This is a genomic window from Streptomyces sp. NPDC046716 (assembly GCF_040645755.1).
Lineage (GTDB): Bacteria > Actinomycetota > Actinomycetes > Streptomycetales > Streptomycetaceae > Streptomyces.
In genome coordinates, this window is sequence record NZ_JBEYYU010000013.1 from 1 (window position 1) to 57671 (window position 57671).

49 protein-coding genes and 1 riboswitch (1 of these 50 running past the window's edge) are annotated in these 57671 nt (G+C 71.4%); of the genes, 25 read left to right on the top strand and 24 right to left on the bottom strand.

Going from position 1 to position 57671, the window contains the following annotated elements:
- Positions 1-124: 124 nt before the first annotated feature.
- The 6 genes from ABZ930_RS12515 to ABZ930_RS12540 all read right to left on the bottom strand — a co-directional run bounded on the left by ABZ930_RS12515 (position 125) and on the right by ABZ930_RS12540 (position 7285).
- On the bottom strand, positions 125-1489 hold the full coding sequence (locus ABZ930_RS12515) for an aminotransferase class V-fold PLP-dependent enzyme (RefSeq protein WP_361545732.1): 1365 nt from the start codon (positions 1487-1489) through the stop codon (positions 125-127).
- A 187-nt stretch (positions 1490-1676) separates the two neighbouring features.
- Positions 1677-1794, bottom strand: a riboswitch (SAM riboswitch).
- Between the two features lie 86 nt (positions 1795-1880).
- Positions 1881-2945, bottom strand: coding sequence for an anthranilate phosphoribosyltransferase (gene trpD / locus ABZ930_RS12520; RefSeq protein WP_361545735.1), 1065 nt, complete (start codon positions 2943-2945; stop codon positions 1881-1883).
- Positions 2946-3087: 142 nt separating this feature from the next.
- Entirely contained in the window at positions 3088-4725 is a 1638-nt protein-coding gene (locus tag ABZ930_RS12525; RefSeq protein ID WP_361545738.1) for a cytochrome bc complex cytochrome b subunit, read from the bottom strand.
- A complete protein-coding gene (locus ABZ930_RS12530) occupies positions 4722-5777 on the bottom strand; it encodes a Rieske 2Fe-2S domain-containing protein (RefSeq protein WP_361545741.1) in 1056 nt (351 codons plus the stop codon). Before ABZ930_RS12530 ends, ABZ930_RS12525 begins: the two co-directional genes overlap by 4 nt.
- Positions 5774-6583, bottom strand: a complete 810-nt coding sequence (locus ABZ930_RS12535; RefSeq protein ID WP_361545744.1) for a c-type cytochrome — start codon at positions 6581-6583, stop codon at positions 5774-5776. Before ABZ930_RS12535 ends, ABZ930_RS12530 begins: the two co-directional genes overlap by 4 nt.
- A gap of 81 nt (positions 6584-6664) precedes the next feature.
- The gene (locus ABZ930_RS12540; RefSeq protein ID WP_026246331.1) at positions 6665-7285 is read right to left on the bottom strand and encodes a heme-copper oxidase subunit III; all 621 of its coding nucleotides are present in this window, start codon (positions 7283-7285) and stop codon (positions 6665-6667) included.
- Positions 7286-7470: 185 nt separating this feature from the next.
- On the opposite strand from ABZ930_RS12540, the gene ABZ930_RS12545 reads away from it, so the two are divergent.
- Positions 7471-7872, top strand: a complete 402-nt coding sequence (locus ABZ930_RS12545) for a hypothetical protein (RefSeq protein ID WP_361545747.1) — start codon at positions 7471-7473, stop codon at positions 7870-7872.
- Between the two features lie 61 nt (positions 7873-7933).
- Here ABZ930_RS12545 and ABZ930_RS12550 read toward each other — a convergent pair whose 3' ends face one another.
- From ABZ930_RS12550 to coxB, 4 genes are all read right to left on the bottom strand, one after another.
- Positions 7934-9184 (bottom strand): Ig-like domain-containing protein, encoded by a 1251-nt coding sequence (locus ABZ930_RS12550; protein ID WP_361545749.1) that lies wholly within the window; start codon positions 9182-9184, stop codon positions 7934-7936.
- Positions 9185-9316: 132 nt separating this feature from the next.
- Positions 9317-9715: a cytochrome c oxidase subunit 4 gene (locus ABZ930_RS12555; RefSeq protein ID WP_361545752.1), complete on the bottom strand. Its 399-nt coding sequence runs from the start codon at positions 9713-9715 to the stop codon at positions 9317-9319.
- Positions 9712-11448: a cytochrome c oxidase subunit I gene (gene ctaD, locus ABZ930_RS12560; protein ID WP_361545755.1), complete on the bottom strand. Its 1737-nt coding sequence runs from the start codon at positions 11446-11448 to the stop codon at positions 9712-9714. Before ctaD ends, ABZ930_RS12555 begins: the two co-directional genes overlap by 4 nt.
- Positions 11445-12404, bottom strand: coding sequence for a cytochrome c oxidase subunit II (gene coxB, locus ABZ930_RS12565; RefSeq protein ID WP_111661848.1), 960 nt, complete (start codon positions 12402-12404; stop codon positions 11445-11447). The genes ctaD and coxB overlap by 4 nt, the downstream gene beginning before the upstream one ends.
- A 343-nt stretch (positions 12405-12747) precedes the next feature.
- Between coxB and ABZ930_RS12570 the strand changes: the two genes are divergently transcribed.
- A complete protein-coding gene (locus tag ABZ930_RS12570) occupies positions 12748-14130 on the top strand; it encodes an aminotransferase class V-fold PLP-dependent enzyme (protein ID WP_361545759.1) in 1383 nt (460 codons plus the stop codon).
- A 126-nt stretch (positions 14131-14256) separates the two neighbouring features.
- On the opposite strand, the gene ABZ930_RS12575 is transcribed toward ABZ930_RS12570, so the two are convergent.
- Positions 14257-15231 carry a carbohydrate kinase family protein gene (locus tag ABZ930_RS12575; RefSeq protein WP_361545762.1) on the bottom strand — a complete coding sequence of 325 codons (975 nt, stop codon included), beginning with the start codon at positions 15229-15231 and terminating at the stop codon, positions 14257-14259.
- Positions 15232-15363: 132 nt separating this feature from the next.
- On the opposite strand from ABZ930_RS12575, the gene ABZ930_RS12580 reads away from it, so the two are divergent.
- Both ABZ930_RS12580 and ABZ930_RS12585 read left to right on the top strand, forming a co-directional pair.
- A complete protein-coding gene (locus ABZ930_RS12580) occupies positions 15364-15573 on the top strand; it encodes a hypothetical protein (RefSeq protein ID WP_351443811.1) in 210 nt (69 codons plus the stop codon).
- Positions 15574-15686: 113 nt separating this feature from the next.
- Positions 15687-17195, top strand: a complete 1509-nt coding sequence (locus ABZ930_RS12585) for a hypothetical protein (protein ID WP_361545765.1) — start codon at positions 15687-15689, stop codon at positions 17193-17195.
- Between the two features lie 80 nt (positions 17196-17275).
- On the opposite strand, the gene ABZ930_RS12590 is transcribed toward ABZ930_RS12585, so the two are convergent.
- On the bottom strand, positions 17276-17632 hold the full coding sequence (locus ABZ930_RS12590; protein WP_111661853.1) for an iron-sulfur cluster assembly accessory protein: 357 nt from the start codon (positions 17630-17632) through the stop codon (positions 17276-17278).
- 261 nt (positions 17633-17893) lie between these two features.
- On the opposite strand from ABZ930_RS12590, the gene nadA reads away from it, so the two are divergent.
- A complete protein-coding gene (gene nadA, locus ABZ930_RS12595; protein ID WP_361545769.1) occupies positions 17894-19081 on the top strand; it encodes a quinolinate synthase NadA in 1188 nt (395 codons plus the stop codon).
- Between the two features lie 360 nt (positions 19082-19441).
- Here the strand turns inward: nadA and ABZ930_RS12600 are convergent, their stop codons facing one another.
- The 5 genes from ABZ930_RS12600 to ABZ930_RS12620 form a co-directional block, all read right to left on the bottom strand.
- Entirely contained in the window at positions 19442-22576 is a 3135-nt protein-coding gene (locus ABZ930_RS12600) for an efflux RND transporter permease subunit (protein ID WP_361545772.1), read from the bottom strand.
- 165 nt (positions 22577-22741) lie between these two features.
- The gene (locus ABZ930_RS12605; protein WP_361545775.1) at positions 22742-23440 is read right to left on the bottom strand and encodes a response regulator transcription factor; all 699 of its coding nucleotides are present in this window, start codon (positions 23438-23440) and stop codon (positions 22742-22744) included.
- Positions 23437-24666, bottom strand: a complete 1230-nt coding sequence (locus ABZ930_RS12610; protein WP_361545778.1) for a sensor histidine kinase — start codon at positions 24664-24666, stop codon at positions 23437-23439. The genes ABZ930_RS12605 and ABZ930_RS12610 overlap by 4 nt, the downstream gene beginning before the upstream one ends.
- Before the next feature lie 271 nt (positions 24667-24937).
- Positions 24938-25216 carry a hypothetical protein gene (locus ABZ930_RS12615; protein ID WP_361545781.1) on the bottom strand — a complete coding sequence of 93 codons (279 nt, stop codon included), beginning with the start codon at positions 25214-25216 and terminating at the stop codon, positions 24938-24940.
- A gap of 22 nt (positions 25217-25238) precedes the next feature.
- Positions 25239-26036 carry a PspA/IM30 family protein gene (locus ABZ930_RS12620; RefSeq protein ID WP_361545784.1) on the bottom strand — a complete coding sequence of 266 codons (798 nt, stop codon included), beginning with the start codon at positions 26034-26036 and terminating at the stop codon, positions 25239-25241.
- Positions 26037-26286: 250 nt separating this feature from the next.
- Between ABZ930_RS12620 and ABZ930_RS12625 the strand changes: the two genes are divergently transcribed.
- The 3 genes from ABZ930_RS12625 to ABZ930_RS12635 all read left to right on the top strand — a co-directional run bounded on the left by ABZ930_RS12625 (position 26287) and on the right by ABZ930_RS12635 (position 28915).
- A complete protein-coding gene (locus tag ABZ930_RS12625) occupies positions 26287-26931 on the top strand; it encodes a DUF3043 domain-containing protein (protein WP_361545786.1) in 645 nt (214 codons plus the stop codon).
- Between the two features lie 83 nt (positions 26932-27014).
- Positions 27015-27722: a methyltransferase domain-containing protein gene (locus tag ABZ930_RS12630; protein WP_361545789.1), complete on the top strand. Its 708-nt coding sequence runs from the start codon at positions 27015-27017 to the stop codon at positions 27720-27722.
- A gap of 86 nt (positions 27723-27808) precedes the next feature.
- Complete coding sequence (locus tag ABZ930_RS12635) at positions 27809-28915, top strand: trypsin-like peptidase domain-containing protein (protein WP_361545792.1); 1107 nt, start codon at positions 27809-27811, stop codon at positions 28913-28915.
- Positions 28916-29023: 108 nt separating this feature from the next.
- On the opposite strand, the gene ABZ930_RS12640 is transcribed toward ABZ930_RS12635, so the two are convergent.
- Positions 29024-29242 (bottom strand): hypothetical protein, encoded by a 219-nt coding sequence (locus tag ABZ930_RS12640; RefSeq protein ID WP_361545795.1) that lies wholly within the window; start codon positions 29240-29242, stop codon positions 29024-29026.
- A 92-nt stretch (positions 29243-29334) separates the two neighbouring features.
- Between ABZ930_RS12640 and ABZ930_RS12645 the strand changes: the two genes are divergently transcribed.
- Positions 29335-30540: a bifunctional adenosylcobinamide kinase/adenosylcobinamide-phosphate guanylyltransferase gene (locus ABZ930_RS12645; protein WP_361545798.1), complete on the top strand. Its 1206-nt coding sequence runs from the start codon at positions 29335-29337 to the stop codon at positions 30538-30540.
- A gap of 10 nt (positions 30541-30550) precedes the next feature.
- Here ABZ930_RS12645 and ABZ930_RS12650 read toward each other — a convergent pair whose 3' ends face one another.
- On the bottom strand, positions 30551-31621 hold the full coding sequence (locus tag ABZ930_RS12650; protein WP_361545801.1) for a class I SAM-dependent methyltransferase: 1071 nt from the start codon (positions 31619-31621) through the stop codon (positions 30551-30553).
- Between the two features lie 224 nt (positions 31622-31845).
- Between ABZ930_RS12650 and ABZ930_RS12655 the strand changes: the two genes are divergently transcribed.
- From ABZ930_RS12655 to ABZ930_RS12665, 3 genes are all read left to right on the top strand, one after another.
- Positions 31846-32892: a nicotinate-nucleotide--dimethylbenzimidazole phosphoribosyltransferase gene (locus tag ABZ930_RS12655; RefSeq protein ID WP_361545804.1), complete on the top strand. Its 1047-nt coding sequence runs from the start codon at positions 31846-31848 to the stop codon at positions 32890-32892.
- Between the two features lie 134 nt (positions 32893-33026).
- A complete protein-coding gene (locus ABZ930_RS12660) occupies positions 33027-34754 on the top strand; it encodes a phosphatidylglycerol lysyltransferase domain-containing protein (protein WP_361545807.1) in 1728 nt (575 codons plus the stop codon).
- Entirely contained in the window at positions 34751-35404 is a 654-nt protein-coding gene (locus ABZ930_RS12665) for a hypothetical protein (RefSeq protein ID WP_361545810.1), read from the top strand. Before ABZ930_RS12660 ends, ABZ930_RS12665 begins: the two co-directional genes overlap by 4 nt.
- On the opposite strand, the gene ABZ930_RS12670 is transcribed toward ABZ930_RS12665, so the two are convergent.
- Complete coding sequence (locus tag ABZ930_RS12670) at positions 35337-36095, bottom strand: hypothetical protein (RefSeq protein WP_361545813.1); 759 nt, start codon at positions 36093-36095, stop codon at positions 35337-35339. The genes ABZ930_RS12665 and ABZ930_RS12670 overlap by 68 nt on opposite strands.
- 67 nt (positions 36096-36162) lie before the next feature.
- Here ABZ930_RS12670 and ABZ930_RS12675 point away from each other — a divergent pair, with 67 nt between their 5' ends.
- The 8 genes from ABZ930_RS12675 (at position 36163) to ABZ930_RS12710 (ending at position 47870) form a co-directional block, all read left to right on the top strand.
- A complete protein-coding gene (locus ABZ930_RS12675) occupies positions 36163-36930 on the top strand; it encodes an adenosylcobinamide-GDP ribazoletransferase (RefSeq protein ID WP_361545816.1) in 768 nt (255 codons plus the stop codon).
- A 371-nt stretch (positions 36931-37301) separates the two neighbouring features.
- A complete protein-coding gene (locus ABZ930_RS12680; RefSeq protein ID WP_361545819.1) occupies positions 37302-38822 on the top strand; it encodes a leucyl aminopeptidase in 1521 nt (506 codons plus the stop codon).
- 273 nt (positions 38823-39095) lie between these two features.
- A complete protein-coding gene (gene lpdA, locus ABZ930_RS12685; protein WP_361545821.1) occupies positions 39096-40484 on the top strand; it encodes a dihydrolipoyl dehydrogenase in 1389 nt (462 codons plus the stop codon).
- Between the two features lie 96 nt (positions 40485-40580).
- A complete protein-coding gene (sucB, locus tag ABZ930_RS12690; RefSeq protein ID WP_361545824.1) occupies positions 40581-42347 on the top strand; it encodes a 2-oxoglutarate dehydrogenase, E2 component, dihydrolipoamide succinyltransferase in 1767 nt (588 codons plus the stop codon).
- A 241-nt stretch (positions 42348-42588) separates the two neighbouring features.
- Positions 42589-43212, top strand: a complete 624-nt coding sequence (locus ABZ930_RS12695; RefSeq protein WP_361545827.1) for a GntR family transcriptional regulator — start codon at positions 42589-42591, stop codon at positions 43210-43212.
- Between the two features lie 284 nt (positions 43213-43496).
- Positions 43497-46202: a pyruvate dehydrogenase (acetyl-transferring), homodimeric type gene (gene aceE / locus ABZ930_RS12700; RefSeq protein WP_361545830.1), complete on the top strand. Its 2706-nt coding sequence runs from the start codon at positions 43497-43499 to the stop codon at positions 46200-46202.
- 74 nt (positions 46203-46276) lie between these two features.
- Entirely contained in the window at positions 46277-47257 is a 981-nt protein-coding gene (locus ABZ930_RS12705) for a WYL domain-containing protein (protein ID WP_361545833.1), read from the top strand.
- Positions 47258-47354: 97 nt separating this feature from the next.
- Complete coding sequence (locus tag ABZ930_RS12710; protein ID WP_361546070.1) at positions 47355-47870, top strand: DUF4240 domain-containing protein; 516 nt, start codon at positions 47355-47357, stop codon at positions 47868-47870.
- Between the two features lie 189 nt (positions 47871-48059).
- Here the strand turns inward: ABZ930_RS12710 and ABZ930_RS12715 are convergent, their stop codons facing one another.
- Positions 48060-48947, bottom strand: coding sequence for a TIGR01777 family oxidoreductase (locus ABZ930_RS12715; RefSeq protein ID WP_361545836.1), 888 nt, complete (start codon positions 48945-48947; stop codon positions 48060-48062).
- A gap of 32 nt (positions 48948-48979) precedes the next feature.
- Between ABZ930_RS12715 and ABZ930_RS12720 the strand changes: the two genes are divergently transcribed.
- Together ABZ930_RS12720 and ABZ930_RS12725 are read left to right on the top strand one after the other, a co-directional pair.
- Positions 48980-49474: a GNAT family N-acetyltransferase gene (locus ABZ930_RS12720; RefSeq protein WP_361545839.1), complete on the top strand. Its 495-nt coding sequence runs from the start codon at positions 48980-48982 to the stop codon at positions 49472-49474.
- Positions 49475-49555: 81 nt separating this feature from the next.
- A complete protein-coding gene (locus ABZ930_RS12725) occupies positions 49556-50941 on the top strand; it encodes a hypothetical protein (protein ID WP_361545842.1) in 1386 nt (461 codons plus the stop codon).
- 9 nt (positions 50942-50950) lie between these two features.
- Here ABZ930_RS12725 and ABZ930_RS12730 read toward each other — a convergent pair whose 3' ends face one another.
- Positions 50951-51733, bottom strand: coding sequence for a peptidoglycan recognition protein (locus tag ABZ930_RS12730; protein ID WP_361546073.1), 783 nt, complete (start codon positions 51731-51733; stop codon positions 50951-50953).
- 102 nt (positions 51734-51835) lie between these two features.
- Here ABZ930_RS12730 and ABZ930_RS12735 point away from each other — a divergent pair, with 102 nt between their 5' ends.
- Entirely contained in the window at positions 51836-53038 is a 1203-nt protein-coding gene (locus ABZ930_RS12735; RefSeq protein WP_361545845.1) for a MarP family serine protease, read from the top strand.
- 244 nt (positions 53039-53282) lie between these two features.
- Here the strand turns inward: ABZ930_RS12735 and ABZ930_RS12740 are convergent, their stop codons facing one another.
- Positions 53283-54071, bottom strand: coding sequence for an SDR family NAD(P)-dependent oxidoreductase (locus ABZ930_RS12740; protein WP_361545848.1), 789 nt, complete (start codon positions 54069-54071; stop codon positions 53283-53285).
- 116 nt (positions 54072-54187) lie between these two features.
- Between ABZ930_RS12740 and ABZ930_RS12745 the strand changes: the two genes are divergently transcribed.
- Both ABZ930_RS12745 and ABZ930_RS12750 read left to right on the top strand, forming a co-directional pair.
- The gene (locus ABZ930_RS12745; protein ID WP_361545851.1) at positions 54188-54847 is read left to right on the top strand and encodes a TetR family transcriptional regulator; all 660 of its coding nucleotides are present in this window, start codon (positions 54188-54190) and stop codon (positions 54845-54847) included.
- 220 nt (positions 54848-55067) lie between these two features.
- The gene (locus ABZ930_RS12750) at positions 55068-56408 is read left to right on the top strand and encodes an NAD(P)/FAD-dependent oxidoreductase (protein ID WP_361545854.1); all 1341 of its coding nucleotides are present in this window, start codon (positions 55068-55070) and stop codon (positions 56406-56408) included.
- 110 nt (positions 56409-56518) lie between these two features.
- Here ABZ930_RS12750 and ABZ930_RS12755 read toward each other — a convergent pair whose 3' ends face one another.
- Positions 56519-57671, bottom strand: partial view of a regulator gene (locus tag ABZ930_RS12755; RefSeq protein WP_361545857.1) — the 3' portion only. It continues 284 nt past the right edge of the window; 1153 of the gene's 1437 nt are visible here — the last part of the coding sequence; the start codon falls outside the window, past its right edge — the gene reads right to left on this strand; it ends in the stop codon at positions 56519-56521.

Here is a 57671-nt window from a genome sequence, read left to right on the forward strand (position 1 = left end):
GCCTACGAGGGCGCGTACGTGACCGGCTGGTACCCGGCGACGAGCGACCGCCGCTGGGACCAGATGAAGAAGGACTGCTCAGTACATGAGCAGTCGCGACCGCGGCTTTCGTCATGGCCGAGCCCTACGACGCCGGAACACACCGCCCCTGCTCGGTGCGGTAGCTCCACGCGGCACCGTCCCGCACCAGCGAGGTGACGGCCGCGACGAACCGCTCCACGTGCTCGTCGGGCGTACCGGCGCCGAAGCTGACCCGGATCGCGTTCAGCGACTTCTCACCGGGCGTCGCCTCGGGCGCCCCGCACTCGCCCTGCGTCTGCGGGTCGGAGCCGAGCAGCGTGCGCACGAGCGGGTGGGCGCAGAACAGGCCGTCGCGCACCCCGATCCCGTACTCGGCGGAGAGCGCGGCGGCGAAGTGCGAGGAGTTCCAGCCCTCCACCACGAACGAGATGACGCCGACGCGCGGGGCGTCGTCCCCGAACAGGGAGAGCACCTTCACCTCGGGCACGGCGGCGAGTCCGTCCCGCACCTTGCCGATCAGTTCCTGCTCCCGCGCGACGAGGCTGTCGAACCCGGCCTCGGTCAGCGCCTTGCAGGCGGAGGCGATGGAGTACACGCCGATGACGTTCGGCGAGCCGGCCTCGTGCCGGGCGGCGCTGTCGTGCCACTCGACGTCCACGCCGCCGTCCGCGCGGCGGGCGACCTTGCGCGAGGCGCCGCCGCCGGCCAGGTACGGCTCGGCCTCGGTCAGCCAGTCGGAGCGCCCGGCGAGCACCCCGGAGCCGAACGGCGCGTACAGCTTGTGCCCGGAGAAGGCGACCCAGTCGACGTCCAGGTCCTGCACGGAGACGGGGTGGTGGGGCGCGAGCTGGGCGGCGTCGAGCACGATGCGGGCACCGTGCGCGTGAGCGGCCGCCGCCAGCTCGCGCACCGGCCACAGTTCACCGGTGACGTTGGAGGCACCGGTGACGCAGACCAGCGCGGGGCCGTACGGATCCCGGTCGGCGAGCGCCCGCTCCAGGGTGGCGACGGCCTCGTCCGGGGTGCGCGGGGCGTTCAGGTAGGTCACGCGGGAGTCGCGCCAGGGCAGCAGCGAGGCGTGGTGCTCGGTCTCGAAGACGAAGACCTGGCAGTCGGCGGGGAGGGCCGCGGCCAGCAGGTTGAGCGAGTCGGTGGTCGAGCGGGTGAAGACGACCTGGTCGCCCTCGCGGCAGTCGAGGAACTCGGCGACGGTCACCCGGGAGCTCTCGAAGAGGTCGGTGGAGAGCTGGGAGAGGTACCCGGCGCCGCGGTGCACGCTGCCGTAGTAGGGGGCGTACGCGGCGACGTCGTCCCAGACCCGCTGGAGGGCCGGCGCGCTGGCGGCGTAGTCGAGGGCCGCGTAGGTCACTTCGCCGCCGGTGACGAGCGGCACGGTGACGTCCCGGCCGAGCACCGGCAGCGGAGCGATGGTCTCGGTACAGGCAGCGGCGTCGACGGAAACAGACATGGGTGAACTCCCTGGCAAGGTAAGCGAATTGACCATGCCGAAGCCACGACTGAGCACTACGGAACAGGGCTCGACGGCATGGAAAGAAAGGTGAAACGGGTACGCAGAGGCGGGGCCGATACGCCCTATCGCATTCGCTTGCTCACGAGACTGCTCCCTCGAGGACCAGGACCCCAGGGTGTGCAGGGGTCCGCGCTTGCCATAGACCTCGCTGCCTACGGCCTGGTCTTCACCCAGGGCACCCCGCCACGGACGGAGGGTTGCCGGACAGCGGGCTGGGGCCTCGATCGCTGTCACTCATGACCTTGAAAAGCATCCTGCCATACCTTCCGGATACGGCAAGGGCGCAGTCCAGCTCCTGAGACGGATCGGACTGCGCCCTGCGTCACACTCAGCGGTTGCTGGCGACGACCCACCGCTCCAGGGTGGCCTTCGCGGCGCCGGAGTCGATCGACTCCGCGGCCCGCTCCATGCCGGCCCTGATCTGCTCGACGAGCGTGCCGCCGCCGGGGCGTACGGCGACGAGCGCGGCGGCCGAGTTCAGCAGCACGGCGTCCCGCACCGGCCCCCGCTCCCCGTCGAGGATCCGTCGGGCGACCTCGGCGTTGAACGACGGGTCGCCGCCGCGCAGCGCCTCGATGCCGACCGGCTCGATGCCGACGTCGCGCGGGTCGAAGACCTCCTCGCGCACCGCGCCGTCGCGCACCACCCAGACGCGGGAGGTGCCGGTGATGGTCAGCTCGTCGAGTCCGTCGTCGCCGCGGAAGACCAGCGAGGAGTTGCCGCGCTCGGCGAAGACCCCGGCCACCACGGGCGCCATCCGCGGATCGGCGACCCCCACGGCCTGCGCCGACACCCGGGCCGGGTTGGTCAGCGGGCCGAGCAGGTTGAACACCGTACGGATGCCGATCTGGCCGCGGGCCGCGCCCGCGTACCGCAGCGCCGGGTGGAACTTGACCGCGAAGCAGAAGGTGATGCCCGCCTCCTCGGCCACCTGGGGGACACGGGCCGGCGCCAGGTCCAGATTGACGCCCAGCTTCTCCAGGACGTCCGAGGAGCCCGAGGCGGAGGAGGCCGCCCGGTTGCCGTGCTTGACGACCTTGGTCCCCGCGCCCGCGATCACGATGGCGGACATGGTGGAGATGTTGACGGTCTTCGCGCCGTCGCCGCCCGTCCCGACGATGTCGACGGTCTCGCCGGGCACCTCGATGGTGTTGGCGTGCTCGTACATGGCGCGGACCAGACCGGTGATCTCCTCGACGGTCTCGCCCTTGGCGCGCAGCGCGACCACGAAGGCGGCGATCTGCGCGTCGGTCGCCTCGCCGCTCATGATGCGGTCCATCGCCCAGGCGGTGTCGTCGGCGCTCTGGTCGCGCCCGTCGAGCAGTCCGTTCAGCACACTGGGCCAGGAACGGCCCGCCGCGGTGTCGCCTCCAGCGGGGGTCAAAGCGCTCATGGCCGCTCCTGTGATGTTGTCCGTACGGGGATGGGGAACGGCCCCCACCCTATCGAGCGGCGAGGACGGCAAAGAGCCCCCGTCCAGTGCCTGGACGAGGGCTCTTGCCGTGGCGAACAGTGTCGAGTCAGTACCTCGGAGATCAGTGGTGGCCGTGGCCGCTGGTGATCTCCTTGTACTCCTCGGCGGTGGGCTTGGGGATCTGGTTGTGCTCCCCGTAGTAGCCCTTCGACAGCTTGGCGCGCGCCTTCTGCAGACGCGACACCTTGCGCTCCACACCGTTCTCGTCGACCTCGGGGCCGATCTCGACGGGCTTGTACTGCTCGTGCGCGGTGAGCGTGTGCAGGGCCTCGGCGTCGAGCGGCTCGTGGACCTCGACGAACTCACCGTGCGGCAGGCGCTTGATGATGCCGGACTCGCGTCCGTGCAGCACCTTGTCCTTGTCGCGGCGCTGGAGGCCGAGGCAGATCCGCTTGGTGACGATGAAGACCACGACCGGCATCACGAAGAAGCTGACGCGGACGAACCAGGTGATCGCGTTGATCGACAGGTGGAAGTGCGTGGCCCAGAGGTCGTTGCCACCACCGATCATCAGCACGAAGTACCAGGAGATCCACGCGGCACCGAAGGCGGTACGCGTCGGCGCGTTGCGCGGGCGGTCCAGGATGTGGTGCTCGCGCTTGTCGCCGGTGACCCAGGACTCGATGAACGGGTAGACCGCGATCGCGACCAGGACCAGCGGGAAGATCACCAGCGGGATGAACACGCCCAGGACGAGCGTGTGGCCCCAGAGGTTGATCTCCCAGCCCGGCATGACACGGATCAGGCCTTCGGAGAAGCCCATGTACCAGTCGGGCTGCGCACCGGTGGACACCTGGTCCGGACGGTACGGGCCGATGGCCCAGATCGGGTTGATCGAGGCGATCGCCGCGACGATCGCGATGACACCGAAGACCAGGAAGAAGAAGCCACCCGCCTTGGCCATGTAGACCGGGAGGAGCGGCATGCCCACGACGTTCTTGTTGGTCTTGCCGGCACCCGCGAACTGCGTGTGCTTGTGGTAGAAGACCAGGATCAGGTGGGCCACCATCAGGCCGAGCATGATGCCCGGCAGCAGCAGGATGTGGACCGAGTAGAACCGCGCGACGAAGTCGCCGCCCGGGAACTCGCCGCCGAAGAGGAAGAACGACAGGTACGTGCCGACGATCGGCACGGACAGGACCGCGCCCTCCATGAAGCGGACACCGGTGCCGGACAGCAGGTCGTCGGGGAGCGAGTAACCGGTGAAGCCGGTGAACATGCCCAGGACGAACAGCAGGAAGCCGAACAGCCAGTTGACCTCACGCGGCTTGCGGAAGGCACCCGTGAAGAACACGCGCATCATGTGCACGAACATGCCGGCGAGGAAGATCAGCGCGGCCCAGTGGTGGATCTGCCGGATCAGCAGACCACCGCGCACATCGAAGGAGATGTGCATGGTCGAGTTGAACGCCTCGGACATCAGCTGACCCTGCAGCGGGATGTAGCTGCCGTGGTACTCCACCTCGTTCATCGACGGGTGGAAGAACAGCGTCAGGTACACACCCGTGAGGATGATGATGATGAAGCTGTACATGCAGATCTCGCCGAGCATGAAGGACCAGTGGTCCGGAAAGATCTTGCGCATGTTGGACTTGGCCAGGGAGTAGATCCCGAGGCGTCCGTCCGCCCAGTCGGCGACACGCTCGCCGGCCGGTGCCTTCTCGCGAGAAGGCGCGTCGTTCGTGGCTTGAGTACTCATCCGCGCTCCCAGAAGGCAGGACCGACGGGCTCCGCGAAGTCGCTCTGCGCCACGAGGTAGCCCTCTTCGTCAGCCGCGATGTGCAGCTGCGGAAGGGCATGACCGGCGGGGCCGAAGATGACCCGAGCACCGTCGGAGAGGTCGAAGGTGGACTGGTGGCAGGGGCAGAGCACGTGGTGCGTCTGCTGCTCGTACAGGGAGATCGGGCAACCGACGTGGGTGCAGATCTTCGAGTACGCGACCACACCCTCGTGCGACCACTCGAGCTCCTGCTTGTCCTTGATGTTGTCCGGCTGGATGCGGACGAGCATCAGGGCCGCCTTGGCGATCTCCTTCTGGAAGTCCTCGTCGTGCTCCTCCAGGCCCTCGGGCTTGGCGAAGGTGAGCGAACCGACCGCGATGTCCGAAGCACGCAGCGGCTCGTTCGTGTTCATGTTGACGAGCTTCAGGCCCTTCTTCCAGGCCGTGGTGCGGAGCTTCTTCTCGGGCAGCGGGCCGAGGTCGCGCAGGAGGACGACGCCGGAGAGCGGCACCAGGGCCAGCGCGCCGAACATCGTGTTGCGGATCAGCTTGCGCCGGCCGAACTGCGACTCCCGCGCACCGTCCGCGAAGTCGGCCAGAACCTGGGCCTTGACCTCGGGCTCGGCCTCGATCGGGTGACGCTCGGAAGCGACCTCGACGTCCGACATCAGGGTGCGGGCCCAGTGGACCGCGCCCGCGCCGATGCAGAACAGCGCCACGCCCAGGGTCGTGCCCAGGGCGAAGTTGAGCGCGCTGATGTGCCCCATCGGGAAGATGTAGACGATCTTGTGGGCGCTGATGGTCACGTACGACGCGATGAAGCCGATGGTGGCCAGCATCGAGATCGTGAACAGCATCGCCACGACGCGCTCGGACCGCCGGGCGGCCCGCTCGTCGATGTCCTGGATCCGGTGCTCGTGCGGGGGCAGGCCCGGGTCGGCGAAGGGGTTGTCCTTCGTCGGCTCGACGGAACCGTGTCCGTCACCCTGCGCGTCGGGCAGGTTCTCTTCTGGAATGTCTTGGCTACTCATGACTTCTTGGCCTTTGCGGTCCGAGCGGCAACCCAGATGGCGACGGCGATCAGGGCGCCGAGACCGAAGATCCAGGCGAACAGCCCCTCACTGACCGGGCCGAGCCCGCCCAGCTTGAGACCACCGGGGCTCTCGGACTTGTCGCCGTTGACCGCGTCGAGGTACGCGATGATGTCCTTCTTGTTCTGCTTGGTCATCGTCGTGTCCGGGAAGGACGGCATGTTCTGCGGGCCGGTCTGCATGGCCTCGTAGATGTGCTTCGGGCTGACGCCCTCGAGGTTCGGCGCGAACTTGCCGTGCGTCAGCGCGCCACCTTCACCGGTGAAGTTGTGGCACTGGGCGCAGTTCGTGCGGAACAGTTCGCCGCCCTTGGCGACGTCCGCCCCGCTCGGGTCGTAGTCCTCCTTGGTCGGCGTGACCGGACCGGCACCGAGGGAGGAGATGTACGCGGCGAGCTGGTCGATCTCGGCCTGCGAGTAGATGACCTTCTTCTTCGGGACCTGGGCGCCCGGCTGCTGGGCCGGCATACGGCCGGTGCCGACCTGGAAGTCGACGGCGGCGGAGCCGACACCGACGAGGCTAGGACCGTCAGTGGTGCCCTGACCGCCGGTTCCGTGGCAGCTGGCGCAGCCTACGGAGTACAGCTTCTTGCCCTCGTCGATGGCGAGGGACTGGGCGGTTTCATCGGCCTGCGCCTTGTCCGCGGGCGCGAACGCGGCGTACAGCCCCCCGGTGGCCGCCAGCGCGAGGAGTAGGACGACGACCGCCGCCAGCGGATGGCGTCGTCGTGCGGAGAGCTTTTTCACGGATTACCCCGGTGTCAGGATCTTCTGCGTCGGTGCTACGGGAATGTTTCGGGTGCTTCGCCCGATGCTGCGATCTGCGAACTACTTGATCAGGTAGATCGTGGCGAAGAGGCCGATCCATACGACATCGACGAAGTGCCAGTAGTAGGACACGACGATGGCCGCGGTCGCCTGCTCGTGAGTGAACTTCCGGGCCGCGTACGTCCTGCCGAGGACGAACAGGAAGGCGATGAGGCCACCTGTCACGTGCATGCCGTGGAAGCCGGTGGTCAGGTAGAACACCGAGCCGTACGGGTCGGACGAGAGCGAAAGCCCGTCCTTCTTGACCAGCTCGGTGTACTCGAAGACCTGACCGCCGATGAAGATCGCACCCATGATGAAGGTGACGATGAACCACATCCGGAGCTTCTTCACGTCCCCGCGCTCGGCGGCGAAGACGCCGAGCTGGCAGGTCAGAGAGGAGAGCACCAGGATCGTGGTGTTCGTCGCGGAGAACGGAAGGTTCAGGCTCGAGGCCATTTCCTTCCAGTGATCCGGTCCTGTCACCGATCGCAGGGTGAAGTACATCGCGAAGAGGGCCGCGAAGAACATCAGCTCGGAACTCAGCCAGATGATGGTTCCGACGCTGGTGAGGTTCGGTCGATTGACCGACGGGTGCGCGTGCCCGGTTTCTACTGTCGTTGCTGTCGCCACGACCGACATTATGTCGGTCGCTTATCTCGCCCTCACTCCGGGGGGTGCCGTTCGGAGTGTCTGGGGGGTGTGTCCAGCCCATATGGCCCATCGGCGGCCTGTGCGAAGCGGTGTTGACGGGGTGTCGGGAGGAGTAGGCTCCGCGCCAACGACGCCGTACAGATGCCCCATGACGACGATGTCTCGGAGGAACGATGCAGTCGACCGCGACGGTCCTGGTCTACAGCGACGACGCCAACACCCGCGAGCAGGTCCGGCTCGCGACCGGACGCAGGCCCGCATCCGATGCCCCCGAGGTCCAGTTCATCGAGTGCGCGACGCTTCCCGCGGTCCTGAAGGAGCTGGACCGGGGCGGGATCGACGTGTGCGTGCTGGACGGCGAGGCCGTGCCGGCCGGGGGCATGGGGGTCTGCCGCCAGATCAAGGACGAGATCTTCCGGTGTCCGCCGGTGCTCCTCCTGATCGGCCGCCCGCAGGACGCCTGGCTGGCCACCTGGAGCCGCGCGGACGCCGCGGTGACGCTTCCGGTCGAACCGGTCGAATTCGCCGACGCACTGGCCTCTCTGCTGCGCTCACGGCTCTCCGTGGGGGCCTGACACGCGCCGACTCCCGTACGCGGAGCGCGTACGGGAGTCGGAAGTCTCACACTCGGCGTGCTCAGAGCTGCGGGCTGAGCCGCGCCTGCTGCGCCGGGTCGGGCGTGTCGGTGTTGTTCAGGGCGCTGCCCTTGCCCCATTCCTTCCAGCCGAGGTTCCAGTCCCCGAAGCCGTTGCCGAAGGGATCCATGTCGTCGCCGTAGCTGTTGACGACCTTGACGACGTCGCCCTTGCGGAAGGTGTCGAAGAACCACTCGGCGTTCCCGGTGCTCATGCCGGTGCAGCCGTGGCTGACGTTCGCGGCGCCCTGGGAGCCGGTGGACCACGGCGCGGCGTGCACGTACTCACCGCTCCACGTGACCCGGGTGGCGTAGTACACGGGCAGGTCGTACGAGTCCGAGGTGCCCTCGGAGATGCCGATGCTGGTGCCGCGCATCCGGACGTAGTACTCCTGGCCGAGCACGACCTTGGTGCCGTTGCGGGTCTCGAAGCCGGGCTTGCCGGTGGTGATCGGGATGGAGTTGATCTCCTCCCCGTTGCGGTACACCGTCATGTAGTGCGAGCCGGCGTCGGTGATGGCCACCATCTTGTCGCCGGTGGTGATGGTCAGCGGCTTGGACTTGCCGCCCCACAGCCGGTCGGTGACCTTGATGCCCTGGAGATTGCTGCGGGCCGTGATGGTGGCGTGGGCGGGCCAGTACTCCTTGGGGCGGAAGTGCAGTTCCTTGCTGTCCACCCAGTACCAGGAGCCGTCCACGGCGGGCTTGGAGTCGACCTTCAGGGCGCGCTCGACGATGGCGCGGGCCTTCTTGTCCTTGATGGGCTTGTTCAGCTCGGCGACCAGGGGCTGGCCCACGCCGTACTTGCCCGCGTCGGGACCGAAGGTGACCTTGAGGGCCTTCTCCTTGGTCGGGTTGCCGGTCTCGAAGGAGAGGACCTTGCGGCCCTGGGCCCCGTCCTCGTCCTCGGTGGAGACGCGGACCGTGTACTGGGCCTCTGCGGCCAGCGGAGCCGTGGAGTGCCACCGGCGGCCGTCGGCGGTGAGTTCGCCCGCGACGTAGCGCCCCATGGCGTCCGTGGCGGTCACATCGGTGATGCGCGCCTCGTCGCCCTGTGCGGTGACTTCCAGCGGCTTGTCCGGATCCGCCTTCTTGGCTCCCACGGGCCCGCTGAAGGCGATCTGGTCCGCCGCGTCGTACGGCGCGGCGGAGAGCGGGTGCGAGGAGCTGCCGCAGGCCGTGAGGCCCGCACCGAGGGCCGCCACACCGAGGGTGCAGCCCAGAACCGTACGGATGCGCGGTGAGTGGTTCATGAACAGAACCGTATGAAGGTTCATCAGTCCCGGCGCGGTGATTGGGCCGCACGGGGCATGTCGGACACACGGAAGGGCCCGGACGCTCCCTCGGGAGTGTCCGGGCCCTTCACGTACGGCAGTTCGGAACCGCTACTGGTTCTGGTTCTCGCCGCGGTAGTACTCGAAGACCCAGCCCCACAGGCCGAACAGGATGACGGGGGCCGAGAAGTACAGCAGCCACCAGCCGAAGACGACGCCCAGGAAGGCGAGGGCGCCACCGACGGCCAGGGAGAGCGGCTGCCAGGAGTGCGGGCTGAAGAAGCCCACCTCGCCGGCGTCGTCCGCGACGTCGGCCTCCTTGTTGTCCTGCGCACCGGTGTCGACCCGCCGGGCCGTGAAGGCCAGGTAGTAGCCGATCATGATGCACAGGCCGAACGCCAGGAAGAGCGCCGTCGTACCGGCCGGCTCCTTCGACCAGACGCCGTACACGGCCGCCATGATCAGGACGAAGAGGCTCAGCCAGATGAACATCTTGCCTTGGACCTTCACTTGCCGGCCTCCTTGCCGCCAGCGAGCGCCTTGGAGCCGTGGCCGGAGTTCTCCAGCTGGTCCAGGGCCGCGATCTCAGGGTGATGCAGGTCGAACGCCGGCGATTCCGAGCGGATGCGCGGCAGGGTGAGGAAGTTGTGCCGCGGCGGCGGGCAGGAGGTCGCCCACTCGAGCGAACGGCCGTAGCCCCACGGGTCGTCGACCTCGATCTTCTTGCCGTACTTGGCGGTCTTCCACACGTTGTAGAAGAACGGCAGGATCGACAGACCGAGCACGAACGAGGAGATCGTCGAGATCGTGTTCAGGGCGGTGAAGCCGTCGGCCGCGAGGTAGTCCGCGTAACGACGCGGCATGCCCTCGACGCCCAGCCAGTGCTGCACCAGGAACGTGCCGTGGAAGCCGATGAACAGCGTCCAGAACGTGATCTTGCCGAGCCGCTCGTCCAGCATCTTGCCGGTGAACTTCGGCCACCAGAAGTGGAAGCCGGCGAACATCGCGAAGACGACCGTTCCGAAGACGACGTAGTGGAAGTGCGCCACCACGAAGTACGAGTCGGAGATGTGGAAGTCCAGCGGCGGGGCCGCCAGGATGACACCGGTCAGACCACCGAAGGTGAAGGTGATCAGGAAGCCGATCGCCCAGAGCATCGGTGTCTCGAAGGACAGCGAGCCCTTCCACATCGTTCCGATCCAGTTGAAGAACTTCACGCCTGTTGGCACGGCGATCAGGAACGTCATGAAGGAGAAGAACGGAAGCAGTACGCCACCGGTGACATACATGTGGTGCGCCCACACCGTCACCGAGAGACCGGCGATGGCGATCGTCGCGCCGATGAGACCCGAGTAGCCGAACATCGGCTTTCTCGAGAACACCGGGATCACTTCGGAAATGATTCCGAAGAATGGCAGGGCGATGATGTACACCTCTGGGTGTCCGAAGAACCAGAAGAGGTGTTGCCATAGGAGCGCGCCGCCGTTCGCGGCGTCGAACACATGGGCACCGAACTTGCGGTCCGCCTCCAGGGCGAACAGCGCGGCCGCGAGGACCGGGAAGGCCAGCAGGACCAGGACACCGGTCAGCAGGACGTTCCAGACGAAGATCGGCATGCGGAACATCGTCATGCCGGGCGCGCGCATGCAGATGATCGTGGTGATGAAGTTGACCGAGCCGAGGATCGTGCCGAAGCCGGAGAAGGCCAGACCCATGATCCACATGTCGGCGCCGATGCCCGGCGAGCGGACGGCGTCCGACAGCGGGCTGTAGGCGAACCAGCCGAAGTCGGCGGCACCCTGCGGGGTGAGGAAGCCACCCACCGCGATCAGCGAGCCGAACAGGTACAGCCAGTAGGCGAACATGTTCAGCCGCGGGAACGCGACGTCGGGGGCGCCGATCTGCAGCGGCATGATCCAGTTCGCGAAGCCCGCGAACAGCGGCGTCGCGAACATCAGCAGCATGATCGTGCCGTGCATCGTGAACGCCTGGTTGAACTGCTCGTTCGACATGATCTGCGTGCCGGGACGGGCCAGTTCGGCGCGCATGAAGAGCGCCATCAGACCGCCGATGCAGAAGAACGCGAACGACGTGACCAGGTACAGCGTGCCGATCGTCTTGTGGTCAGTGGTGGTCAGCCACTTGATCACCGTCGCGCCGGGGCGCTTGGGCCGGGCCGGCAGCTCGTTCTCGTACGAGTCGTCTGCTGCCGCGGCACCCTGGGGTTCGTTGAGGATGCTCACGTTGTCTTCGTCTCCCGGTTCTTCTCGTGCTCCGTCTGGGCGATGCCAGACGGGACGTAACCGGTCTGCCCCTTCTTCGCGAGGTCCTTGAGGTGCTGCTCGTACTTCTCCGGAGAGACGACCTTCACGTTGAACAGCATCCGGGAGTGGTCGACGCCGCAGAGCTCGGCGCACTTGCCCAGGAAGGTCCCCTCCTTGTTGGGGGTCACCTCGAAGGAGTTGGTGTGGCCCGGGATGACGTCCTGCTTCATGAGGAACGGAACCACCCAAAAGGAGTGGATGACGTCACGCGAAGTGAGGACGAACCGGACCTTCTTGCCCTTGGGGAGCCAGAGGGTCGGGCCGGGGTTGTTGGTCTGCGGGTTCCGCGTACCGGGGGTACCGACCTCGTAGACACCGCCGGCGTCGGCCGGGAAGTCCTTCTTGAAGCGCTCGGGGATACCCGAGAGCTCCTTGGAGGTCTTCGCGTCGCCGGAGACGCCTGGCACGTTCTCGACGTAGTTGAAGCCCCAGCTCCACTGGTAGCCGACGACGTTGACGGTCACGTCCGGCTTGTCGGAGAGCTTGAGGAGCTTCGACTCGTCACGAGCCGTGAAGTAGAAGAGGACCGACACGATGATGAGCGGTACGACCGTGTACAGCGCCTCGAGCGGCATGTTGTACCGCGTCTGCGTCGGAACCTCGATCTTGGTGCGGCTACGCCGGTGGAAGATGATGCTCCACAGGATCAGCCCCCACACCAGCACGCCCGTGGCGAGCGCTGCCGCCCACGAGCCCTGCCAGAGGGAGAGGATCCGGGGACCTTCTTCCGTCACCGGGGTGGGCATACCAAGACGAGGGAAGTCCTTGTATGTGCAACCGGTTGCGGTAACCAGGATCAGGCCCGCAGTCAGCACCTGCGGCAGCTTCCGCCGCATCGGGCGCCGCGACGAGCGGTCGGAGCCGTTGGGACTCACGTAGCGCCTTCCCGAGAGTCTCGCCCGCGCTCTTTGGTTGGCTACGGCCGCCATCTCGCTGGTCGCTCGCCGCCCTGGCACACGGGCAGGGGTTTGGATGTTTATGCGGACCAAACCCTACTGGACGCTATTTGGGGTCGCGCGGGGAGGGTGCCTAACGCGCCGCGGGTCACTCCGAAGGGTGGGATGTGGCTGCTCCGGGGGGTTTCTGACGGGGGGTCGGGGCGCCGTCTCGGGGTGGGGGATTTGTCCGCTCGCGAGTGCGGGTTCGTCGTGGTTGCTCGCGCAGTTCCCCGCGCCCCTACGGGGCGCTTCGCCCAGCCGGCGTTCTAGCCTTCGCCTCGTGTCGTACTTCGATGTGGCCTCGTCCGCGCCCCTGCATCCCGTTGCCCGGCAGGCCCTGCAGGCCTCTCTGGACGAGGGGTGGGCCGATCCTTCGCGGCTCTACCGGGAGGGGCGGCGGGCCAGGATGCTGCTCGACGCCGCCAGGGAGGCGGCCGCCGAGGCCGTCGGGTGCCGGACCGACGAGCTGGTCTTCACACCGTCCGGGACGGCCTCCGTGCACACCGCGGTCGCCGGCGCACTCGCCGCACGTCGGCGTGTCGGACAGCACTTGGTGGTATCGGCGGTGGAGCACTCGTCCGTACTCCATTCGGCGGCGGCCCATGAGGGACACGGCGGTTCGGTGACCGAGGTGGGGGTCGAGCGGACCGGCGCGGTCCGCTCCGACGCCTTCCGGGAGGCGCTGCGCGAGGACACCGCCCTGGCGTGTCTGCAGTCCGCCAACCACGAGGTCGGCACCGTCCAGCCGGTCGAGGAGGTCGCCGAGGACTGCCGGACGGCCGGTGTGCCGCTGTTCGTGGACGCCGCGCAGTCGCTGGCGTGGGGGCCGGTGCCGGGCGCCTGGTCGCTGCTGGCGGGCAGCGCCCACAAGTGGGGCGGGCCGGCGGGGGTCGGGCTGCTCGTGGTGCGCAAAGGGGTGCGGTTCGCGCCCCAAGGGCCCGGGGACGAGCGTGAATCGGGGCGGGCGCCCGGGTTCGAGAACATTCCGGGCATCGTGGCCGCCGTGGCGTCGCTGCGGGCGGTCCGCGCCGAGGCCGCGGCGGAGGCGGCGCGGCTGCGGGAGCTGACGGACCTGATGCGGGCCCGGGTGCCCCGGCTGGTGCCGGACGTGGAGATCGTCGGGGATCCGGCGCGGCGGCTGCCGCATCTGCTGACGTTCTCGTGCCTGTACGTGGACGGGGAGAGCCTGCTGCACGGGCTCGACCGGGCCGGCTTCTCGGTGTCGTCGGGCTCGTCGTGCACCAGCAGCACGCTGACGCCCAGCCATGTGCTGCGGGCCATGGGTGTGGTGAGCGAGGGGAACGTACGGGTGTCGCTGCCGCTCGGGACGCCGGAGTCGGAGGTGGAGCGGTTCCTCGATGTGCTGCCGGCGGTGGTGCGGGAGGTCAGGGAACGGCTCGGGGCGCCGGTCGCCCTGGCGCCGGGGGACGCCGAGGCCGTCACCGTGGACGCCCTGGGCATGACGTGCCCGCAGCCTGTCATCGAACTGGCCCGGGCGATCGGAAAGGTCCGCCCCGGGGGCACCGTGACCGTGATCGCCGATGACGAGGTCGCAGCCGTGGACATCCCCGCGTGGTGCTTCACGCAGGGCCATGAGTATCTGGGGGCCGGCCCACGGCCCGACGGGGCCGCAGCTTATGGGGTGCGCAGGAGCGCCCCGTAGGGGCGCGGGGAACTGCGCGCTCAGCCATAGAAAAGCCGCAGACGCGTCTGCTCGGTGCATGAGCAGACGCGTCTGCGGCTTTCGTCGTGGCTGGCCGCGCAGTTCCCCGCGCCCCTAAGGGGCGCTTCAGCTGAGGTAGGACTCGACCTCGGTGGCGGCCTCGTCGCCGTAGGCCTTGCGGAAGCGCTCCATGAAGGGGACGCGGCGCAGGGCGTACTCCTGGGTGCCGAGGGTCTCGATGACCAGCGTCGCGAGCATGCAGCCGATCTGCGCGGCACGCTCCAGGGAGACGCCCCAGGAGAGACCTGACAGGAATCCGGCGCGGAACGCGTCGCCGACGCCGGTCGGGTCGACCTTCGCCTCCTCCTCCGGGCAGCCGACCTCGACGGCCTCCTCGCCGACCCGCTCGATGCGTACGCCGCGCGCGCCGAGCGTGGTGACGCGGTGGCCGACCCTGGAGAGGATCTCGGCCTCGGTCCAGCCGGTCTTGGACTCGATGAGGCCCTTCTCGTACTCGTTCGAGAAGAGGTACGTGGCGCCGTCGAGGAGGGTGCCGATCTCGTCGCCGTCCATGCGCGCGATCTGCTGCGAGAAGTCGGCGGCGAAGGGGATCTCGCGGCTGCGGCACTCCTCGGTGTGCCGGAGCATCGCCTCGGGGTCGTCGGCGCCGATGAGGACGAGGTCGAGGCCGCCCACGCGGTCGGCGACGGTCTTCAGCTCGATGAGGCGGGCCTCGCTCATCGCGCCCGTGTAGAAGGAGCCGATCTGGTTGTGGTCGGCGTCCGTGGTGCACACGAAGCGGGCCGTGTGCAGCGTCTCGGAGATCCGCACCGACGCCGTGTCCACGCCGTGGCGGTCGAGCCAGGCGCGGTACTCGTCGAAGTCGGAGCCGGCCGCGCCGACCAGGACCGGGCTGGAACCGAGCTGGCCCATGCCGAAGGCGATGTTGGCGCCGACGCCGCCCCGGCGCACGTCGAGGTTGTCGACGAGGAAGGAGAGGGAGACCGTGTGCAGCTGGTCGGCGACGAACTGGTCGGCGAAGCGGCCGGGGAAGGTCATCAGATGGTCGGTGGCGATGGAGCCGGTGACTGCGATTCGCACAGCGGGAACACGCTTCCTGAGGGGCGGCGGTTGACAGTTCACGCTACCCGGTCGGCACCCCTGCCCTGAAGTGCGGAAACTACCTGATAGTAGGTCTTTTTTCCGAAGGTGCCGCGTGCCTACGGTGCGTACATGACCTACGACGTGTCCTTCATGACGCAGGACGGGCTGGCGGCGCTGCGCGGCGACTGTGCCCGGATGGTTCCGCACTGGGTGCTGCCGCGGGCGCCCTGGGAGGTGGAGCCGCGGGTCACCGTGGTCGGTGCGGCCGGGATCCACGGGGTCGTGGTGCCCGCTTCGTCCGCGCGTCTGGTCGACTCCCTGGCAGGTTTCGACGACTGACGGCGCGTGGAAGGGAACCGCACGCCCCGTTGCCGCGTCCCATCGCTGTCCCCTTTCGGTGTCCTCCATCGAGGGGATGCGGGATACGACACGGCAGGCGAAGGAGCGATGCGGTGAGCACCGAAGAGCAGACGCGGGACCGGAGCGGGCGACGGCGCACGCTGGCGGTCGCCTCGGCCCTGGCGGCTGTCCTCCTGGCCGGCGGCGGTGGCACGTACTGGGCGATGAGCGCGAACGGCGGGGGCGGCCCGGACGGGGCGGGCAAGGACGGCACTCCCCCGCCGCTGGCACTGGACGGCTACGGAGAGAGCGGCGCCCCGGGTGCGTCGAACGGGATCGCGCCGGGCGAGCCGGATCCGAACGGCTCGCGGTACCGGGCGACCGGTGATCTGCCCGACGGGCCGGACGAGGCCGCGGTGTACCGGGCGAAGGGTGCGGTGACCGCCGCCGACGTGCGGGCCCTCGGCAAGGCGCTCGACGTGGCCGGGACGCCGAAGCTCCAGGCCGGCACCTGGCGCCTCGGCCCGGCGCCGGACGGCTCGGGCCCCTCGCTGGAGGTGACCGGCAAGGCTCCGGGCACCTGGACGTACGCGCGCTACGCAGGATCGGCGAGCGGGAAGAAGTGTCCGTCCGATGCCGCGTGCGCGGGCGGGGTGGGCAGCGGGAACGAGCGGGACGCGGTGAGCGAGGCGGCCGCGAGGAAGGCCGCGGCGCCCGTCCTCAAGGCGCTCGGGCAGGACTCCGCGAAGCTGGACGCGAGCCAGCTCATGGGCGCCACCCGGGTGGTGAACGCCGATCCCGAGGTGGGCGGCCTGCCCACGTACGGCTGGTCGACGGGGATCCAGATCGGCGCCGACGGCCAAGTGGTCGGCGGCAGCGGGCGGTTGAAGACGCCGGTCGAGGGCGCCACGTATCCGACGGTCGGCGCGCGGGAGACGCTGAAGCGGATGAACGGCGCGGCGGCGGGCGGGCGCGTCCCGGCCGACGCCTGCGCGAGCGCGGTGCCGCTCGACGGTGACTCCCCCGCCGCGGACGGCGGTTCGGGCTGTACGCCGTCGTCGCCGAGGCCGCCCGCGTCGACGACGGTCGACGTCACCGGCGCCACGTTCGGGCTCGCCGCGCACGCCACCGGCGACGAGCAGGTGCTCGTACCGTCGTGGCTGTTCACGGTGGAGCAGCCGGGGACCGAGCGTCCGATGACCGTGACCCGGCCGGCGGTCGCGCCGAAGTACCTGGTCGCGCCGGGGAGTTCGACGACCGCACCGGAGCCGTCGGCGTCGTCCTCCGCCTCGGCGTCGGGCGGGCCGGGGTTCGAGGTGGGTGATGTGCGGGTGCAGGGGTACCGCGCGGACTCGTCGGGGAAGACGCTGACCCTGCACTTCACCGGGGGCGTGTGCGCGACGTACGCGGCCGCGGCGGACGAGTCGGCGAAGACGGTGACCGTGCGGGTGACCGCGACGCAGAAGAAGGGGACCGTCTGCATCAAGGTGGCGAAGTCCTACACGCTGCCGGTGACGCTCGACGCCCCGCTGGACGGGCGGAAGGTCGTCGGCACGGACGGGAGCACGGTGACGGCCGCGGAGCGGAACCGGCCGGGCAGCGGTCCCGCGCCCCGCGGCTAGGGCAGGACAGGACAAAGGGCTGGGGCACCCCCGTGGGGGTGCCCCAGCCCTTTGTCGTGCTCTTGTGGCGCTCGCGCTGTTTAGCTGAACGAGTCGCCGCAGGCGCAGGAGCCCGTCGCGTTCGGGTTGTCGATCGTGAAGCCCTGCTTCTCGATGGTGTCGACGAAGTCGATCGAGGCGCCGCCCAGGTACGGGGCGGACATGCGGTCGGTGACGACCTTGACGCCACCGAAGTCCTTGACGACATCGCCGTCGAGCGAGCGCTCGTCGAAGAAGAGCTGGTAGCGCAGGCCGGAGCAGCCACCCGGCTGAACAGCCACACGCAGGGCCAGGTCGTCACGGCCTTCCTGGTCGAGCAGAGCCTTGACCTTGGCGGCGGCTTCGTCGCTGAGGATGATGCCGTCGCTGACGGTGGTGGTCTCGTCCGATACGGACATCTACATCTCTCCCGGGTTGTACGGAGACTGCTTGCCGACCATTGCAACCGGCAAAGGCCCGGATCCATTCCGGATCCGCCGAGGGTTTTGCATTTCCTCTTTTCATGCTCGCACACCTGGGGCGGACGGGGCACGGGCCGTCCCACGCGGATTGCGTCACATCGACGACATCGGCATCGTCAAACTGACGTGAAGCACGTATGATAGATAGCGTCATTTCGACGAGAAGTGTTCTGCAGAACTCAAGAAAGGGTGCGTGACGTGACCACGGCCCAGACCCCCGTTGACCTGGATGTGTCGCCCACTCCGCTGGCGCTGCTCCTGCTCGGCCGCGAGGCCGACACCCGGAGCGAGCGCGGTGTGGAGTGCCCCGGCGACCTGCCCTCCCCGTCCGACCCGGACCTGGTGGAGCGCGCCCGCGCGGCCAAGGAGAAGCTCGGCGACAAGGTGTTCGTGCTCGGGCACCACTACCAGCGCGACGAGGTCATCCAGTTCGCCGACGTCACCGGCGACTCCTTCAAGCTGGCGCGGGACGCCGCCGCGCGCCCCGAGGCCGAGTACATCGTGTTCTGCGGTGTGCACTTCATGGCGGAGTCGGCCGACATCCTGACCGGCGACGACCAGAAGGTCGTGCTGCCGGACCTCGCCGCCGGCTGCTCGATGGCCGACATGGCCACCGCCGAGCAGGTCGCCGAGTGCTGGGACGTGCTGACCGAGGCCGGGATCGCCGAGTCGGTCGTCCCCGTCTCGTACATGAACTCCTCGGCCGACATCAAGGCGTTCACCGGCAGGCACGGCGGCACGATCTGTACGTCGTCCAATGCCGAGCGCGCGCTGAACTGGGCGTTCGAGCAGGGCGAGAAGGTGCTCTTCCTGCCCGACCAGCACCTCGGGCGCAACACCGCCGTGCGCGACCTCGGGATGTCGCTGGACGACTGCGTCGTCTACAACCCGCACAAGCCGAACGGCGGGCTGACCGCCGAGCAGCTGCGGGACGCCAAGATGATCCTGTGGCGCGGGCACTGCTCGGTGCACGGGCGGTTCTCGCTGGAGTCCGTGGAGGACGTGCGGGCGCGCATACCCGGGGTGAACGTCCTGGTGCACCCCGAATGCAAGCACGAGGTCGTCGCCGCGGCGGACCACGTCGGTTCGACCGAGTACATCATCAAGGCGCTGGAGGCCGCGCCCGCCGGGTCGAAGTGGGCCATCGGGACCGAGCTGAACCTGGTGCGGCGGCTCGCCAACCGGTTCGCCCCCGAGGGCAAGGAGATCGTCTTCCTCGACAAGACGGTCTGCTTCTGCTCGACCATGAACCGGATCGATCTGCCGCACCTGGTCTGGACGCTGGAGTCCCTGGCCGACGGTCAGCTCGTGAACCGCATCGAGGTCGACCCCGAGACGGAGCGCTTCGCGAAGCTGGCCCTTGAGCGGATGCTGGCGCTGCCGTAGCGGGTGCTTTTGTGGGGCCGCACCATCCGGTGCGGCCCCACTGTGTTTCGGGCGCGAGCCTCGCTGAAGCGCCCCGTCAGGATTCTCCGGCGCGGGCCTCGCAGTAGCGCCCCGTCAGGATTTTCCGGCGCGGACCTCGCAGTAGCGCCCCGTCAGTGCTTTTCGGCGCGGGCCTCGCAGTAGCCCCGTCAGGGGCGCGGGGAACTGCGCGACCAGCCCCCACCGGGGCCGCACCCGCCAACGGCGCTGCACTGGCCGCCCCTTGAAGCGCTCACCCCGCACCGGGGCGCCGCCTTGCCCACCCTGCCGCCCCAGGCGGCAGACTGCCCAAGGCGGGGCGGCGCGGCGGGACCCGGGGTGTCAGACCTGGGCCGGCTCCGATTCCGGGTCCGGGGACGGAGCCTGCGGCGGGACCTCGGTACCGCCCCGCTTGGCGGCACGCTTGCGGGCCCGCTTCTCCTTCCGGAGCTCCAGGATCGCGTAGAGCGTCGGCACGAGCAGCAGGGTCAGCAGCGTCGACGTGATCAGACCGCCGATGACGACCACCGCCAGCGGCTGCGCGATGAACCCGCCCTCCCCGGTGACGCCGAGCGCCATCGGAAGCAACGCGAAGATCGTCGCCAGGGCCGTCATGAGGATCGGCCGCAGACGGTGCCGGCCGCCCTCGACCACGGCTTCGACGACGCCCAGGCCCTGACTGCGGTACTGGTTGATCAGGTCGATCAGCACGATCGCGTTCGTGACCACGATGCCGATGAGCATCAGCATGCCGATCATCGCCGGGACACCCATCGGGGTGCCGGTGGCGACGAGCAGACCGATGGCGCCGGTCGCGGCGAACGGGATCGAGACCAGCAGGATCAGCGGCTGCGCCAGCGAGCGGAACGTGGCCACCAGCAGCATGAAGACGATCGCGATCGCCGCGAGCATGGCCAGCGCCAGGTTCTTGAACGCGTCGTCCTGGTCGGAGGTGACACCGCCGATGGTCGCCGTGGCGCCCTTCGGCAGATCCAGCGCCTTGATCTTCGCCTGGAGGTCGGTGCTGACCGCGCCGGTGTTGTCCCCGGTCGGCTTGGCCGTGATCGTCGCGGCGCGGGCGCCGTCGATCCGGGTCATCGAGACCGGCCCGTCGACCAGCTTCACGGTGGCGATGTCGCCGAGGGTCAGACCGCGCGGGCCCATCGGCAGCTTCTTCAGCTGAGCCGTGGTCTCGGCGGGCTTCGCCGACTTGACCACGATGTCGCGCTCGGTGTCGTCGAGCGTCGCCTTGCCGCTCGTCGTGCCGCGCACCGCCTGGGTGACGGCGGCGCCGAGCGTCGTGTCGTTGAACCCGGCCGCGGCCGCCTTGGAGTTGGCCCTGACCGAGATCCGCGGGACGGACTGCGACAGGTCGCTGGTGACGTCCGTGACGTCGTCGAGCTTGCCGACGGCGCCCTCGACCTGCTGGGCGGCCCGGTCCAGGACGTCTCCGTCGGCGGCCTTCACGACCACGCTCAGGTCCTGGCTGCCGAAGCCGTCACCGGCCGAGATCGTCGTCGTACCGATGCCGTCCAGGTCGCCGAGCTCGCGCTCGATGCGGTCCTGCGTGTCCTCGTACGACGCCTTGTCCTTCAGGGTCACCGAGTACGAGGCCTGGTTGGTGTCGGTGCCGCCGCCGAAGGCCGCCATGAAGCCCGACGAGCCGACGGTGACCTGGTAGTCCTCGACCGCGTCGATGCCCTGGAGCACCTTCTCGACCTTCTTGGCGGACGCGTCGGTGGCGGCCAGGCTGGTGCCGGGGGCCAGCTCCTGCTTGATGGAGAGGACCTCCTGCTCGCCCTGGTCGAAGAAGTTGGTCTTCAGCAGGGGTGCCATGCCGAACGTGCCGATGAGGATCACGACGGCGAGCGCCAGGCTGGTGAGGCGGCGCCGGGTCGCGAAGCGCAGCACCGGGACGTACGCCCGCTGCAGCCACGACCTGGCCTCCTTCTCCTCGGCGAGGCGGCGGGCCTCCTCCGGGTCGACGCCCCGGACGGCCTTGGGCGCGCGCAGGAACCAGAAGGACAGCACCGGGACGACCGTCAGCGACACGAGCAGGGACGCGAGGAGCGCCGCGGTGACCGTGAGGGAGAACGAGCCGAACAGCTCGCCCACCATGCCGCCGACCAGGCCGATCGGCAGGAACACGGCGACCGTCGTCAGGGTCGAGGAGGTGACCGCGCCGGCCACCTCGCGGACCGCGGTGAGGATGGCCTCCTTGCGCTCCTCGCCGTAGCCGAGGTGGCGCTTGATGTTCTCCAGGACGACGATCGAGTCGTCGACGACCCGGCCGATCGCGATGGTCAGCGCGCCGAGCGTCAGCATGTTCAGCGAGAGGTCGCGGGTCCACAGGACGATCAGGGCGAGGACCACGGACAGCGGGATGGAGACCGCCGTCACCAGGGTCGAGCGCAGCGACGCCAGGAAGACCAGGATGACGATGACGGCGAAGAGCAGGCCGAGCGCGCCCTCCGTGGTCAGGCCCGAGATGGACTTGGAGACCGCCGGGCCCTGGTCGCTGACGACCGTCAGGTCGGCTCCCTTGCCGAGGTCCTGGCGCAGGCCGGGCAGCTTGTCCTCGACCGCCTTGGAGATCGTGACGGCCGAGCCGTCGTGGTCCATGGTCACGGCGACGGCGAGGCTGGGCCGGCCGTCGGTGCGGGTGAGCGAGTCGGCCGTGGACGGCTGCTGCTTCACGGTGGCGATGTCGGCGAGGCGTACGGGCTTCTTGATGCCCTCGCCCGTGACCATCAGGTCCTTGATCTGGGCCAGCGAGGTGAAGCCGCCGCCGACCTGGACCGTGCGGTTCTTGCCGTCCTCGTCGAAGGAGCCCGCGGGCAGGGTGGCGCCGCCGGCCTGGAGGGACTGGCCGATCGCCTGGACGCCGACACCGGCGGCGGCCATCTTCTTCGGGTCCGGCGTGACGTTGATCTGGAGGTCGCGGACGCCGTCGACCGAGACCTGGCCGACGCCGTCGATGTCCTTCAGCGACGGCACGACGGTCTTGTCGAGCTTGTCGGCGAGCGCCTGCTGGTCCTCGTCGGAGGTGACCGCGAGGACGACGGTGGGGATGTCGTCGGTGGAGCCCGCGACGACCTGCGGGTCGACGTCGTCGGGCAGTTGGGCACGGGCCCGGTTGACGGCCTGCTGGACGTCGGCGACGAGCTGCTTGGTGCCGGTGCCGTAGTCGAACGAGGCCATCACCAGGGCATTGCCCTCGCTGGCCGTCGACGTGACACCGGTGATCCCGGAGACGGCGTCGAGGGAGTTCTCCAGCGGTTCGACGACCTGCTTCTCCACCACGTCGGGGGACGCGCCCTGGTACGGGGCGATCACCGACACCATGGGCAGCTCGATCGTGGGCAGCAGCTGCTGCTTGAGCTGGGGGATCGCTATCGCGCCGAAGACGATCGCGATGATCGACATGAGGCCGATCAGGGCTCGCTGGGCGAGGCTGAATCTCGACAGCCAGGACATGAAGGCAGGTCTCCCCGGTGGGCGATGAGCGGTGGGCAGGGGCCCGGCGCGAAGACACGCGGGGGCCCGACTACACCTTGGGGTACGCGGAAGGCCCGGGACGTCGCTCCCAGGTGCCGTTCTCACACGCTCCCTACTGCGCCCGTAGTACGTGACCGGTGCGGGTCACTCCACCCGTGGGCGGACCAAGCCCGATTCGTAGGCAATGACGACGAGTTGGGCCCTGTCGCGGGCGCCCAGCTTGGCCATCGCGCGGTTCACGTGGGTCTTCACGGTGAGCGGCGAGACTTCGAGCCGCTCGGCGATCTCGTCGTTGGAGTGGCCGCCGGCGACCTGCACCAGGACCTCGCGCTCGCGCCCGGTGAGCGCGGCGAGCCGCTCCGCGTGGGCGCCCGCGGTCCGGCCGTCCTCGTCGTAACCCTCGCCCTGGGCGAGGAACTTGGCGATCAGCCCCTTGGTCGCGACGGGCGACAGCAGGGCATCGCCGGCGGCCGCGATCCGTACGGCGCCGAGCAGTTCCTCCGGCTCGGCGCCCTTGCCGAGGAACCCGGAGGCGCCGGCCCGCAGGGACTGCACCACGTACTCGTCGACCTCGAAGGTGGTCAGCATGACCACGCGGACGGCGGCGAGTTCGGGGTCCGCGGTGATCTCGCGGGTCGCGGCGAGGCCGTCGGTGCCGGGCATCCGGATGTCCATCAGGACCACGTCGGGCCGCTCGGACCTGGCGAGCCGGACCGCCTCCGCGCCGTCCGACGCCTCCCCCACCACCTCCATGTCCGGCTCGGAGTCGACGAGCACCTTGAAGGCGCTGCGCAGCAGTGCCTGGTCGTCGGCGAGGAGGACACGGATCGTGCCGCTGGTCATGTGGTGGCGTCCCCTGAAGTGGTGTCGGTGGCCAGGTCCTTGACGGGAAGGATCGCATGAACGCGGAAACCGCCGCCGTAGCGCGGCCCCGCGCTGAGGGTGCCGCGCAGGGCGGTGACCCGCTCGCGCATGCCGAGCAGCCCGTGTCCGCCGTTGCCGTCCTGCGGCCCGGGGGCGCCGCCCGGTCCGTCGTCGAGGACGCTGATCTCCACGTCGGCTCCCACCCGGACGACGCTGACCTCGGCCTTGGCGCCCTGGCCCGCGTGCTTCTGTACGTTCGTCAGCGCTTCCTGCACGATCCGGAACGCGGCGAGGTCGACGGCCGCGGGCAGCGGCGGGGCCTCCTCGGCGCGGGCCACCTCCACGGGCAGGCCCGCGTGCCGGAAGGTGTCGACGAGGTCGTCGAGCCGGTCCAGGCCCGGGGCCGGTTCGGTGGGCGCCTCGGGGTCGCCGGTCTGCCGCAGCAGGCCGACGGTGGCGCGGAGTTCGTTGAGCGCGGAGCGGCTGGCCTCGCGGACGTGGCTGAGGGCTTCCTTGGCCTGGTCGGGGCGCTTGTCCATGACGTGCGCGGCGACCCCGGCCTGCACGTTGACCAGGGCGATGTGGTGGGCGACGACGTCGTGCAGATCGCGGGCGATCCGCAGCCGCTCCTCGGCGACCCGGCGGCGGGCCTCCTCCTCGCGGGTGCGCTCCGCTCGCTCGGCGCGTTCCCGGATGGCGTCGACGAAGGCGCGCCGGGAGCGGACCGCGTCGCCGGCCGCGGCGGCCATGCCGGTCCAGGCGAAGATGCCGAGGTTCTCCTGCGCGTACCAGGGCAGTGGTCCGGCGAGCATGGCGACGCCGGTGAGCGTCGCCATCGTGGCCAGGCCCACCCGCCATGTGGTGGGCCGGTCGGTGTGGGCGGCGACCGTGAACAGGGCGATGACGGCGGACATCACGACGGGGGTGCGGGGTTCGCCGGTGGCGAGTTCGGCCAGGGAGACGGCGGCCGTCGCGCCGAGTACGCACATGGGGTGGGCGCGCCGGAAGACGAGGGCGGCGGCGCCGAGCACCATCAGGACCAGGCTGAGGGGGTTCGGGGTGCGGGCGCCCCAGGTGTAGCTGCCTCCGTCGGCATTGCTGTGGTCCACGAAGGAACCGGCGATCATGCAGACGAGCACGGCGAGGGCGAGGGTGGCGTCGAGGGCCAGGGGGTGGGTTCTGGCCCAGCGTACGAGGGGGGTCACCGGGGTCACGGTAACGGTCCCCTTTCGTGCAGGTGCCCGCGGGCGCCGTCTCCGGGGGCCGGTCGCGGCGTGGTTCTTCGTCCGCGGGCCGGTGGCCGCTTCTCGCGCAGTTCCCCGCGCCCCTGAGATGCGCACTTCGTGCGGCATCTCATCGAGGGAGGCGCGGCTGAGGCGCCGCCTCCAGGGGAAGGCGCGCGCAGCGCATGCCTTCAGGGGCGCGGGGAACTGCGCGACCAGCCCCCACCGGCCGTCAGCCGGGGAACGACTACGGTCAGCCCGGGATCAGGCCGTCGTCGGAGAGCATGTCGCGGACCTCTTCGAGCGTCGCGTCCGGGGCCGGGAGGATCAGCTCGGACGGCTCCAGGGAGTCGTCGGGGAGCGGCTCACCGAGACGGCGAACGGCGTCGAGGAGGGCGGCGAGGGTGCGGCGGAAGCCCTCCTCGTCGCCGGTCTCCATCTCGGCCAGAAGCTCGTCGTCCAGCTTGTTGAGCTCGGCGAAGTGACTGTCGGCCAGCTTCACCTGGCCCTCCCCCATGATCCGTACGATCACGTCGGCCTCCTCGGGGCTGCTGCTACTGCTTGTCGAAGCGCGGGGCGTCGGTCGGCTGCTGCGTCTGCTGGGGCTGACCCTGGCCGCCCTCGATCGCCTGCTGCGACGCGGACGAACCGCCGGCCAGCTCCTGCTTCATCCGCTGCAGCTCCAGCTCTACATCCGTACCACCGGAGAGCCGGTCCAGCTCGCTCTGGATGTCGTCCTTGGCGAGGCCGGAGGAGTCGTCGAGGGCACCGGAGGCGAGCAGCTCGTCGATGGCACCGGCCCGCGCCTGGAGCTGGGCCGTCTTGTCCTCGGCACGCTGGATCGCCATGCCGACGTCGCCCATCTCCTCGGAGATGCCGGAGAACGCCTCGCCGATGCGGGTCTGCGCCTGGGCCGCGGTGTACGTGGCCTTGATGGTCTCCTTCTTCGTGCGGAAGGCGTCGACCTTGGCCTGGAGCCGCTGGGCCGCGAGAGTGAGCTTCTCCTCCTCGCCCTGCAGCGTCTGGTGCTGCGTCTCCAGGTCCGTGACCTGCTGCTGGAGCGCCGCGCGCCGGGAGAGCGCCTCACGGGCCAGGTCCTCGCGGCCGAGCGCGAGCGCCTTGCGGCCCTGGTCCTCCAGCTTGGAGGACTGGCCCTGGAGCTGATTGAGCTGCAGTTCCAGGCGCTTGCGGCTGGTCGCGACGTCCGCGACGCCACGGCGCACCTTCTGCAGCAGCTCCAGCTGCTTCTGGTACGAGTAATCGAGGGTTTCGCGCGGGTCCTCGGCCCGGTCAAGGGCCTTGTTCGCCTTCGCGCGGAAGATCATCCCCATACGCTTCATGACACCGCTCATGGGCTTCGCGCGCCCCCTTCTACTGACTGATCAAGCCGACGGTCCAGCTCCGGCACTGCGACACCACCCACAGTACGGGTCCTGCATCTATTACCGCACTGTCCAGGTGCGGATGCGCTCATCCCCAAGGACGACTGCGTACGGTCCCGCTCCGGCGCAAGGAGTAGGTGTCCCCCCAATGGCTGTCCGGACGCACCCGGTGTGTCCTCATGTGCCTCTATGGACGCAGGGTGTTGCCGGATCGTTCCCCATGGGCCTGTGGTCCATGCACGACCACCACGTACCCTTGGCTTTTGTGTTCCGTAGCCGATCCAAGGACGACAAGGCGCCGGCCGACAAGGCCCCGGTGACCTCTCTGTCCAAAGAGACCCGTGACCCGCAGGCGCCCAAGGGCCGCCCCACGCCCAAGCGCAGCGCGGCCCAGTCGCAGCGCCGCAGCGTGGCCAACACCAAGATGACGCCGAAGGAGGCCCGCTCCCGCCAGCGGGACGAGCGGCGTTCCGCGATGGAGAAGCAGCGCGCCGCGCTCGCCAGCGGTGACGAGCGCTATCTGCCCGCCCGCGACAAGGGCCCGGTGCGGCGCTACGCCCGGGACTTCGTCGACTCGAAGTTCTGCATCGCGGAGTACTTCCTGCCGATGGCGGTGATCATCCTCGTCCTGAGCATGGTCCGCGTCGGCTCGCTGCAGAACATCGCGCTGCTGCTGTGGCTCTTCGTCATCGTCGCGATCGTGATCGACTCGGCCCTCACCGGCTTCCGCCTCAAGAAGCGCCTCGCGGAGAAGTTCCCCGACGAGCGCCGCAAGGGTGCCGTCGCGTACGCCCTGATGCGCACGCTCCAGATGAAGCGGCTGCGGCTGCCCAAGCCCCAGGTCAAGCGCGGAGAGCGGCCCTGAGCACGGAGGCCTTCGCCGGGGACGCGCCGGGCGCCTGGCTGGAGAAGCTGGGCGGCCTGCGCAACGTCGTACGGCAGGAACTGGTGTCCCGGCAGCTCGACGAGCAGATAGCCGGGCGCTTCCCCGTCGGGCAGCGGCTGCGGGTGCTCGACGTGGGGATGGGCCAGGGCACCCAGGCGCTGCGCCTGGCGCGCGCCGGGCACAAGGTGACCGGCGTGGACCAGGACCCCGCGATGCTCGCCGTCGCGCAGGCCGCGCTCGCCGCGGAGCCCGCGGGCGTGCAGGAGCGGGTGCGGTTCGTCGAGGGCAGCGGCATGGAGACGGGGGTCCACTTCCTGCCCGGCAGTTTCGACGTCGTGCTCTGTCACGGCGTCCTGATGTACGTCGACGAGCCGGACGCGCTGCTCGCGGGACTCGCGCGGATGCTGGCGCCGGGGGGCCTGCTCTCCCTGCTCGTACGGAACGCGGACGCGCTGGCGATGCGGCCGGGGCAGGCCGGCGACTGGGTCACGGCGCTCGGCGCCTTCGACTCGCTGAAGTACACCAACCGGCTCGGCCTGGACGTCCGGGCCGACCGGCTCCACGCGCTGACCGAGACCCTCGCCGGGATCGGCGCGCCGCTGCACGCCTGGTACGGGGTGCGGGTCTTCACCGACCAGGCGGGCGACGATACGGCGGTGCCGGAGCGCGGGGAGCTGCAGACGCTGCTCGCCGCCGAGGAGCGCGCCGGGCGCACCGAGCCGTACCGGCGGGTGGCCGCGCTGCTGCACCTGTGCGGGGTGCGGGGCTGATCCGGGGCTGACCCCCGCGCGCCGGGGGTCCGCTGTTCGGCCGCGCAACGGGGGCGCCCGTCCGGGGCGAACGTGACAATCCGGGCATGACTGCTTCTGCGTCCTCCGCACCTTCTTCGCGACCTTCGCGTACGCGCCTCGTGCTCCCCGTGGCCGCCGTCGTCTGCTCGGCGGCGCTCGTCGGGGGCTGCGCGAGCTCCGACTCCGGTTCCTCGAACGCCGAGGCGTCGGGGGACGGCTCGACCACGCAGGCCGCCGCGGCCTCGGGCGGCAACGATCTGCAGGACGCGTACCAGGACGTCATCAAGGACGTCCTGCCGTCCGTCGTCCAGGTGCAGGCGTCGTCCGACCTCGGTTCCGGTGTCGTCTACGACGACAAGGGGCACATCGTGACGAACGCCCATGTGGTCGGCGACGAGAAGACGTTCAAGGTGACGACGTCGACGAGCGAGGACGAGCTGACGGCGAAGCTGGTCTTCGCGTATCCGGAGCAGGATCTGGCCGTGATCAAGCTGGACAAGGTGCCGGACGGGCTGAAGGCGGCGAAGTTCGGGGACTCCTCGAAGGTGGCGGTCGGGCAGATCACGCTCGCGATGGGCTCGCCGCTCGGGCTGTCGTCGAGCGTCACCCAGGGCATCGTGTCGGCGACCGGCCGGACCGTGAGCGAGGGCCGCTCGGGCGGCGGCACCGGCGCGACCATCGCCAACATGGTGCAGACCTCGGCGGCGATCAACCCCGGCAACAGCGGGGGCGCCCTGGTCGGCCTGGACAGCCGGGTCATCGGCATTCCGACGCTGGCGGCGACCGATCCCGATCTCGGGGGCAGCGCGGCGCCGGGCATCGGGTTCGCGATCCCCGCGTCGACGGTGACGGACATCGCCGACCAGATCGTCGAGGACGGCAAGGTGACGGACTCCGGCCGGGCGGAGCTGGGCGTCACCGCGCGCGCGGTCGTCGACGGTGACCTTCGGGCGGCCGGGGTGTCCGTGGTCTCCGTGACCGACGGCGGCCCCGCCGACAAGGCCGGGCTCCGGCCCGGTGACGTCATCACCGGACTCGGCGACGAGAAGATCACGACCATGAACTCCCTCCAGGAGGCCCTGGCCGACGAGAAGCCCGGCGACCAGGTCGAGGTGACCTTCACCCGCGACGGCGACGAGAAGTCCGCCGACGTCACCCTCGGGGAGATGTAGCAAAGCCCCGTAAGGGGCGCGGGGAACTGCGCGAGCAACCACAGAAAAGCCGCGGTCGCGTCTGCTCACGTACCGAGCAGACGCGACCGCGGCTTTCGTCGTGGCTGGTTACGGGGCGCTCTCCTCGGCGTGGAGGCTCATGGGGCCGTAGATCTCGCTGGTGTCCTCGAAGAGGGTGACCTGGTCGGCGCCGCCCTCGGCGAGCTCCTTCCAGTACTCCCCGATCCAGGACTCAGCGTCACCCTGGGTGGGGAACTCCTCGGGCTGAACCGCCGGAGGCACCTCCGTCCCGTCGGACTTCTCGAACCGCCACGTCCACGCCGCCATGTGAGCCTCCCGGTATCGGATGTCCGATGCGCGATGTCCCTGGAAGCCTAGCCGGGCGAGCGGCACCCGAAGCCGCGCGGGAGGATCTTCCTGTGGAACTGACACTGCTCGGCACCGGTGCCCCCGAAGGACTGCCCCGCCCCGACTGCCCGTGCGCGGCGTGCGCGGGCGCGCTCGGCACGGACGCCCGCGGCGCGACGGCGGTGCTGATCGACAGGGTGCTGCTGCTCGATCTGACGCCGGGCGCGGTGTTCGCGGCGGCTCGCGCGGGGCACAGCCTCGCCGGGGTGCGGCAGGTGCTGCTCTCGCACCCGCACGACGGGCCCGCCGTGGAGGTCCCGGCGGGGCTGCCGCAGCCGGCGCGGGTGCCGGACGGCCGCGATCTGGCGCTGATCAGCGGGCACCGGGTGCGGGCGCTCGCCCTCGACGCCCCCGGCACCGGCTACGAGGTCACCGGCCCCGACGGCGTACGGGTGCTGTATCTGCCGCCGGGCGCCGCGCCCGCCGGGCTGGACGCGGCGCGGGCACCGTACGAGCTGGTCCTCACCGATGTGGTGGGGCGGCCGGACGCGCTGGCGCGGCTGCGGGCGAGCGGCGCCGTCGGGCCGACCACGGATGTCGTCGCCGTGCACCTCGGGCACGACGTGCCGCCGGGCGCCGAGCTGACCCGGCGGCTCGCGGCGGCCGGTGCCCGCGCGGTGCCGGACGGGACGACCCTGGACGTCGGCGCGTACGAGGACGTGCCCGACGTGCCGCGCAGGACGCTGGTCCTCGGCGGCGCCAGGTCGGGCAAGTCGGTCGAGGCCGAGCGGCGCCTGGAGTCCTTCCCCGATGTGCTGTACGTGGCGACGGGCGGCACCCGGGGCGGCGACGCCGAGTGGGCGCAGCGGGTCGGCGCGCACCGGGAGCGGCGGCCCGGATCGTGGCGGACCGCCGAGACCTGCGATCTGGAACCGCTGCTCGCCGACGCCTCGGACCCGGCGCCGCTGCTCGTCGACTGTCTGTCGCTGTGGCTGACGTACGCCATGGACGAGGTCGGGGCCTGGGACGACGCCGAGTGGGCGGGCGGCGGCGAGAAGGCGCTGCGGGAGCGGGTGGCCGGGCTGGTGGCCGCCGTGCGGAACACCCGGCGCACCCTCGTGGCGGTCTCGAACGAGGTGGGCTCGGGGATCGTGCCCGCCACCGCCTCCGGGCGGCGCTACCGCGACGAGCTGGGCCGGCTGAACGCGGCGTTCGCCGCCGAGTGCGAGCACGTCCTGCTCGTCGTGGCCGGTCAGGCGCTCGCCCTGCGCGGCTGACCGGGAGCGTTCAGGACGGGTCGGGGTTGCGGCGCGCGACGACCCGGTAGGCGTTGGAGAAGCCGGTGCGGCCGGCCAGCGGGGCGAGGAGCCGGTCGGCACCCCGGGCGGCGACGAGCGCGGGGGTGCCGGCGCAGGTGAGGGCCCGGCGCAGGCGGCGCTGGAGCTCGCTGGGGGCCTTGGTGCGCCACGGGTCGTCGGCGGCGGGCAGCCAGTGGCCGAGGAAGAGCGCGCAGGCCGCCGTCAGGTCGTGCGGCAGATGCGGGGTGCGGCGGTCGACGGCGACGACCGTGTAGCCGAGGGCGGCCAGTTCGGTGCGCAGGTTGGCGAGCGGGATGAGGTGCAGGTGCTGCGGCTGGAAGTACGAGACCCACCACTTGCCGAGCAGCGCCGCCCAGCGGCTCTCGGGGTCGGGCAGCTCGATCATGAGGTGGCCGCCGGGACGCAGGACGCGGCGGGCGGCCTTCAGCTCCTCGCGCGGGTCGAGGGAGTGCTCCAGGTAGTGGAACATGCTCATCGCGTCGTAGCGGCCCGCGAGGCGGGGCGCGAGTTCGGTGAGGAAGCCGCGGTGGGCCTCCTCGATCCGGCCCGCCCGGCGGCCCTCCTCGACGCCGTCGCCGATGTCGAGGCCGTCGAAGGCGGTGTAGGGCAGGACCTCCTTGGCGGCGGCCGGGAAGTGGCACGGGCCGGTGCCGACGTCGAGCCAGCTCTCGGGTTCGATGTGCCGGAACATGGCGTGGGCGGCGGCCCGGTGGCGCCTGGCGGAGGTGCGGCCGCCGAAGACCTTCTCGGCGTGGCCGGCGCGCAGGCCGTCGTAGAAGTCCCGGTAGTAGAAGTTCAGGCCCTCGGGGGTCAGCCGCGGGTTCTGGAAGGAGTGGTCGCAGGCCCGGCACTGGTCGACGGTGAACGTGCCGGGCTTGTGCTGGAGGAGGTCCGTGGTGCGCAGCCGGGTGCGCAGCTTCGTGGAGCCGCACCAGGGGCAGTCGGGGCGGCGCGGCTCGTGGAAGCGTTCGGTGCCGCGGGCGAGTTCGGTGAGATAGGCGGGGCGGCGCTCGGCGACGGCCTGGGCGGTGGGGGGCATGGGACTCCTCCGGCTCCACGGGCGGGGCGACGGCCGCGATACGACAATCCGAACGGCAATCCGATACGAAAGGGAACGTAAGGGATCGGCGACGGCCGATCAATGACGCTGCGCGTTCGACACATCGCATGGCGTAACCGGCCGGACGGGGGCCGTCGGGACCCGCCCCGTGACAGGTGGGACACCAGGGACTCGCGGCGAGTGCGGCCGGTACTGTTCGGCGAATGAGCTCGCTGAATCTCGACGACTTCACCGACCTGATCGAGCGTCCCGACGGCGGTACGCGCCGCGACGCCGAGGAGCGCAGGGCGCGCTTCGCCGTGCCGCCCGGCGGGCTCGGCCGCCTGGACGAGCTGGGCGAATGGCTCTCGGCCGCCCAGGGCACCGTGCCGGTGCGGCCGGTGGCCCGACCGCGGGTGATCGTCTTCGCGGGCGATCACGGGGTGGCCGGTCTCGGCGTGTCGAAGCGGGCCGGCGGCACGGCGGCGGAGCTGGTGCGCGAGGCCGTCGAGGGCGCGTCCCCCGGCGCGGTGCTCGCGCGGCGCCTGGGCGTCGGCGTACGGATCGTCGACCTGTCCCTGGACTGCGAGCCGGACGAGCTGCCCGAGGCCGTGGAGAACCGGCGGGTGCGGCGCGGCTCCGGCCGGATCGACACCGAGGACGCGCTCACCCCGGAGGAGGCCGAGCAGGCGTTCCGCGCGGGCATGGCCGTCGCCGACGAGGAGGCCGACTCCGGTACGGATCTGGTGGTGCTCGGCGATCTGAGCGTCGGCGGCACGACGGCGGCGGCCACGCTCGTCGCCGCGCTGTGCGGCACGGACGCCTCCGTGGTCACCGGGCGCGGCGGCGACCCGATCGACGACCTGGCCTGGATGCGCAAGTGCGCGGCGGTCCGCGACGCGCTGCGCCGGGCCCGCCCGGTCCTCGGCGACCAGTTGCAGCTGCTCGCCACGGTCGGCGGCGCCGACCTGGCGGCCGCGACCGGTTTCCTGCTCCAGTGCGCGGTGCGCCGTACGCCGGTGATCCTGGACGGGGTCGTCTCCGCGGCCTGCGCGCTGGTCGGCCAGCGCGTCGCGTTCCGCGCGCCGGACTGGTGGCTGGCCGGGCAGACCAGCGGGGAGCCCGCGCAGGCCAAGGCGCTGGACCGGATGGCCATGGAGCCGATGCTCGACCAGGGCGTGAAGGTCGGCGGCGCGGCGGGGGCCCTCCTGGCCCTGCCGCTGGTCCAGGCCGCGGCGGCGCTCGCCGCCGAACTCCCCGAGGTCCAGTAGGGCTCCAGTCACAAAAAGCCGCGGACGCGTCTGCCCAGGTACCGGGCCGGCGCGTCTGCGGCTTTTCGTGGGTTGCTCGCGCCGTTCCCCGCGCCCCTGACGGGGCACGACAAATCACCCCATAAGCTCCCGACATGGGAGCCGTACGGACAAGCACTGTCACTTCACGTCGCGCCGCGAGTTTCACCGTCTGGTACCTGCGGATCGTCACCTGCATCAATCTGCTGAGCGCCGTGTGGGTCTCCTTCGGCAACGATCTGCGCCGCCACAACTCGGAGAACTACTTCACCCCCTACCTGCTCGCCGCGGGCTTCTCGTCGGCGGTCGTCGCCTGGTTCCTGGCGATCACGATGCGCCGCCGCAAGCGCGCGGCCTGGATCCTCAACCTGGTCCTGAGCGGCCTGTTCCTGCTGCTGTTCGCCCTGGTGATGGTCTTCCCCGAGGTCCGGCAGTACGCGCAGAACTGGATCTCGCTGGTCCTGACCGCCGTGTTCGTCGTGGCACTGCTGCTGGGGCGGCGCGAGTTCTACGCGAAGGGCGACCGCTCGAACGCGAAGCTGGCGGCGGCCGTCGCGGTCGGCGGGCTCCTGGTGACCTCGCTCTTCGCGACGTTCCTGGTGACGGTCACCAACGACGCGCACGACCCGCACCGCTCCACGTTCCTGGAGCGCTGGCGCTACGGCACGCTGCGGCTGATCTCGGTCGCCACCGACGACTCCCGCTTCCCCGGCATCGCCACCCCGAACTGGGTCAACGTCGTCATCAACATCCTCTCCACGGCCCTGCTGATCGCCGTGGTCTACGCCGCGTTCCGCTCCCGCCGCGCCGTCGACCCGCTCACCGCGGACGACGAGGCGGGGCTGCGCGCCCTGCTGGCCAAGGAGGGCGAGCGCGACTCGCTGGGCTACTTCGCGCTGCGCCGCGACAAGAGCGTCGTGTGGTCGCCGACCGGGAAGGCCGCGGTGACCTACCGGGTGGTCGGCGGGGTCTCGCTGGCCTCCGGCGACCCGATCGGCGACCCCGAGGCCTGGCCCGGCGCGATCGAGCCCTGGCTCGCCGAGGCGCGCGCCCACGGCTGGCTGCCCGCGGTGATGGGCGCGAGCGAGGAAGCGGGCACCATCTACGCCCGGCACGGCCTCGACGCCCTCGAACTCGGCGACGAAGCCATCGTCGAGACGGCCGAGTTCACCCTGGAGGGACGGGCGATGCGCACCGTCCGCCAGGCCTACAACCGCGTCAAGCGCGCGGGCTACACGGTCCGCGTCCGCCGCCACGAGGACATCCCGGCCGACGAACTCGCGTACCTCCTGAAGCGCGCCGACGACTGGCGCGACGGCGCCACCGAACGCGGCTTCTCCATGGCGCTCGGCCGGCTCGGCGAACCGGACGACGGACAGTGCATGATGCTCGAATGCACCGACGGCGAGGGCGAGTTGAGAGCACTGCTCTCCTTCGTGCCGTGGGGCCCGCACGGACTCTCCCTCGATCTGATGCGCCGTGACCGCGACGCCGAGAACGGCCTGATGGAGTTCATGGTGATCGAACTCCTCCAGCGCGCCCCCGAGATCCAGATCACTCAGGTCTCGCTCAACTTCGCCATGTTCCGCTCCGTCTTCGAACGCGGCGCGCGACTCGGCGCGGGCCCGGTGCTGCGCCTGTGGCGCGCGCTGCTCAGCTTCTTCTCGCGGTGGTGGCAGATCGAATCGCTGTACCGGGCCAACGCCAAGTACCGGCCCATCTGGGAACCCCGCTTCCTGCTCTTCGAGAAGAGCGCCGACCTGCCGCGCATCGGCCTGGCCTCGGCCCGCGCCGAGGGCTTCCTCGAAGTGCCGGGACTGCCGAAACGGCTGGCGCGCCGGTGAGGGAAGCGGCCCGCGCGGAGTGGGGACCGCTCTTCGCCGCCGTACGGGACGGGCTCGTCGCCCGGCGGTGGCGGGCGATCCCGCTGACCCTGGCCGCGGTCTGCCTGACGGCGCTGTTCCAGTACGTGCAGAACCAGTCCTGGGGCTACCGGATCGTGCAGGACCTCGGCTCGGTCCGGGCCGCCGACCCGCTGCCGCTCGCCCTGCTGCGCACCCCGCTGTCGCTGTTCGTCCCCGCCCTCGACCTGCCCGTGTGGGGCGCGCTCGTCCAGGTCCTGGTGGTCTTCGGGATCGCGGAGATCACCCTGGGCCGCCCGCGCACCCTGGGCATCGCCTACGCGGCGACGCTCGGCGGCACCCTGTACGCGCGCCTGGCCATCGCCGCCGGCTGGCTGCCCGCGTCCGACGCGCAGATCGTCGACACCGGCCCGTCGGCCGCGGTGGTGGGGCTCGCGGTGTACGTCTGCTGGCGCTACCGCGCCTGGTTCACCGGAGCGCTGGTCGTCGTCACGATGATCGTCGAGTGCGCGCTCAAGCCGAACCTCGCGGGCTGGGAGCACCTGGCCGCGATCGCCGCCGTCCTCATGGTGTGCGCTGCGCGGTCGTTGGTTCGCGGAATCCGCCGACCAGATCCTGGAAGCGCCGGCTGATCCGCAGCCAGCGGCGGTCGTGCCTGTAGGCCCTCAGGATCGAGCGGGCCCGCGCCCGGTGACGGCGGCGGTACCAGCGGCGGGCCCAGGCGGAGTCGGGCCGGGCCAGGCGGATCGCGCCCCACCAGGCGACGAACGGCACCAGGACGCCCACGAGCGCCATCCGCGGTTTGCCCTTGAACATGGTCACCACCACGAACAGGAAGTTCAGGCTGAGCGACACGATCAGCGCCGCCCGGTCGTGCTGCTCGTCCTGCGTCATGTCGTTGACCCCGAGCGGCGAGAACCCGCTGACCACCAGGCCGCCGAGGGCCGCCGCGAGCACCACCACCTCGACGCTCTGCCGCCCCTGGTCGGTCCAGTAGACGTCGTCCAGGTGCAGGACGAGCGCGAACTCGTCGAGCACCAGGCCCGCCCCGACCCCGAACAGGACGGCGAAGAGGCAGGCGCCGAACCCGTGCCGGTTGCTGCCGACCGCGCCGAACCCGCCGACGACCATCAGGACGATGCCGGGCACCACGTGGTGGATGTGCAGTCCGCCCGGCGAGATGTCGCGGAACGGGCCGCGGCCCGCCCGGATCAGCCGGGTGACCGTACGGGTGATCAGGAACGTGAGGATGAACGTGACCAGCGCCAGGAGCACCGGCAGCTTTCCCGGTTCCGTGATGTTGCGGTGCCACCAGTCGCCCATGGACCCATCCTGCGGGCGGCGGGCGGGTGCCGCCCACCCTGTGGGCCACCCCGGGTAATCTCCCCCGGTGTCCGCAACGAACCCCCGCGCCTCCCTCGCCGACGGCATACGTTTCGCCTTCGGCACCCTGACCGTGCTGCCCGTCCGGGTCACCCGCTGGGACCGCGCCGCGGCCCGCGCCGGAATGCTCTCCGCTCCGCTGGCGGGCCTGGTCGTCGGTCTGGGCGCGGCCGCGCTCGGGGTGGCGCTGTCCTTCCTCGGCGCGGGCGCCCCGCTCTGTGCCGTCGCCTCCGTCGCGGTGCCCGCCGCCCTCACCCGGGGCCTGCACCTGGACGGGCTCGCCGACGTCGCGGACGGACTGGGGAGCGGTAAGCCGGCCGAGGACGCGCTGCGGATCATGAAGCAGTCGGACATCGGGCCGTTCGGCGTCGTGACGCTGGTCCTCGCGCTGCTCGCGCAGGTCGCCGTGGTCGCGCAGTTGTACGCCGAGTCGTGGGTCCGGGGGGCCGTCGCGGTGGTCGTGTGCGCGGTGACGGCCCGGCTCGCGCTGACCTTCGCGTCCCGGGCGGGGGTGCCGGCCGCCCGCCCGGAGGGGCTCGGCGCGGCCGTCGCCGAGACGGTGTCGGTGCGGGCGGCGCTGATCACCGGGGTCGTGGTCGTCGCGGTGGCCTGCGGGGTCTCCTTGCAGGGGGCGGCCGGGGTCGTACTGGGGTGTGGCGCCGGGGAGTTGATGCTGCGGCGGTGTGTCGCGCGGTTCGGCGGGGTGACCGGCGACGTGTTCGGCGCCGTCGCCGAAATCGCCGGGACGGCGACGCTGGTGATCCTGGCTCTTTGACCCCGACCGCAGGCCGGTGGGGGCTGATCGCGCAGTTCCCCGCGCCCCTGGGCAGTTCGTCACGCGCGGCCCGGTGGCCGCTTCTCGCGCAGTTCCCCGCGCCCCTGAGGCATGCGCTGACGCGCAGCCTCCCCGACGGGTGCCGCACGGGGCGCGCCCCTCTCGATGAGATGCCGCACGAAGTGCGCATCTCAGGGGCGCGGGGAACTGCGCGAGAAGCCCCACCGGGGCGCGGACGAAGGGCCACCCCGAGGCGCCCCTGACCTCGGCGGCGCGTTCTCGCCAACCCGGCGTAGGCTCGACCGAGGGCCACACCCCCATGGGCACGGCAACGATGCCGGCCCCACCGATGAAAGAGAGACCTCACCACCGTGACTGCTCTGACTCTCAGCACCGCCGCGGCCGCCGGCCTGCGCGCCGACGCGATCGTCGTCGGTATCGCGAAGGGCGCCGCCGGCCCGGTCGTCGCACCCGGCGCCGAGGCCGTCGACAAGGCGTACGACGGCAAGCTCGCCTCCGTCCTGGAGGCCCTCGGCGCCAGCGGCGCCGAGGGCGAGGTGACCAAGGTCCCCGCGCCCTCCGGGTTCAAGGCGCCGGTCGTGCTGGCGGTCGGTCTCGGCAGCGAGCCCGAGAAGGACGAGATCTTCGAGGCCGAGGCGCTGCGCCGCGCCGCCGGTGTCGCCTCCCGCGCGCTGAGCGGCGCGAAGAAGGCCGCGTTCGCGCTGCCCGTCGAGGACGCCGAGGACGCCGGTGCGATCGCGGAGGGCGCACTGCTCGGCGCGTACTCCTTCGACGCCTACAAGGCCTCCGCCCAGGACGCGAAGAACGCCAAGGCGCCGCTCGCCGAGATCGCGATCCTCGGCGGCAAGCCGCGCGACAAGGCGTACAAGGCGGAGATCGAGCGCGCCCTCGCCCTCACCGAGGAGCTGAACCGCGCCCGCGACCTGATCAACACCCCGCCGAACGACCTGAACCCGGAGGCCTTCGCCGCCGTCGCCACGGCCGCGGCCAAGGAGCACGGCCTCAAGGTCCAGGTCCTCGACGTGAAGGCGCTGGAGAAGGGCGGCTACGGCGGCATCCTCGGCGTCGGCGCCGGTTCCGCCTCCGGCCCGCGCCTGGTGAAGATCTCCTACTCGGCCGGGCGCGGCAAGAAGCACCTCGCCTTCGTCGGCAAGGGCATCACGTACGACTCGGGCGGCATCTCGCTGAAGCCGGCCGGCCACAACGAGACGATGAAGTGCGACATGGCCGGCGCCGCCGCCGTGTTCGCCGCCGTCGTCGCCGCGGCCCGCCTGAAGCTGGACGTCAACGTGACGGGCTGGCTCGCGCTCGCCGAGAACATGCCGTCCGGCTCCGCCACCCGTCCGGGCGACGTGCTGCGCATGTACTCGGGCAAGACCGTCGAGGTCCTTAACACGGACGCCGAGGGCCGTCTGGTGCTGGCCGACGCGATCGCCAAGGCCTCCGAGGAGACCCCGGACGCGATCGTCGACGTGGCGACGCTGACCGGCGCGATGGTGCTGGCGCTCGGCAACCGCACCTTCGGCATCATGGCCAACGACGACGCGTTCCGTACGTCGATCCACGAGGTCGCCGAGGAGGTCGGCGAGCCGGCCTGGCCGATGCCGCTCCCGGCCCACCTGGTCAAGGGCATGGACTCGCCGACCGCCGACATCGCCAACATGGGCGAGCGGATGGGCGGCGGCCTGGTCGCCGGTCTGTTCCTGAAGGAGTTCGTCGGCGAGGGCATCACGTGGGCCCACCTCGACATCGCGGGTCCGGCCTTCAACGAGGGCGGCCCGTTCGGTTACACGCCGAAGGGCGGCACGGGTTCCGCGGTCCGCACGCTGGTGCGGCTCGCCGAGCGCACCGCCGCGGGCGACCTCGGCTGAGGCGGAAGTCACTGGTGACAGCCCCGGGGGTGATCCCCCGGGGCTGTTCGCTTTCGACGAAATCCGCAGGAATGACGTCCTTGTCACTCGTGTTTCGGATGTAACAGGGGTCTCACCCCCCGGCCCGACGTCCCGCATGCCTTCGACAAGTGCGAGGATGGGGGGCGGCAGGACAGGGCCCCACCCGAGGGCCGAATCATCGAGCGGCCGAACACCAGCCGCCGCGCGGTCACTGGAGACCGGCGTACGGCGCACATGCATGGAGGACGTGACGTGGCGAACGACGCCAGCACCGTTTTCGACCTAGTGATCCTCGGCGGTGGCAGTGGCGGTTACGCCGCGGCCCTGCGCGGAGCGCAGCTGGGCCTGGACGTCGCCCTGATCGAGAAGAACAAGGTCGGCGGAACCTGCCTGCACGTCGGCTGCATCCCCACCAAGGCGCTGCTGCACGCCGGTGAGATCGCCGACCAGGCGCGCGAGTCCGAGCAGTTCGGCGTGAAGACGACCTTCGAGGGCATCGACATGCCCGCCGTGCTGCGGTACAAGGACGAGGTCATCTCCGGCCTCTACAAGGGCCTGCAGGGGCTCATCGCCTCCCGCAAGGTGACGTACATCGAGGGTGAGGGCAAGCTCTCCTCCCCGACCTCCGTCGACGTCAACGGCCAGCGTGTCCAGGGCCGCCACGTCCTCCTCGCGACCGGCTCCGTGCCGAAGTCGCTGCCGGGCCTGGAGATCGACGGCAACCGCATCATCTCCTCGGACCACGCGCTGACGCTGGACCGCGTCCCGAAGTCCGCGGTCATCCTGGGCGGCGGCGTGATCGGCGTCGAGTTCGCCTCGGCGTGGAAGTCCTTCGGCACCGACGTCACCATCGTCGAGGGCCTCAAGCACCTCGCCCCGCTCGAGGACGAGAACAGCTCCAAGCTTCTTGAGCGCGCGTTCCGCAAGCGCGGCATCAAGTTCAACCTCGGCACCTTCTTCGAGAAGGCCGAGTACACGCAGGACGGCGTCCGCGTCACCCTGGCCGACGGCAAGACCTTCGACGCCGAGGTCCTCCTCGTCGCCATCGGCCGCGGCCCGGTCTCCCAGGGCCTCGGCTACGAGGAGCAGGGCGTCGCGATGGACCGCGGCTACGTCCTGGTCGACGAGTACATGCAGACCAACGTGCCGACCATCTCGGCCGTCGGTGACCTCGTCCCGACCCTCCAGCTCGCGCACGTCGGCTTCGCAGAGGGCATCCTGGTGGCGGAGCGTCTGGCCGGTATCAAGACCGTCCCGATCGACTACGACGGCGTGCCGCGGGTGACGTACTGCCACCCCGAGGTCGCCTCCGTCGGTATCACCGAGGCCAAGGCCAAGGAGATCTACGGCGCGGACAAGGTCGTCGCTCTGAAGTACAACCTGGCGGGCAACGGCAAGTCCAAGATCCTCAAGACCGCGGGCGAGATCAAGCTGGTCCAGGTCAAGGACGGTGCCGTGGTCGGCGTCCACATGGTCGGCGACCGCATGGGCGAGCAGGTCGGCGAAGCCCAGCTGATCTACAACTGGGAAGCGCTGCCGGCCGAGGTCGCCCAGCTCATCCACGCCCACCCGACGCAGAACGAGGCGCTCGGCGAGGCCCACCTGGCGCTCGCGGGCAAGCCGCTGCACTCGCACGACTGAGCCCCGCCCCCCGTCGCAACTGGGCGCGACGACCGACCACCAGACTTCCGCACTGCGTTGCCGCGCACTGCACATCGTTAAGGAGCAACAGAAACCATGGCGGTTTCCGTATCCCTTCCGGCGCTCGGTGAGAGCGTCACCGAGGGCACTGTCACCCGCTGGCTGAAGGCGGAGGGCGAGCGCGTCGAGGTCGACGAGCCGCTGCTCGAGGTCTCGACCGACAAGGTCGACACCGAGATCCCCTCCCCCGCCGCCGGCGTCCTGGCCTCCATCAAGGTCGCCGAGGACGAGACGGTCGAGGTCGGCGCCGAGCTGGCCGTCATCGACGACGGCTCGGGCGCCCCGGCCCCCCAGGAGGCCCCGCAGCAGGAGGCCGCTCCCGCCGCCGAGGCCCCCGCCCCGGCGCAAGAGCAGGCCGCTCCCGCGCAGGAGGCCCCCGCCGCCCCGGCCGCCTCCGGCGGTTCCGCCGAGGGCACCGACGTGACGCTGCCCGCGCTGGGCGAGTCCGTCACCGAGGGCACCGTCACCCGTTGGCTGAAGGAGGTCGGCGAGGAGGTCGCGGAGGACGAGCCCCTGCTCGAGGTCTCCACGGACAAGGTCGACACCGAGATCCCCTCCCCCGTCGCCGGCGTTCTCCTGGAGATCGTCGTCGCCGAGGACGAGACCGCCGAGGTCGGCGCCAAGCTGGCCGTCATCGGTGCTCCCGGTGCCGCTCCGGCCGCCGCCGCTCCGGCCGCTCCGGCTCCGGCTCAGGAGGCCCCGGCGGCGCCCGCCCCGGCCCCCGCGCAGCCCGCCGCCCCGGCTGCGGCCCCCGCTGCCCCGGCCGCCCCGGCCGCCGCCGCTCCGGCTCCGGCCGCCCCGGCCGCGCCCGCCCCGGCCCCCGCGCAGCCCGCCGCTCCGGCCGCCCCGGCCAAGCCCGCCACCCCGGCGGACGACGGCGCGTACGTGACCCCGCTGGTGCGCAAGCTGGCGTCCGAGCAGGGCGTGGACCTGTCCGGCGTCCAGGGCTCCGGCGTCGGTGGCCGGATCCGCAAGCAGGACGTCATCGCCGCCGCGGAGGCCGCCAAGGCCGCCGCCCCGGCCCCCGCCGCCGCTGCCCCGGCCGCCGCGTCGAAGGCCCCGGCCCTGGAGGCCTCGCCCCTGCGCGGCCAGACGGTCAAGCTGCCGCGCATCCGCAAGGCCATCGCGGACAACATGCACAAGGCGCTGCAGGAGCAGGCTCAGCTGTCCTCGGTCATCGAGGTCGACATCACCAAGCTGATGAAGCTCCGCAACAAGGCCAAGGACGGCTTCGCCGCCCGCGAGGGCGTCAAGCTCTCCCCGATGCCGTTCTTCGTCAAGGCCGCCGTCCAGGCGCTGAAGGCCCACCCGGTCATCAACGCCCGCCTGAACTACGACGAGGGCACCATCACCTACTTCGACTCCGAGAACGTCGGCATCGCCGTCGACTCGGAGAAGGGCCTGATGACCCCGGTCATCAAGGGTGCCGGTGACCTGAACATCGCGGGCATCGCCAAGAAGACCGCGGAGCTGGCCAACAAGGTCCGCACGAACAAGATCGCCCCGGACGACCTGTCGGGCGCCACCTTCACGATCTCCAACACGGGGTCGCGCGGTGCGCTCTTCGACACGGTCATCGTCCCGCCGAACCAGGTCGCCATCCTGGGCATCGGTGCCACGGTCAAGCGCCCGGTCGTCGTCTCCGACCCGGAGCTCGGTGACACGATCGCCATCCGTGACATGACGTACGTGACGCTCTCCTACGACCACCGTCTGGTGGACGGCGCGGACGCCGCCCGCTACCTGACGACGGTCAAGCAGATCCTCGAGGCCGGCGAGTTCACCGCCGAGCTGGGTCTGTAAAGACGGCTTCACCAGCGACGAGGCCCCCGTCCGGAGTTCCGCTCCGGACGGGGGCCTCGTCGTGTCCGCGCCCACGGTTTCGTGACGCGGCATCAGAATGGGGGCGCGCCCTGCCGGGCACCTCTCTGTAACCGGCATCACCCGTGGCAAGCGCGACCGTGCCCTTTCTGTCCAGGGGCCCGGCCGTATTGTCTAAGGGTCCCTGCCGAGCCACCGGGTCCAACAGCCCAAGGAGCCCACCATGACCGCGCCCGTCATCCACTCGCTGCGCGAGCAGATCCGCGAGCACATCGTGGAGGGGATCGTCAGCGGCCGCTGGAAGCCGGGCGAGCGGATCGTGGAGCGCCGCATCGCCACCGAGCTGGAGGTGTCCCAGACGCCCGTACGGGAGGCCCTGCGGGAGCTGGAATCGCTGCGGCTGATCGAGTCGGCGCCGAACAAGGGCGTGCGCGTACGGAACCTCTCCGCGGCGGACCTGGAGGAGAGCTACCCGGTGCGGGCCGGTCTGGAGGCCATCGCGGCCGAGCTGGCCGCCGAGCGGCTGGCCGAGGACTGCTCCGCGCTGGAGCCGCACGTCGCCGCGCTGCACGTCGCCGACCAGGAGGCCGACGGGACCGCCCAGGTGCGGCACACCGTGGGGTTTCATCGCGAGATGGTGCGGGCCGCCGGGAACTCGGTGCTGCTGCACACCTGGGAGGGGCTCGGCATCGAGGTGTTCACGGCGCTGTCGATTCGGTGGCTGGGGACCGTTCAGCAGTCGTACGCCGAGGAGCACGCCGATCTCGTCGCCGCTTTCCAGCGCCGGGATCCGGATATCGCCGCGCTGGTCAAGGCGCATGTTCTGGGGTGTGCTCCGCGCGCGTGAGCTGGGTCTCGTCTGCCGTGAGCGGTGCGTCGCAGGGTGATCGCCGTGTGTGGCTGATCGCGCAGTTCCCCGCGCCCCTGAAGGGGCACTGCGTGCCCTTCACCAGGGCACTCTGTGCCTACTTTCTTGATCTGAAGAGGTTTTGCCCTTCAACCCTTTGATCGATCATCGATCAGGGAGTTACAGTCGCCGACGGGTCCCCACCGGGACCTCGCCCTGTCCTGCCAAAGACAAAGGGCACCCCCAACCCCACCCCCTTCGACACAGGAAGGCGTGCGGCGACTATGACCGACCCCATGCGCATCCAGCCGAGCGAGCTCGACCAGCTCCCGGACCGCGACCCCGAGGAGACCGCCGAATGGCAGGCCTCCCTGGACGCCGTTACCCAGGCGGCCGGGCCGCACCGTGCCGCGCAGCTGATGCGGCGCACGCTGGAGCGCGGCGAGGCCGGCGGCCTGCCGCTGCCCAAGCTGCTGTCGACCGAGTACCTCAACTCGATCCCCACCTCCGCCGAGCCGGACTTCCCCGGTGACGAGGAGCTGGAAGCGAAGATCACCGCGTACAACCGCTGGAACGCGGCCGCGATGGTGACCCGTGGCTCCAAGGCCGGCGTCGGCGGGCACATCGCCACCTTCGCCTCGGCCGCCTGGCTGTACGAGACCGGCTTCAACCACTTCTTCCGCGGGAAGGAGGGCGACGGCTCCGGCGACCAGCTGTACATCCAGGGCCACGCCTCCCCCGGCATCTACGCCCGCGCCTTCCTCGACGGCCGCCTCTCCGAGGCGCAGCTCGACAACTTCCGCCGCGAGGCCGGGGGCAACGGCCTGCCGTCGTACCCGCACCCGCGCCGCCTGCCGTGGCTGTGGGAGTTCCCGACCGTGTCGATGGGCCTCGGCCCGCTCTCCGCGATCTACCAGGCGCGGTTCAACCGCTACCTGACCGCGCGGAACATCAAGGACACCTCGAACTCCCACGTCTGGGCCTTCCTCGGCGACGGCGAGATGGACGAGCCCGAGTCGACCTCGGCGCTCACGCTCGCCGCCCGCGAGGGTCTCGACAACCTGACCTTCGTCATCAACTGCAACCTGCAGCGCCTGGACGGCCCGGTCCGCCCGAACTTCCGCGTCGTGCAGGAGCTCGAGGCGCAGTTCCGCGGCTCCGGCTGGAACGTCATCAAGTCGATGTGGGGCAACGCGTGGGACGAGCTGTTCCAGCTCGACACCACCGGCGCGCTCCAGGAGCGGCTCCGTGAGGTCCCGGACGCCCAGTTCCAGACGTACCAGACGCGCGACGTCGCCTACATCCGCGAGAACTTCTTCGGCACGAACCCGGCGCTCATCGAGCTCGCGAAGGTCCTGTCCGACGACAAGATCTCCGAGTGCTTCCACGTCTCGCGCGGCGGCCACGAGCCCCGCAAGGTGTACGCGGCGTACAAGGCGGCCGTCGAGCACAAGGGCGCCCCGACGGTCATCCTCACGCAGACCGTCAAGGGCATCACGCTCGGCAAGGGCTTCGAGTCCAAGAACGCCAACCACCAGATGAAGAAGCTGACGATCGACGAGTTCAAGGACATGCGTGACCGCCTTGACCTGCCGATCCCGGACAGCGACTTCGTGGACGGCGTCGTGCCGTACGCGCGTCCCGCCGAGGGCTCGCCCGAGCTGCGCTACCTCGCCGAGCGCCGTGCCGCCCTGGGCGGTCCCGCCCCGGCCCGCCGTACGCAGCCGCTCGCGCCGCTGCCCGCGCCCGCCGACAAGGCGTTCGCCTCGTTCGACAAGGGCTCCGGCAACCAGCAGGTCGCGTCGACCATGGCGCTCGTACGGCTCCTGAAGGACCTCGTACGGGACAAGACGTCCGGCAAGCGCTGGGTGCCGATCATCCCCGACGAGGCGCGCACCTTCGGCATGGAGTCGCTGTTCCCGTCGCTGGGCCTGTACTCGCCCAAGGGGCAGACGTACGACCCGGTCGACCGTGACCAGCTCATGTACTACAAGGAGTCGACCTCCGGCCAGATCCTCAACGAGGGGATCAACGAGGCCGGTTCGCTCGCCGACTTCATCGCCGCCGCCACGTCGTACTCGACGCACGGCGAGCAGATGATCCCGCTGTACATCTTCTACTCGATGTTCGGCTGGCAGCGCACGGGTGACCAGTTCTGGCAGCTCGCCGACCAGATGGGCCGCGGCTTCGTCGTCGGCGCCACCGCCGGTCGCACGACGCTGACCGGTGAGGGCCTCCAGCACGCGGACGGCCACTCGCCGATGATCGCGGCGACCAACCCGGCGGCCCTGTCGTACGACCCGGCCTTCGCCTACGAGATCGCCACGATCATGAAGGAGGGCCTGCGCCGTATGTACGGCGAGGCCAAGCCGGGCGAGGACCAGGACGTCTTCTACTACCTGACGGTCTACAACGAGCCGATGCCGCAGCCGGCGAAGCCGTCGGTGGCCGGTCTCGACGAGGCCATCATCAAGGGCCTCTACCGGTTCAACACGGCGGAGACCGCGGGGGTGGACGTGGCGGCCGCGAACGCCCCGCGCATCAACCTCGTCGGTTCCGGTACGGCGATCCACTGGACCCTCAAGGCGCAGCGGCTGCTCGCCGAGGAGTGGGGCGTGGCCGCCGACGTGTGGTCGGCCACCTCGTGGACCGAGCTGCGCCGCGACGCCCTGGAGGCCGACGAGGCGCTGCTGAAGGGCGAGGAGCGGATCCCGTACGTGCGTCAGGCGCTCGCCGGCGCGCAGGGCCCGGTCCTGGCCGTCTCCGACTACATGCGCCAGGTCCCCGACCAGATCGCGCAGTGGGTCGAGCAGGACTACACCTCGCTCGGCGCGGACGGCTTCGGCCTCTCCGACACCCGTGAGGACGCCCGCCGCCACTTCGGCGTCGACGCCGAGTCGATCGTCGTCGCGGCCCTCGCCCAGCTCGCCCGCCGCGGCGAGGTCAAGGCGACGGCCGTGAAGGAGGCGCGCGAGCGCTACGGCCTGTAGGACCTCCGGTTCTGCGCAGTGCCCCCGCCGGTGACGGCGGGGGCACTGTCGTACCCGGACGGCATGATGGCGGCATGCGTGCTGCCCGCCTGATCAAGATGGTGCTCCTGCTCCAGTCGCGGCCGTCGATGACCGCGGCGGAGCTGGCGCGCGAGCTGGAGGTCTCCGAGCGGACCGTCACCCGGGACGCGCAGGCGCTGAGCGAGGCGGGCGTGCCCGTGTACGCGGATCGCGGCCGGGCCGGGGGCTACCGGCTGATCGGCGGCTACCGCACCCGGCTGACCGGGCTCGCGCGGAGCGAGGCGGAGGCGCTGTTCCTGTCCGGGGTGCCGGGCGCGCTGCGCGAGATGGGCCTGGACGACGCGGCGTCGGCGGCCCGGCTGAAGGTGTCGGCGGCGCTGCTGCCGTCCCTGCGGGACGCGTCGCGGACGGCGGCGCAGCGGTTCCATCTGGACGCCCCCGGCTGGTTCCACGAGCCGCTGACGCCCGAGCTGCTGCCCGCGATCGCCGAGGCGGTCTGGGACGACCTTGTGCTGCGGGTCTCGTACGGCCGGCGGGACGCCGTCGTGGAGCGGGAGCTGGAGCCGTACGGGCTCGTGCTGAAGGCCGGGGTCTGGTACCTGGCGGCGCGGGTGCGCGACGACGCCCGCCCCGATTTCCGGGTGTACCGCATCGACCGGTTCCTGTCGGTGGCGGTGCCGGCCGACGCCCGGCGGTTCACGCGGGACGCGGAGTTCGAGCTGCCCGCGTTCTGGGCGGAGCGGGCCGATCAGTTCGCCCGGGAGATCCTGCGGGCCGAGGTCGTGGTGCGGCTGACGGCGTCGGGCGTACGGCAGCTGCCGTACGTCACCGGGCGGGTGTCCGCGCGGGAGGCCCTGGATTCGGCCGTGGAGGAGGCCGACGGGCGGGTGACCGTGACGCTGCCGGTGGAGTCGGAGGACGTCGCGTACACGCAGCTCATGGAGCTCGGGCCGGAGGCGGAGGTGGTGGCTCCGGGCGCGCTGCGGGAGCGGTTCGCGGTGGCCGCGCGGCGGATGCGCGGGTGGTACGGGTGAGCGGCCGGTGCCCTGGGCATGTGCATGCATAACGAAGTGGCGTTCCTCGTCCGCTCCGCGTGCGCCCCCAGGGCCCAGGGCCGATGCTTGTCCCGTGATGGACGAGACCGAGTTCTGGGAGATCGTGGACAGCACCCGCGAGGCCGCCGAGGGCGACCCCGAGGACCATGCCGAGCTGCTCGTCGACAGACTGCTCCAGTCCGATCCCGACGCGGTGCTCGATTTCGCCCGGCACTTCGAGTCCCGCTACAACCGGGCGTACCGGTGGGATCTGTGGGGGGCGGCCTGGGTGCTGCTCGGCGGTGCGAGCGACGACTCCTTCGACTTCTTCCGGTGCTGGCTGATCGGGCAGGGCCGGGAGGTCTTCGAGGGGGCGCTGCACGATCCCGACTCGCTGGCCGAGCTGCTGGGTGAGTTCGACGACGAGGTGGACGGGGACGGGGAGGAGCTCGGGTACGCCGCCGACGAGGCCTACGAGGAGCTGACCGGCACCGTCGCCGCCGATCTCGGCATTCCTCCGGCCCCGCCCGAACCGGAGGGCACCCCGATCGACTTCGAGGACCCCCCGACCCTGGCCCGCCTGTATCCCCGCCTGACGGCCCGTTTCGAGTAGCCCCTGGTCTCTTCGTCCGGCTGACGGCCGGTGGGGGCCGGTCGCGCAGTTCCCCGCGCCCCTGGAAGCGGAAGGCGCGCGGAGCGCAGCCTTCAGGGGGGAAGGCTGCGCGCCAGCGCATGCCTTCAGGGGGCGCGGGGAACTGCGCGACCGGCCACGACGAGAGCCGCGGCCGCCGACGAGACCGGCTCACGCAGCCCGGATGGCGTCCTCCAACCCGGGGAACGCGAAATCGAACCCGGACTCCAGCAGCCGCGTCGGCACCGCCCGCGTCGACCCGAGCACATCCCCCGCCATCTCCCCCAGCACCGTGCGGAGCACCACCGCCGGGACGGGGAACACCGCAGGCCGCCGCAGCACCCTCCCCATCGCGGCGGTCACCTCCCGATTGGTGGCCGGATGCGGCGCCGCCAGATTCACCGGCCCGGCCAGCGACTCCGTGTCCAACAGATGCCGCAGCGCCGCGACATGATCGTGCAGCGCGATGTACGGCCAGTACTGCCGCCCGTCCCCGAGCCGCCCCCCGAGCCCCGCCCGGAACAGCGGAAAGAGCTTGCCCCAGGCCCCGCCGTCCCGGGAGACGACGAGCCCGGTCCTGGCCAGCACGGTACGGATCCCGGCCTGATGGGCGGGCGCGGTGGCGGCCTCCCACTCCACGCACACCCCCGGCAGGAACCCGTCCCCGGCCGCCGCGCTCTCGTCGACGGCCCGCGAACCGGTGTCGCCGTAGTAGCCGACGGCGCTGCCGTTGAGGAAGACGCGCGGGGGCTCGGGCAGCGCGGCCGCCGCCTCGGCAAGCACGGTCGTGCCCAGGACCCGGCTGTCCCGGATCTCCTGCTTGTACGCCGCCGTCCACCGGTGGTCGCCGACGCCGGCCCCCGCGAGGTTGACGATCGCCTCGCACCCGGCGAGCCGGGACGCGTCGAGCTCACCGCCCTTGGGGTCCCAGCGGACCTCGTCCGCCGCCCGGGGCGCGCGTCGCACCAGGCGCAGCACCTCGTGCCCGTCACCGGCCAGGGAGCGGACGAGCGCCGAGCCGATGAGTCCTGAGGCGCCTGCCACCGCGATACGTGTCATGGTTCCATCCTGCCGGTCATACAGTGGCCCGCATGTCTCAGCCACAGCCTCGGATACGTTTCGCCACTCTGGACGACGACGACGCCCTCGGCCGTCTCGACCGCGCGACGTGGTCTCCCCTGCACGCGGTGACGCCTCCGGAGCGGCAGCCGTACCAGCCGTTCTTCTCCGACCGGTTCGGCCCGCGGGACCACATCGTGGCGGAGCTGGACGGCACTCTGGTGGGCTACGTACGCCTCGGCTACCCCACGGGGCTGCCGACGAACGCGCACGTCCGGCAGATCCAGGGCCTCGCCGTCGCGGACGCGGCGCGCGGCCGCGGTGTGGGCAGGGTGCTGGTGCGGGCGGCGATCGGCGAGGCCCGGCGGCAGGGCGCGCGCCGGATCACGCTGCGAGTCCTAGGCCACAACGCCCCGGCCCGGGCGCTGTACGCGTCGGAGGGCTTCGTCGTGGAGGGGGTGCTGCCCGGGGAGTTCCTGCTGGACGGCGCGTACGTGGACGACGTCTTGATGGGCCACACCCTTTAGGGCGCCGATCAGGCCCCTGCCGGAGCCGATTTCGGGGTGCCGGTGGTGCCCCCGGGAACACGGGATGTGAACGTAGAGCACATGAATCACCTGCGACCCCCGCGGCGCCCGGGACACCGCCGCTCCACGGCGACCGCCTCCGTCCTGCTGCTGCCGCTCACCGTGACCGCTCTGGCCGCCTGCTCCGACGCCGGCGACACGGCCGCGCCGCCGGTGGCCTCGCCCGCCGCGACGGCGTCCGGGGAGCGCTGCGCGACGAAGCCGATCGTGCCGGAGACGGACGCGGCCGACGCGGCCGGGCAGTCCGCGGCGACGGGCGTGTACACGCTGGACAAGGGCGCGGTGAAGGCGCCGCGCAAGCAGACGTTCACGGCGCGGCGGGCCGACCGGTCGGCGATCCTGGTGTCGGGTTCCGGGCGGCTGTCGACGTACGACTCGAAGGTGACGAAGAACGGCGGCGCCTCGTCGCTCGCCGCGGCGGGCGGCCACGGTGTCAACGCGGGGGTGCTGGCCCGCGACGGCGGCCGGCTCGATCTGTCCGGCGGCCTGTACTACACCACCGGCAAGGGCTCGTCGGGCGTCGCGGCGACGGGTGAGGACACGCGGGCCACGCTGAGCGGGGGCGGCATCAACACCCAGGGCGCGTCCTCGGACGGCGTGTTCGCGTCGTACGGCGGCGTCCTCGATCTGACGTACGTCCAGATCGTCACCATGGGCGCGCAGTCCGCCCCGGTCGCGACGGGGCCCGGCGGCGGGAAGGTGACGGTGTCGGGCGGAACGATGACCTCGGCGGGCTGCGGTTCGCCGGGGGTGCACACGTCCGGTGACGTCTCGCTGTCCGGCACGCTGTTCGACCTGGCGAACTCGGAGGCGTTCACGGTGGAGGCCGGCGGTTCGCTCGCCCTGAAGAACGTCCGGGCGACCGCGGCGGCCGGCGGTGTCGTGCTGCGCGGCGACGGCAAGACCTCGTACACGATGGAGGACGGGGCGCTCCTGGCCACGGACGGCGATGTGTTCAGCGTCCGGGGCGGCGCGGCGGAGGTGGAGCTGTCGGGCGGCGCCGAGGTGAAGACCAAGAGCGGGGCGCTGCTGCGGGTCAAGGGGATGAGCGACGCGACGTTCCGCGCGGACGACGAGAAGCTGACCGGCGATGTCGTGGTCGCGGACGGGTCCACCGCCGACCTGGAGCTGACCGGGTCGACCAAGCTGGACGGCAAGGTCAAGGGGGCGTCGCTGACGCTGTCCGACCGGGCGCGCTGGTCGGTGGCCGGGCCGTCGACGCTGTCGGGGCTGTCGTTCGGCGGCGGAAGCGGGTCGGACGGGAGCGGGTCGGACGGCGTGGCGAAGAAGGTCGCCAAGATGATCGACGGGCACGGGTACGCGGTGACGTACGACGAGGCGTCCAGCCCGCAGCTGGACGGCAAGTCCTACCGGCTGAAGGGCGGCGGCACGCTGAAGCCGGCCTGAGCCGCCGTCTCAGCCGCGTCCCTGGAGGCGGGCGGCGCGTTCGCGGATCGCGGGCAGCTCCGCCATCAGGGCCAGGCCCGGGCAGAACGTCTCGTAGCCGTCCCGGTGCCCGGAGACCGCCAGGAAGTCGGCGGTGCTGCCCGCGGGGAAGCGGCTGTGGCTGTTGCTGGAGACCAGGTGCGCCGTGGAGCGCGGGTCGATCCCGGACAGGCCCAGCTTCCACGCGGCCACGGCGGCGATCGCGTCGGTCATGGCGCGCGGCACCGGGGTGCCTTCGGTGAAGGTGCCGACGGCGGCGATCCCGGCGGTGTTCTGGTTGAAGCCCTGGGTGTGGGCGCCGACGACGGGCCGGTCGGCGCCGCCCGCCCGGCCCTCGTAGACGGTGCCGCAGCGGTCGACGAGGAAGTTGTAGCCGATGTCGTCCCACGCCTTGCCGCCCGCCTGGCCCGCGTACAGATAGCGGATGATGCGCGGGGTGTCGGCGCAGTCGTAGCCGTTCGGCGAGTCGGTGTGGTGGATGAAGACCGCCTCGACGCGGTCGCCGTAGCGGACGGGGTCGCGCCGGTAGGTGTCGGCCTGTGCGAGCCACCGGTCGCGCGGCACGATCCGCGGTGCCGCGCTCGCGTGGGCGCCTGAGGCCGCGCGGGCCCGCACCGGGAGCGCGGCCGCCGGCATCACCGAGTCCGCCACGGTCCTCGACGGCGCGGGTCCGGTCCGGTCGGCGCCGACGGCGCACAGCACGAGCAGCCCGAGGGCCAGGCCCCCGGGCACACAGCACAGCACCCTTCGCAGCACACGCACGTCTCCACTGTCCGGCCGGGCGGGCTGTGCGGTCGGCCACATGTCTGCCACTTGGCGGAACCACCAGTGGGTTCTCAGTCGTTTGTTACCGATATGGACCTGCACCTCCGTGTACTCGACGTGGCGCTGATCGTGGTGGCCGTGGCCTACGCGGCTTCCGGTTACCGCCGTGGCCTGCTCGCGGGCTGTGTGTCGCTGGCCGGGTTCGTCGGCGGCGCCGCCGTCGGGGTGTGGCTGCTTCCGTTCCTGATGGACACCGTCACGCCCGGCACGTCGGCGGCGACCCTCGTCGCGGTGCTCACGGTGCTGCTGCCCGCGCTGGCGGGCCATGCGCTGGCCGGGCTGCTCGCCGCGCGCGTGCGGTTCGGGATGGACCGGGCGCCGGGGCCGCTGCGGGTGGCGGACGGGATCGGCGGGGCCGCGGCCGGCACCGTCGCCGTCCTGGTCGTGGCGTGGGTGGCGGGCAGCGTCCTGGCGTCGTCGTCCTCGACGGCCCTGAACCAGGCGATCCGCGGCTCGTCGGTGCTCGGCGCCGTGCAGGACACGATGCCGTCGACGACACCGGCGTGGTTCTCGCGGGCCAGCGGGGCGCTGACGTCGGCCGGGTTCCCGCAGGTCTTCGACCCGTTCTCGCACGAGCCGTCCGCCGAGGTCGCCGAGCCCTCGGGGGACAGCGTCACGCCCGCCGCGACCCGCGCCGCGGCCCGGAGCACCGTCAAGGTGGAGGGCGCGTCGGGCACCCAGGGCCGCGAGGGCAGCGGCTTCGTGTACGCGTCGCAGCACGTGATGACCAACGCGCATGTGGTCGCCGGCATCGACGATCCGACGGTCCGGGTGGGCGGGGTCGGGCGGGCGTACTCGGCCCGGGTGGTGTTCTTCGACCCGGACAAGGACGTGGCGGTGCTGTACGTGCCCGGGCTCGCCGCACCCGTCCTGAAGTTCGACGGGGACGCGGCGCGGGGTGACGCCGCGGTGGTCGCCGGGTATCCGCAGAACGGCGGGCTGGATCTGCAGGCGGCGACGGTCGCCGACACCATCGACGCCGGCGGGCAGGACATCTACGGGCAGGGCAGCGTCACCCGCGAGATCTATTCGATCCGGTCCACGGTGCGGCCCGGTAACTCCGGGGGGCCGCTGCTCACCACCTCCGGTGAGGTGTACGGGGTTGTGTTCGCGCGGTCCACCACGGATGCCGGGACCGGGTATGTGCTGACCGCCGGTGAGGTGGCGGGGGATGCGGCGCGGGCGGCTTCCGCCACGTCGCCGGTGGACACCGGGGACCTGGTGTCGTCGTAACAGGCCCACCTCGGTCGCGACCGTCGGCGCAGTTCCCCGCGCCCCTGAGGTGGTTCGCCAGGTGCGGCCCGGTGGCCGCTTCTCGCGCAGTTCCCCGCGCCCCTGAAACGAGCTCCGCTCGTCCAGGGGAGGCTGCGCGTAGCGCATGCCTCAGGGGCGCGGGGAACTGCGCGACCAGCCCCCACCGGAGCCGCCGCCGACAACCCACCAGGGCCCCCGTCTGGCCCGCGCGCAGCAGACCGGCCTAGTAGTGCGTACCCCCGTCGATACGAACCTCGGTACCCGTGATGAAGCGGCCGTCGTCGGAGGCCAGCATCGCCACCACCCCGGCAACCGCCTCGGGCCCGGCGAACCCCCCGTCCCCCAGCGCGGGCGACAGCTTCGCGAAGAGGGTCCAGTCGGTGTCGGCGGGCAGCCCGGGCCCCTGGCTCTGCCTGCTCTCGCCGGAGCCGTCCGTCATGCCGGAGGAGATCGAGCCGGGCTGCACGGCGGTGAACCGTATGCCCTGCTTGCTGTACTCGGCGGCCAGCGCGTGCGTCATGGACTGGATGCCGCCCTTGCTGGCCGCGTAGGCCGCCATGTACGGGTGGGCGAACAGCGCCGACGTGGAGCTGAAGTTCACGACGGCGGCACAGTCGCTCTCCAGGAGCGCCGGGACGGCCTCGCGGATCATCAGGAAGGTGCCGGTCAGATTGACGGCGACGACCTGGTTGAAGTCGGCGAGCGACGTCTCATGGGTGTGCGAGGAGCGCAGGATGCCGGCGGCGTTGACCAGCACGTCGAGGCCACCGAGCGCGCCCAGCGCGGCGGCGACCCCGTCACGTACGGACGCCTCGTCGGCGATGTTCACGACGACCGTGGTGAGCCGCCCGGCGTCGGCGCCCGCCTTGGCGACGGTGTCGGCGAGGCCGGCCTCGCTGACGTCGGCGGCGACGACCGTGCCGCCCTCCGCCAGCATGCGCAGCACGGTGGCCTGGCCGATGCCCGAGCCACCGCCGGTGATGAGTGCGCGGCGGCCTTCGTAACGGTTCATGTCGACTCCCTGAGGGGCTTGTTCTGAGATGCGGCGTTCACCGTACGCCCAGGTGGCACGTTTTGCCATGTTGGCGTTCTGCGCCGACCTGGCTTCCGCCGGTTACGCTTGCTCGGGTGAGCCGACCCGTGAACCCGCCCCTCTCGCTGACCGAGCGCCGCAAGGCCGCGACCCAGCTCGACATCGCGCACGCCGCGGCCGAGCTCTTCACCGAGCAGGGCCCCGACGCCACGACGGCGGAGGAGATCGCGGGCCGCGCCGGGGTCGCGCTGCGCACCTTCTACCGGTACTTCCGCAACAAGCAGGACGCGGTGGCCCCGCTGCTCTCCACCGGCGGCGCCCAGTGGCGCGAGCTGCTGGCCGCCACGGAGCCCGGGACGCCGCTCCCCCGGGCCCTGGAGGCCGCGGCGGTGGCCTCGCTGACCCAGTCCGGCGAGGCGGCGGCGGAGGCGCTGCGCTGGACCCGTGGGCTGCTGCGGGCGGCGCAGGACGATCCGGCCCTGCGCGCCGTCTGGTACCGGGTCAACCAGGAGTCCGAGGAGCAGTTGCTGCCGGTCGTCGCCCGGCTCGTGGGCCCCGGCGCGGACGACCTGGAGCTCCGTCTGATCGCGGCCGCCGCGACGGACGCGATCCGGGTGTCCCTGGAGGTCTGGGCGGCCTCGGACGCCGACGTCGCCGGACCGGGCTCCCCCGGGGACCTGGTGATCCGCGCCCTCAGGGGCGCGGGGAAGCGCACGACCGGCCAGGACGGAGCCGCGGCAGCGTCGAGCGAGTAACCCGGCAGACAGACTCGCGGCCCGTCGGGGCCGGGCGAACGACCCCCGTACCCCTGACGGGGCGCACTCCGCAGAGGAGCCGTGCGCCCGTGTCGCCCCCCGTGCGCGGCCCCTTCTTCACGGGAACCCCACCTACCCTCGACCCGAACTCAGGTATTCCGGGGCCGAGTCCGGGGCATATGCCTCCAACTGACAGCCGCGCAACCTCGGGGAGGCGCACGTGCTTGAGCCCGCACACGCAGCAGCAGGAACCGTCGTCGTCGTGGGAGCCGGGATCGCCGGACTCTCGGTGGCCCAGCACCTGACCAGGGTGGGCGTGAGGACTCTGGTCCTGGAGGCCGCATCGGGCGTCGGCGGACGCATGTCCACGGAGAAGGTCGACGGATTCCGGCTCGACCGGATCGGGCGGCTGCTCTCCACCTCGTACCCGGAACTGCGCCACACGCCCGGCCTGGACGGCCTCGTCCTGCGTCCCTTCTCCCCCGGCGTGCTGGTGCACAGCGAGGGCCGCAACCACCGCGCCGGAGAACCGGCCGGCCCCCGGCGCGCGAGGGGCGCGCTGAACGCGGCGCGCGCCCTGGCGAGCGCCCCTCGTCCGGTCCGGGGCTCCAGACCGCCGCTGGGCGGCCCGCTCGACCACGCGCGGCTCGGCGCCGCGCTGGCCCGGATCGCCGCGACCGAGCCCGCACGCCTGCTGGCCCGGCCCGAACTGCCCGCGGACCGCGCCCTGTCGGAGCGCGGCCTGTCCTCCAGAACGCTGCACGGCTTCCTCCGGCCGCTGCTCTCGGCCCTGCTGTGCGACCCGGATCTGACGACGTCCGGCCGGTGCGCGGAGCTGGCCCTGCACGCGTACGCGAACGGCCGTCTGGCGGTGCCCGAGGGCGGCGCGGACGCCCTGCCCGAGCTGCTCGCGGCCGGGCTCCCGCCGGGCACCGTGCGCACGGGGGTCCGGGTCACCGCCGTCGCGGCGAACCGGATCACCACCGCCGAGCACGGCGAGTTCCCGTGCCGGGGCGTGGTGCTGGCGACCGACGCGGCCGCCGCCGCGGAGCTGCTGCCGGGTCTGCGCGTGCCCCGCTTCCATCAGGTCACCGTGGTGCATCACGCCGCGCCCGAGCCGCCGCTGGCCGAACCGGCACTGCTGCTCGACGCGGACCGGATCGGGCCCGTCGCGCACACCGCCGTGATCAGCCAGGTGGATCCGACCCGCGCCCCGGTGGGCCGCGCGCTGGTCTCCTCGACGGTGCTCGGCCCGCCGCCCCGCGAGGGCGAGCTGCGCACCCAGCTCGCGGTGCTCTACGGCACGTCGACCCGGCGCTGGGAAACCCTCGCCGTGCACCACGACGCGCACGCCGTGCCCGCGATGCCGGCCCCGCACGACCCGCGCCGCCCGGTGCGCCTGCTCGACGGCCTGTACGTGTGCGGGGACCACCGGGACACCAGCACCGTGCAGGGCGCCCTGCACTCGGGGCGGCGGGCGGCGCGCGCGGTCCTGGCGGACCTGGGCGCGGCACCGGTCCCGGCACCCGAGGAGGGGGCTCACGTGGGCGAAGCCGCTTGAGCCCACCGCCCCGGTCTGGTTCGATCCGACCGGGACACCCAAGATCGCGCCCGTCTCCGTGGCACATTCCGGAGGCGGGCGCCCCCAACTCCCGTCGCCGGCGCGGGTCGTCAGCCCAGCGCCGCGACCTTGTCCCGGTAGCCGCGGACGGGCCCCGCGTCCCGGTACGGCTCCAGCCGCCGCTCGAACTCGCGCACGTACTCGTGGGCCCGCACGGAGCGCATGTCGGCGGCCGCGGCGGCCGCCTCCGCGCCCAGCGCGCACGCCGCGTCCAGCTCGCCGAGCCCGAGCCGGGCCGAGGCGAGCACCACCCGGCAGAACAGCCGGCTGCGCGCGTATCCCGGCGAGCGCAGTTGCAGCGACCGCTCCGCGTGCTGGGCGGCCGCCCGGTACTGCTGGAGATCCCGGTAGCAGTGCCCGAACTCGTCCGCCATCTGCGCCTCGTCGAAGAAGCGCGCCCAGTGCGGGACCTCGTCGCCGGGCCGCACCGCGTCGAGCGCGCGCTCGGCCCGTACGAGCGAGGAGGTGCAGGCCCGCACCTCGCCGAGGACGCCGTGCCCGCGCGCCTCCACGGAGTGCAGCATGGCCTGGACGGCCGGGGGCGCCGAGGTGCCCACCCCCTGCTGGGCGACCCGCGCGAGCTGCACGGCCTCCCGCCCGTGCCCCAGGTACACGGCCTGGCGGCTCATGGTGACCAGGACGTACGAGCCGTACATCCGGTCGGCGGCGGCCTGGGCGAGCCGCAGCGCCTGCACGAAGTAGCGCTGGGCGAGTCCGTGGGCCGCGATGTCGTACGAGGTCCAGCCGGCGAGCCGGGTCAGATCGGCGACGGCGTCGAAGAGGCGCCGCCCGGTCTGCTCGCCGTAGGTCCCGCGGAGCATCGGCTCGGCCTCGTGCTCCAGGTACCGGACCAGGGCCTGCCGCGCGTGCCCGCCGCCGTAGGCGTGGTCGAGGGCGCGGAACAGCTCGGCGACCGAGCGCAGCGCCGCGATGTCGCCGCCGGTCACCTTCTGGCCGGGCCCGCGCTCGGTCTGGGTGCGCTGGCGCGGCACGCCGGGCCTTCCCTGGGGCGGGACCCGGGGCGGCAGTTCGCCCCGGCCCACCCGGTCGTCGGCGCGGCCGATCAGCCAGTCCCGGCTGGGCACCACGAGCCCGGCCGGGGTGAACGCGATCTTGCGCAGTTCGACATGGCTGCCGGAGTCCTTGCGCCACAGGCCGCTGACGATGTCGACGGCCTCCTCGGGCGATCCGGCGAACTCCAGG

Bases quoted from the DNA above. Each gene is read 5' to 3' on its own strand.
- ABZ930_RS12515 (WP_361545732.1), bottom strand. From the start codon at position 1,489: ATGTCTGTTTCCGTCGACGCCGCTGCCTGTACCGAGACCATCGCTCCG.
- trpD (WP_361545735.1), bottom strand. From the start codon at position 2,945: ATGAGCGCTTTGACCCCCGCTGGAGGCGACACCGCGGCGGGCCGTTCC.
- ABZ930_RS12525 (WP_361545738.1), bottom strand. From the start codon at position 4,725: ATGAGTACTCAAGCCACGAACGACGCGCCTTCTCGCGAGAAGGCACCG.
- ABZ930_RS12530 (WP_361545741.1), bottom strand. From the start codon at position 5,777: ATGAGTAGCCAAGACATTCCAGAAGAGAACCTGCCCGACGCGCAGGGT.
- ABZ930_RS12540 (WP_026246331.1), bottom strand. From the start codon at position 7,285: ATGTCGGTCGTGGCGACAGCAACGACAGTAGAAACCGGGCACGCGCAC.
- ABZ930_RS12545 (WP_361545747.1), top strand. From the start codon at position 7,471: ATGCAGTCGACCGCGACGGTCCTGGTCTACAGCGACGACGCCAACACC.
- ABZ930_RS12550 (WP_361545749.1), bottom strand. From the start codon at position 9,184: ATGAACCACTCACCGCGCATCCGTACGGTTCTGGGCTGCACCCTCGGT.
- ABZ930_RS12580 (WP_351443811.1), top strand. From the start codon at position 15,364: ATGACCTACGACGTGTCCTTCATGACGCAGGACGGGCTGGCGGCGCTG.
- ABZ930_RS12590 (WP_111661853.1), bottom strand. From the start codon at position 17,632: ATGTCCGTATCGGACGAGACCACCACCGTCAGCGACGGCATCATCCTC.
- ABZ930_RS12600 (WP_361545772.1), bottom strand. From the start codon at position 22,576: ATGTCCTGGCTGTCGAGATTCAGCCTCGCCCAGCGAGCCCTGATCGGC.
- ABZ930_RS12605 (WP_361545775.1), bottom strand. From the start codon at position 23,440: ATGACCAGCGGCACGATCCGTGTCCTCCTCGCCGACGACCAGGCACTG.
- ABZ930_RS12620 (WP_361545784.1), bottom strand. From the start codon at position 26,036: ATGAGCGGTGTCATGAAGCGTATGGGGATGATCTTCCGCGCGAAGGCG.
- ABZ930_RS12625 (WP_361545786.1), top strand. From the start codon at position 26,287: ATGGGCCTGTGGTCCATGCACGACCACCACGTACCCTTGGCTTTTGTG.
- ABZ930_RS12635 (WP_361545792.1), top strand. From the start codon at position 27,809: ATGACTGCTTCTGCGTCCTCCGCACCTTCTTCGCGACCTTCGCGTACG.
- ABZ930_RS12640 (WP_361545795.1), bottom strand. From the start codon at position 29,242: ATGGCGGCGTGGACGTGGCGGTTCGAGAAGTCCGACGGGACGGAGGTG.
- ABZ930_RS12650 (WP_361545801.1), bottom strand. From the start codon at position 31,621: ATGCCCCCCACCGCCCAGGCCGTCGCCGAGCGCCGCCCCGCCTATCTC.
- ABZ930_RS12655 (WP_361545804.1), top strand. From the start codon at position 31,846: ATGAGCTCGCTGAATCTCGACGACTTCACCGACCTGATCGAGCGTCCC.
- ABZ930_RS12660 (WP_361545807.1), top strand. From the start codon at position 33,027: ATGGGAGCCGTACGGACAAGCACTGTCACTTCACGTCGCGCCGCGAGT.
- ABZ930_RS12670 (WP_361545813.1), bottom strand. From the start codon at position 36,095: ATGGGCGACTGGTGGCACCGCAACATCACGGAACCGGGAAAGCTGCCG.
- sucB (WP_361545824.1), top strand. From the start codon at position 40,581: ATGGCGGTTTCCGTATCCCTTCCGGCGCTCGGTGAGAGCGTCACCGAG.
- ABZ930_RS12695 (WP_361545827.1), top strand. From the start codon at position 42,589: ATGACCGCGCCCGTCATCCACTCGCTGCGCGAGCAGATCCGCGAGCAC.
- aceE (WP_361545830.1), top strand. From the start codon at position 43,497: ATGACCGACCCCATGCGCATCCAGCCGAGCGAGCTCGACCAGCTCCCG.
- ABZ930_RS12705 (WP_361545833.1), top strand. From the start codon at position 46,277: ATGCGTGCTGCCCGCCTGATCAAGATGGTGCTCCTGCTCCAGTCGCGG.
- ABZ930_RS12710 (WP_361546070.1), top strand. From the start codon at position 47,355: ATGGACGAGACCGAGTTCTGGGAGATCGTGGACAGCACCCGCGAGGCC.
- ABZ930_RS12715 (WP_361545836.1), bottom strand. From the start codon at position 48,947: ATGACACGTATCGCGGTGGCAGGCGCCTCAGGACTCATCGGCTCGGCG.
- ABZ930_RS12720 (WP_361545839.1), top strand. From the start codon at position 48,980: ATGTCTCAGCCACAGCCTCGGATACGTTTCGCCACTCTGGACGACGAC.
- ABZ930_RS12725 (WP_361545842.1), top strand. From the start codon at position 49,556: ATGAATCACCTGCGACCCCCGCGGCGCCCGGGACACCGCCGCTCCACG.
- ABZ930_RS12735 (WP_361545845.1), top strand. From the start codon at position 51,836: ATGGACCTGCACCTCCGTGTACTCGACGTGGCGCTGATCGTGGTGGCC.
- ABZ930_RS12740 (WP_361545848.1), bottom strand. From the start codon at position 54,071: ATGAACCGTTACGAAGGCCGCCGCGCACTCATCACCGGCGGTGGCTCG.